The sequence below is a fragment of the Streptomyces sp. NPDC058052 genome (assembly GCF_042885515.1).
Taxonomy (GTDB): domain Bacteria; phylum Actinomycetota; class Actinomycetes; order Streptomycetales; family Streptomycetaceae; genus Streptomyces.
Genome location: NZ_JBHVRX010000041.1, coordinates 1 through 56957 on the forward strand (window position 1 = coordinate 1; position 56957 = coordinate 56957).

General features: G+C 73.4%; 45 protein-coding genes and 1 pseudogene (1 of these 46 running past the window's edge). 27 read left to right on the top strand and 19 right to left on the bottom strand.

Going from position 1 to position 56957, the window contains the following annotated elements; all coding sequences use genetic code 11:
• Nucleotides 1–1557, top strand: a pseudogene (locus ACFVU3_RS35305) (AfsR family transcriptional regulator); the annotation flags it as partial.
• A gap of 22 nt (nt 1558–1579) precedes the next feature.
• Here ACFVU3_RS35305 and ACFVU3_RS35310 read toward each other — a convergent pair.
• From ACFVU3_RS35310 to panB, 3 genes are all read right to left on the bottom strand, one after another.
• Nucleotides 1580–2446: an ABC transporter permease gene (locus ACFVU3_RS35310; protein WP_390072863.1), complete on the bottom strand. Its 867-nt coding sequence runs from the start codon at nt 2444–2446 to the stop codon at nt 1580–1582.
• On the bottom strand, nt 2443–3453 hold the full coding sequence (locus ACFVU3_RS35315) for an ATP-binding cassette domain-containing protein (protein WP_390072864.1): 1011 nt from the start codon (nt 3451–3453) through the stop codon (nt 2443–2445). Before ACFVU3_RS35315 ends, ACFVU3_RS35310 begins: the two co-directional genes overlap by 4 nt.
• Before the next feature lie 102 nt (nt 3454–3555).
• Nucleotides 3556–4419 carry a 3-methyl-2-oxobutanoate hydroxymethyltransferase gene (gene panB / locus ACFVU3_RS35320; protein WP_351107731.1) on the bottom strand — a complete coding sequence of 288 codons (864 nt, stop codon included), beginning with the start codon at nt 4417–4419 and terminating at the stop codon, nt 3556–3558.
• A gap of 223 nt (nt 4420–4642) precedes the next feature.
• Between panB and ACFVU3_RS35325 the strand changes: the two genes are divergently transcribed.
• From ACFVU3_RS35325 to ACFVU3_RS35340, 4 genes are all read left to right on the top strand, one after another.
• Nucleotides 4643–6259 (top strand): MFS transporter, encoded by a 1617-nt coding sequence (locus tag ACFVU3_RS35325; RefSeq protein WP_390072865.1) that lies wholly within the window; start codon nt 4643–4645, stop codon nt 6257–6259.
• Nucleotides 6260–6371: 112 nt separating this feature from the next.
• On the top strand, nt 6372–7079 hold the full coding sequence (locus ACFVU3_RS35330; protein WP_390072866.1) for a TetR/AcrR family transcriptional regulator: 708 nt from the start codon (nt 6372–6374) through the stop codon (nt 7077–7079).
• A gap of 213 nt (nt 7080–7292) precedes the next feature.
• Complete coding sequence (locus ACFVU3_RS35335) at nt 7293–8306, top strand: endonuclease/exonuclease/phosphatase family protein (RefSeq protein WP_390072867.1); 1014 nt, start codon at nt 7293–7295, stop codon at nt 8304–8306.
• Between the two features lie 132 nt (nt 8307–8438).
• On the top strand, nt 8439–9677 hold the full coding sequence (locus ACFVU3_RS35340; protein WP_390072868.1) for an MFS transporter: 1239 nt from the start codon (nt 8439–8441) through the stop codon (nt 9675–9677).
• Here ACFVU3_RS35340 and ACFVU3_RS35345 read toward each other — a convergent pair.
• On the bottom strand, nt 9643–11418 hold the full coding sequence (locus ACFVU3_RS35345) for an NAD+ synthase (RefSeq protein ID WP_390072869.1): 1776 nt from the start codon (nt 11416–11418) through the stop codon (nt 9643–9645). The two genes, ACFVU3_RS35340 and ACFVU3_RS35345, sit on opposite strands and share 35 nt — an antisense overlap.
• A gap of 139 nt (nt 11419–11557) precedes the next feature.
• Between ACFVU3_RS35345 and ACFVU3_RS35350 the strand changes: the two genes are divergently transcribed.
• The 3 genes from ACFVU3_RS35350 to ACFVU3_RS35360 are packed head-to-tail and all read left to right on the top strand — an operon-like array spanning nt 11558 to nt 14644.
• Complete coding sequence (locus ACFVU3_RS35350) at nt 11558–13039, top strand: APC family permease (protein WP_390072870.1); 1482 nt, start codon at nt 11558–11560, stop codon at nt 13037–13039.
• 13 nt (nt 13040–13052) lie between these two features.
• Nucleotides 13053–13844 (top strand): DUF998 domain-containing protein, encoded by a 792-nt coding sequence (locus ACFVU3_RS35355; protein WP_390072871.1) that lies wholly within the window; start codon nt 13053–13055, stop codon nt 13842–13844.
• Nucleotides 13841–14644 carry an alpha/beta fold hydrolase gene (locus ACFVU3_RS35360; RefSeq protein ID WP_390072872.1) on the top strand — a complete coding sequence of 268 codons (804 nt, stop codon included), beginning with the start codon at nt 13841–13843 and terminating at the stop codon, nt 14642–14644. Before ACFVU3_RS35355 ends, ACFVU3_RS35360 begins: the two co-directional genes overlap by 4 nt.
• Here the strand turns inward: ACFVU3_RS35360 and ACFVU3_RS35365 are convergent.
• From ACFVU3_RS35365 to ACFVU3_RS35380, 4 genes are all read right to left on the bottom strand, one after another.
• A complete protein-coding gene (locus ACFVU3_RS35365) occupies nt 14629–15048 on the bottom strand; it encodes a CBS domain-containing protein (RefSeq protein ID WP_390072873.1) in 420 nt (139 codons plus the stop codon). The genes ACFVU3_RS35360 and ACFVU3_RS35365 overlap by 16 nt on opposite strands.
• A gap of 117 nt (nt 15049–15165) precedes the next feature.
• A complete protein-coding gene (locus tag ACFVU3_RS35370) occupies nt 15166–15801 on the bottom strand; it encodes a DUF305 domain-containing protein (RefSeq protein WP_390072874.1) in 636 nt (211 codons plus the stop codon).
• A complete protein-coding gene (locus ACFVU3_RS35375) occupies nt 15798–16475 on the bottom strand; it encodes a DUF3105 domain-containing protein (RefSeq protein WP_390072875.1) in 678 nt (225 codons plus the stop codon). Before ACFVU3_RS35375 ends, ACFVU3_RS35370 begins: the two co-directional genes overlap by 4 nt.
• 66 nt (nt 16476–16541) lie before the next feature.
• Nucleotides 16542–16964 carry a hypothetical protein gene (locus ACFVU3_RS35380; RefSeq protein WP_390072876.1) on the bottom strand — a complete coding sequence of 141 codons (423 nt, stop codon included), beginning with the start codon at nt 16962–16964 and terminating at the stop codon, nt 16542–16544.
• 203 nt (nt 16965–17167) lie between these two features.
• Here ACFVU3_RS35380 and ACFVU3_RS35385 point away from each other — a divergent pair, with 203 nt between their 5' ends.
• From ACFVU3_RS35385 to ACFVU3_RS35395, 3 genes are all read left to right on the top strand, one after another.
• Nucleotides 17168–18529, top strand: a complete 1362-nt coding sequence (locus ACFVU3_RS35385) for a glutamine synthetase family protein (protein ID WP_030755173.1) — start codon at nt 17168–17170, stop codon at nt 18527–18529.
• Between the two features lie 4 nt (nt 18530–18533).
• A complete protein-coding gene (locus ACFVU3_RS35390) occupies nt 18534–18782 on the top strand; it encodes a hypothetical protein (protein ID WP_390072877.1) in 249 nt (82 codons plus the stop codon).
• Nucleotides 18783–18913: 131 nt separating this feature from the next.
• Entirely contained in the window at nt 18914–19441 is a 528-nt protein-coding gene (locus ACFVU3_RS35395; protein ID WP_390072878.1) for a GNAT family N-acetyltransferase, read from the top strand.
• Nucleotides 19442–19556: 115 nt separating this feature from the next.
• Here ACFVU3_RS35395 and ACFVU3_RS35400 read toward each other — a convergent pair whose 3' ends face one another.
• Complete coding sequence (locus tag ACFVU3_RS35400; RefSeq protein ID WP_390072879.1) at nt 19557–19988, bottom strand: VOC family protein; 432 nt, start codon at nt 19986–19988, stop codon at nt 19557–19559.
• A 210-nt stretch (nt 19989–20198) separates the two neighbouring features.
• Between ACFVU3_RS35400 and ACFVU3_RS35405 the strand changes: the two genes are divergently transcribed.
• Nucleotides 20199–21479 carry a cytochrome P450 gene (locus ACFVU3_RS35405; protein ID WP_390072880.1) on the top strand — a complete coding sequence of 427 codons (1281 nt, stop codon included), beginning with the start codon at nt 20199–20201 and terminating at the stop codon, nt 21477–21479.
• The gene (locus ACFVU3_RS35410; RefSeq protein WP_390072881.1) at nt 21476–22720 is read left to right on the top strand and encodes a cytochrome P450; all 1245 of its coding nucleotides are present in this window, start codon (nt 21476–21478) and stop codon (nt 22718–22720) included. Before ACFVU3_RS35405 ends, ACFVU3_RS35410 begins: the two co-directional genes overlap by 4 nt.
• 13 nt (nt 22721–22733) lie before the next feature.
• On the opposite strand, the gene ACFVU3_RS35415 is transcribed toward ACFVU3_RS35410, so the two are convergent.
• Nucleotides 22734–24884 carry a PIG-L family deacetylase gene (locus ACFVU3_RS35415; RefSeq protein WP_390072882.1) on the bottom strand — a complete coding sequence of 717 codons (2151 nt, stop codon included), beginning with the start codon at nt 24882–24884 and terminating at the stop codon, nt 22734–22736.
• A 296-nt stretch (nt 24885–25180) separates the two neighbouring features.
• On the opposite strand from ACFVU3_RS35415, the gene ACFVU3_RS35420 reads away from it, so the two are divergent.
• The 3 genes from ACFVU3_RS35420 (at nt 25181) to ACFVU3_RS35430 (ending at nt 30499) form a co-directional block, all read left to right on the top strand.
• Complete coding sequence (locus tag ACFVU3_RS35420) at nt 25181–28168, top strand: bifunctional [glutamine synthetase] adenylyltransferase/[glutamine synthetase]-adenylyl-L-tyrosine phosphorylase (protein WP_390072883.1); 2988 nt, start codon at nt 25181–25183, stop codon at nt 28166–28168.
• Nucleotides 28169–28234: 66 nt separating this feature from the next.
• Nucleotides 28235–29179 carry an RNA polymerase sigma-70 factor gene (locus tag ACFVU3_RS35425; RefSeq protein ID WP_390072884.1) on the top strand — a complete coding sequence of 315 codons (945 nt, stop codon included), beginning with the start codon at nt 28235–28237 and terminating at the stop codon, nt 29177–29179.
• A gap of 123 nt (nt 29180–29302) precedes the next feature.
• Nucleotides 29303–30499 (top strand): NAD(P)/FAD-dependent oxidoreductase, encoded by a 1197-nt coding sequence (locus tag ACFVU3_RS35430; protein ID WP_390072885.1) that lies wholly within the window; start codon nt 29303–29305, stop codon nt 30497–30499.
• Between the two features lie 19 nt (nt 30500–30518).
• Here ACFVU3_RS35430 and ACFVU3_RS35435 read toward each other — a convergent pair whose 3' ends face one another.
• Nucleotides 30519–31430: a phosphatase PAP2 family protein gene (locus ACFVU3_RS35435; protein WP_390072886.1), complete on the bottom strand. Its 912-nt coding sequence runs from the start codon at nt 31428–31430 to the stop codon at nt 30519–30521.
• 97 nt (nt 31431–31527) lie between these two features.
• Nucleotides 31528–32550: a LacI family DNA-binding transcriptional regulator gene (locus ACFVU3_RS35440; protein WP_390072887.1), complete on the bottom strand. Its 1023-nt coding sequence runs from the start codon at nt 32548–32550 to the stop codon at nt 31528–31530.
• 458 nt (nt 32551–33008) lie between these two features.
• On the opposite strand from ACFVU3_RS35440, the gene ACFVU3_RS35445 reads away from it, so the two are divergent.
• From ACFVU3_RS35445 to ACFVU3_RS35480, 8 genes are all read left to right on the top strand, one after another.
• Nucleotides 33009–34286, top strand: coding sequence for an extracellular solute-binding protein (locus tag ACFVU3_RS35445; protein WP_390072888.1), 1278 nt, complete (start codon nt 33009–33011; stop codon nt 34284–34286).
• Between the two features lie 19 nt (nt 34287–34305).
• Nucleotides 34306–35319, top strand: a complete 1014-nt coding sequence (locus ACFVU3_RS35450) for a carbohydrate ABC transporter permease (protein ID WP_390072889.1) — start codon at nt 34306–34308, stop codon at nt 35317–35319.
• A complete protein-coding gene (locus ACFVU3_RS35455; protein WP_390072890.1) occupies nt 35316–36185 on the top strand; it encodes a sugar ABC transporter permease in 870 nt (289 codons plus the stop codon). Before ACFVU3_RS35450 ends, ACFVU3_RS35455 begins: the two co-directional genes overlap by 4 nt.
• Before the next feature lie 50 nt (nt 36186–36235).
• On the top strand, nt 36236–37906 hold the full coding sequence (locus tag ACFVU3_RS35460) for a glycoside hydrolase family 13 protein (RefSeq protein ID WP_390072891.1): 1671 nt from the start codon (nt 36236–36238) through the stop codon (nt 37904–37906).
• Nucleotides 37894–38961 carry a LacI family DNA-binding transcriptional regulator gene (locus tag ACFVU3_RS35465; protein WP_390072892.1) on the top strand — a complete coding sequence of 356 codons (1068 nt, stop codon included), beginning with the start codon at nt 37894–37896 and terminating at the stop codon, nt 38959–38961. The genes ACFVU3_RS35460 and ACFVU3_RS35465 overlap by 13 nt, the downstream gene beginning before the upstream one ends.
• 157 nt (nt 38962–39118) lie before the next feature.
• Entirely contained in the window at nt 39119–40831 is a 1713-nt protein-coding gene (locus tag ACFVU3_RS35470) for a carbohydrate-binding module family 20 domain-containing protein (protein ID WP_390072893.1), read from the top strand.
• A gap of 70 nt (nt 40832–40901) precedes the next feature.
• Nucleotides 40902–46199: a pullulanase-type alpha-1,6-glucosidase gene (pulA, locus tag ACFVU3_RS35475; protein ID WP_390072894.1), complete on the top strand. Its 5298-nt coding sequence runs from the start codon at nt 40902–40904 to the stop codon at nt 46197–46199.
• A gap of 101 nt (nt 46200–46300) precedes the next feature.
• Nucleotides 46301–46633, top strand: a complete 333-nt coding sequence (locus ACFVU3_RS35480; protein WP_390072895.1) for a 5-carboxymethyl-2-hydroxymuconate Delta-isomerase — start codon at nt 46301–46303, stop codon at nt 46631–46633.
• Here the strand turns inward: ACFVU3_RS35480 and ACFVU3_RS35485 are convergent.
• Nucleotides 46618–47337, bottom strand: coding sequence for a TetR/AcrR family transcriptional regulator (locus ACFVU3_RS35485; protein WP_390072896.1), 720 nt, complete (start codon nt 47335–47337; stop codon nt 46618–46620). The genes ACFVU3_RS35480 and ACFVU3_RS35485 overlap by 16 nt on opposite strands.
• Before the next feature lie 37 nt (nt 47338–47374).
• On the opposite strand from ACFVU3_RS35485, the gene ACFVU3_RS35490 reads away from it, so the two are divergent.
• Complete coding sequence (locus ACFVU3_RS35490) at nt 47375–47923, top strand: hypothetical protein (protein WP_390072897.1); 549 nt, start codon at nt 47375–47377, stop codon at nt 47921–47923.
• A 4-nt stretch (nt 47924–47927) separates the two neighbouring features.
• On the opposite strand, the gene ACFVU3_RS35495 is transcribed toward ACFVU3_RS35490, so the two are convergent.
• The 4 genes from ACFVU3_RS35495 to ACFVU3_RS35510 all read right to left on the bottom strand — a co-directional run bounded on the left by ACFVU3_RS35495 (nt 47928) and on the right by ACFVU3_RS35510 (nt 53094).
• A complete protein-coding gene (locus ACFVU3_RS35495; RefSeq protein ID WP_390072898.1) occupies nt 47928–48989 on the bottom strand; it encodes a PDR/VanB family oxidoreductase in 1062 nt (353 codons plus the stop codon).
• Nucleotides 48989–49873: a metal-dependent hydrolase gene (locus tag ACFVU3_RS35500; RefSeq protein ID WP_390072899.1), complete on the bottom strand. Its 885-nt coding sequence runs from the start codon at nt 49871–49873 to the stop codon at nt 48989–48991. The genes ACFVU3_RS35495 and ACFVU3_RS35500 overlap by 1 nt, the downstream gene beginning before the upstream one ends.
• Before the next feature lie 94 nt (nt 49874–49967).
• Nucleotides 49968–52217 carry a hypothetical protein gene (locus ACFVU3_RS35505; RefSeq protein ID WP_390072900.1) on the bottom strand — a complete coding sequence of 750 codons (2250 nt, stop codon included), beginning with the start codon at nt 52215–52217 and terminating at the stop codon, nt 49968–49970.
• A 76-nt stretch (nt 52218–52293) separates the two neighbouring features.
• Nucleotides 52294–53094, bottom strand: coding sequence for a tyrosine-protein phosphatase (locus ACFVU3_RS35510; RefSeq protein ID WP_390072901.1), 801 nt, complete (start codon nt 53092–53094; stop codon nt 52294–52296).
• 296 nt (nt 53095–53390) lie between these two features.
• On the opposite strand from ACFVU3_RS35510, the gene ACFVU3_RS35515 reads away from it, so the two are divergent.
• Together ACFVU3_RS35515 and ACFVU3_RS35520 are read left to right on the top strand one after the other, a co-directional pair.
• Complete coding sequence (locus ACFVU3_RS35515) at nt 53391–54128, top strand: hypothetical protein (protein ID WP_390072902.1); 738 nt, start codon at nt 53391–53393, stop codon at nt 54126–54128.
• A gap of 63 nt (nt 54129–54191) precedes the next feature.
• The gene (locus ACFVU3_RS35520) at nt 54192–55622 is read left to right on the top strand and encodes a PepSY-associated TM helix domain-containing protein (RefSeq protein ID WP_390072904.1); all 1431 of its coding nucleotides are present in this window, start codon (nt 54192–54194) and stop codon (nt 55620–55622) included.
• 7 nt (nt 55623–55629) lie between these two features.
• Here ACFVU3_RS35520 and ACFVU3_RS35525 read toward each other — a convergent pair whose 3' ends face one another.
• Nucleotides 55630–56169 (bottom strand): winged helix-turn-helix domain-containing protein, encoded by a 540-nt coding sequence (locus tag ACFVU3_RS35525; protein WP_390072905.1) that lies wholly within the window; start codon nt 56167–56169, stop codon nt 55630–55632.
• A 365-nt stretch (nt 56170–56534) separates the two neighbouring features.
• Nucleotides 56535–56957: the end of a glutamine synthetase gene (gene glnII / locus ACFVU3_RS35530; protein ID WP_390072906.1), read on the bottom strand. 609 nt of this gene lie beyond the right edge of the window; only the last 423 of its 1032 coding nucleotides appear in the window; its start codon lies beyond the right edge, outside the window — the gene reads right to left on this strand; it ends in the stop codon at nt 56535–56537.

Consider the following 56957-nt stretch of genomic DNA (forward strand, 5'->3'; position numbering starts at 1 on the left):
ACGGTGGCGGAGTACGCGGGGGAGCGGCTGGACGAGGCGGGGGAGCGGGCGGCGGTCGAGCGGGCCCACCTCACGCACTACCGCGAACTCGTCCGCCGCACCGACCCGGAACTGCGCGGGGCCGGACAGCTCGCCGCGATGGTCCGGCTCGACGCCGAGTACGGCAACGTCAGGACCGCCCTCGGCCGGGCCGTCGCCGCCCGCGACGAGGACGAGGCCCTTGTCCTCGTCCACGCCCTCCTCTGGTACTGGCAGCTGCGCGACCTCCGCTCCGACGCCCTCCAGGGCGTCCGCGCCGTCGCCGCCCTCGGCCCCGACCCCTTCACCCCGCCCGCGGCACCCCTCGTCCCGCTCGCCGAACCCTGCACGGCCACCCCGCCGCCGCTCTCCGCGGAGCAGCGCTGGGAGGCCCGGCGCGGCGTGCGGCTCATCGAGCTGATCAACATGGACCACGAGACCGCGCGCTGGACGAGCCCCGAGGGCCAGGCCCGGCTCCGCGAGATCACCGCCGTCTACCGGCCCGGACTGCCCCAGACCTGCCGGCTCCCCGGCTCCTTCGCCGTCTTCGCGGTCCTCATCATGGGAGAGCCCGACCGGCTGCACGAACTGCTCGACGTCACCGTGGAGGCGTGCCGCCGCAACGGCTACGACTGGGAGCTCGCCCACGCCCTCCACATGCGCGCCAACATGCGGGCCAACCGGGGGCAGTGGGCCGAGCAGGCCCTCGCGGACGCCGACGAGAGCCTGGACCTCTTCGAGCGGCTCGGGGACGCCTGGGGCGCGGCCGAGGCGCTCTCCTCCCGCGCCGAGGCCCACGAGCGGCAGCTCGCCTACGAAGCGGCCGCCCGGGACTTCGCCGCCGCCATCGGCTACGCGGAGAAGATCGGGGCCCCCTCGCAGCAGGCCCTGCTGCGCGCCCGGTACGCCGACACCCTGATCGAGGCCGGCCGGATCGAGGAGGGCGAGGTGATCCTGCGGGACATCCTGAGCGACCACGCCACGGGCCACGAGCCCCAGCTCGGCGCGCGCCTCTTCCTCGCTCTCGCGCTGGGCCGGACCGGCCGGACCGGCGAGGCCCGGCAGCATCTCACGGCCCTCCTGGAGGAGTTCAGCAGCGAGACCCTCTCCGTCTTCGAGGGGTTCACGCTCGGCAGCCTGGCCTGGATCGACGTCCTGGAGGAGGAGTACGCCGCCGCGCTGACGCGCGCGGCCGAGGCGTACGAGCGCTCGCTCGGCCCGCTGTCGATGATGGTGGTGCCGCAGATGCCCGGGGTCCACCTGGTCGTCGGGGCCTGGGCGCTCGCCGGGCTCGGGGGCGAGGCGGCGCGGACGGCGGCGGTGCTCCTCGGCGCGCGGGACGCCCTGGTGCCGGACGGGCACCGGGAGCCGGGGATGGAGCGGGAGAACCTGGCGCGGGCGACGGAACTGGCCCGCGGGGCCCTGGGCGACGCCGCCTTCGCGGCGGCGCACGCCGAGGGCGGCGGCCTCTCCGTGGAGGAGGCCGCCGCCCTGCTCGGCCGCGCCGCCGACGCGATCACCGGACGCGCCGAGTCCTGACCCCCCGTCACGGGGGAGCCGGTCAGGTCTTGCTGCGGAAGCGGGCGACGGCCAGCGGCGCCGTGGCGAGCGTGATGACCAGGGACCAGCCCAGGACCATCCACACCGAGTGGGCGACCGCGCCGCCGTTGACGAGGGCGCGGGCCGCGTCGGCGAGGTTGGAGAGCGGGTTGTAGTCGGTGAAGGTCTCCAGCCAGCCGGGCATCGTCGTCGTCGGCGCGAAGATCGACGAGCCGAACTGGAGCGGCATCAGCACCAGCATGGCCATGCCCTGCACCGCCTGCGCGGACTTCATGCTCAGACCGAGCAGGATGAAGATCCACATCAGGGAGGCGCCGAAGACCGTCGACAGGCCGATCGCGGCGAGGAGGTGGAGCACCGAGGTGTGGATCGTCAGGCCGAGCAGGAAGCCCATGCCGAGGAGGATCGCGATGGCGATCATCATCCGGCCGAGCTCGACGACGATCTTGGCGATGAGGACCGAGGAGCGGGCGATCGGCATCGTCCGGAACCGGTCCATCACCCCCTTCTTGAAGTCGTCGTTGATGCCGACGCCGACCCCCATGGCGATGTTCAGGCCCATCATCGCCATCAGGCCGGGGGTCACGTAGTTGACGTAGAGGTCGTTGTTGCCCTTGCCGGAGATGGCGCCGCCGAAGACGTACACGAAGAGCAGGACGAAGATGACCGGCATGAGCACGGCGTCGAACATCGACTCCGGGTCCTGCTTGATCTGGAGCGCGTTGCGCCGGGCCAGGGCGCCGATGTGGCGCAGGTTGGCCCGCAGGCCGATGCGGCCCTCGGTGGCGGTGCGGGCAGGCTGGGCCGGTCCGGGGCCGGCGGCGCCGGAGGTGCCGGCGGACGCCTTGGTGACCGTGGTCGTGCTCATGCGGCGACCTCCTCGCTGATGGTGTCGGACAGGTCGGACCCGGCGGTCCGCTGGCCGGTGACGGCCAGGAACACCTCGTCCAGGCTGGGCAGATGGGTGCCGATGTGGGCGATGCCGAAGCCGCGCGCGCCGAGCAGGGTGACGACGGCGGTCAGCTGCTGGTCGGTGAGGATCGGCACGTACAGCGCGCCCTCGTCGGGCACCACGGTGGCGCCGGCGATGCCGTCGAGGCCGGTCTCGCGGAGCGCGGCCGCCATCGCGGGGAGCTGGCCGGAATCGATCGGGCGGACCTTGAGCGTCCGGCCGCCGACCTTCGCCTTGAGCTCGTCGACCTCGCCCTGGGCGATGACCTTGCCCCGGTCGATGACGGTCAGCTCGCTCGCCAGCTGCTCCGCCTCCTCCATGTACTGGGTGGTGAGGAGGACGGTCACGCCCTCGGAGACCATCCGCTTCACCTCGTCCCACACCTCGTTGCGGGTGCGGGGGTCGAGGCCGGTGGTGGGCTCGTCCAGGTAGAGCACGGCCGGCTGGCCGATCATCGAGGCGGCGAGGTCGAGGCGGCGCCGCATGCCGCCGGAGTAGTCCATGGCCGGGCGCTTGGCGGCCTCGGTGAGGGAGAAGCGCTCCAGCATCTCGTCGGCGCGGCGGCGGGCCTCCGCGCGGGACAGGTCGAGCAGCCGGCCGATCATGTACAGGTTCTCGAAGCCGGAGAGCTTCTCGTCGACGGAGGCGTACTGGCCGGTGAGGCCGATGGTGCGGCGCAGCTGGCGGGGCTGGCGCACCACGTCGTAGCCGGCGACGGTGGCGGTCCCGGCGTCCGGGACGAGGAGGGTGGACAGGCAGCGGACGAGGGTGGTCTTCCCGGCGCCGTTGGGCCCGAGAACCCCGAGGACGGTGCCCTCGCGGACGTCCAGGTCGACCCCGTCGAGGGCCTTGGTCTCGCCGAAGTGCTTCACGAGGCCCCGGACCTCGACGGCGTTGGTCTGTGATCGCGTCATGTCCACCATGGAACAGGCCGCCGCTGACAGGCTTCCGACAAACGGCCTACAGACGGCCGACAGCCCGCCGATGGGGGATGTCGGCGGGCTGTCGGTGGTGCCGGGAGCGGTCTAGTGGAAGGTGTGCTCCTCGGCGGGGAAGGCCCCGCCGGCCACGTCCTCGGCGAAGGCGCGGGCGGCGTCGCCGAGCGTCTCGCGGAGGTTGGCGTACTGCTTGCTGAAGCGCGGCACCTTGCCGCCGGTCAGCCCGGCCATGTCGGTCCAGACGAGGACCTGGGCGTCGGTGTCGGGGCCGGCGCCGATGCCGATGACCGGGATGTGCAGCGAGCGGGTGACCTCGGCGGCCAGTTCGGCCGGGACCAGCTCCAGGACGAGCGAGAAGGCGCCCGCGTCCTGGGCGGCCTTGGCGTCGCGCAGCAGCTTGTGCGCGGCCTCGTCGGAGCGGCCCTGCACCCGGTAGCCCATGGTGTTCACGGACTGCGGGGTGAGGCCGAGGTGGGACATGACGGGGATGCCGGCCTGGACCAGCATCTCGGTCTGCGGCAGCGAGCGCTCGCCGCCCTCCAGCTTGACCGCCTGCACCCCGGCGTCCTTGACCAGCCGGGTCGCGCTGCGCAGGGCCTGGACGGGCCCTTCCTGGTACGAGCCGAAGGGCAGGTCGCCGACGACGAGGGCGCGCCGGGTGCCCCGGACGACGGCGGCGGAGAGGAGGGCCATCTCGTCCATCGTGACGGGCACGGTGGTGTCGTAGCCGAGGTGGCAGTTGCCCATGGAGTCGCCGACGAGGATCACCGGGATGCCGGCCTCGTCGAAGACGGAGGCGGTCATGGCGTCGTAGGCGGTGAGCATGGGCCACTTCTCGCCGCGGGTCTTGGCGGCGGCGATGTCGTGGACGGTGAGACGGCGCGAGCCCTTGCCCCCGTACAGCGTCTTCGTGCTGTCGGCGGGCGGTTTCTGGGCAGCCTGAAGCGTCATGGTGAACGGCTCCTTGTGTCATCTCGAGGCGCCCTGACGGCGTCCCCGGACCACATCCATGGTGGCACTTCGCCGGGCGGGCGGGGAAGTGGGCCGGAGTGGCGCTGTTCACACGCGTACGTCCGTTCGATTACGGGCGGTGCCGGGTGCCCGTGCGCAAAGCCTCTCCCAAGCTTTCCGATACGAGACGGGTCCGTTTCGAAATAGGTTTACAGTGGTGTTCATGCCAGAGCCGTCCCCGTCCACCGCCCCCGCCTCCGCGCCGCCGCGCGTGCCCGAGGCCGTCCACCGCCGCCGCTGGGCCGTCCTCGGCGTGCTGATGCTCAGCCTGCTGATCGTCGTCCTCGACAACTCGATCCTGAACGTGGCGGTCAAGACGATCTCGTCCCCGGCCCCCACCGGCCTCGGCGCCACCCAGAGCGAGCTGGAGTGGGCCATCAACTCCTACACGCTCGTCTTCGCCGGCCTCCTCTTCGCCTCCGGCCTCCTCGGCGACCGGCTCGGCCGCAAGAAGTCCCTCCTCTTCGGCCTCGCGGTCTTCGGGACCGGCTCCGCCCTCGCCGCCTTCTCCGGCTCCCCGGGCGAGCTCATCGCCTACCGGGCCGTGATGGGCCTCGGCGCCGCCTTCGTCATGCCCGCCACCCTCGCCGTCCTCATGAACGTCTTCGAGCGCGACGAGCAGCCCAAGGCGATCGGCATCTGGGCGGGCAGCGTCGGCCTCGCCATCGCGATCGGCCCGATCACCGGCGGCGTCCTCCTGGAGCACTTCTGGTGGGGCTCGATCTTCCTCATCAACGTGCCCGTCGTGCTCCTCGGCCTCGGCCTGATGATCTGGCTCGTCCCCGAGTCCCGGGACCCCGCGCCGGGCCGGATCGACCTGGTCGGCGTCCTCCTCTCCGTCCTCGGCCTCGTCCTCCTCGTGTACGGGATCATCCGCGGCGGCGAGCAGGCGTCCTTCACCGAGGCCGGGGTCCTCCTCCCGGTCCTCGCCGGCCTCGCCGTCCTCACCGCCTTCGTCCTGTACGAGAAGCGCAGCGACCACCCGGCCCTGGACGTCTCGTACTTCCGCAAGCCGGTCTTCTCCGCCGCCGTCGCCGCGATCGCGCTGGTCTTCTTCGCCCTCATGGGCGTGACCTTCTTCTCCGCCTTCTACCTCCAGAGCGTCCGCGGCTACAGCGCCCTCGACTCGGGGCTGCTCCTGCTGCCGCTCGCCCTCGCCCAGATGGTCTTCGCGCCCCGGGCCCGGCACGCGGTCGACCGCTTCGGCGCCCGCGCGGTCTGCGCCACCGGCATGGCCGCCGTCGCCCTCGGCCTCGGCGCCTTCGCCTTCTTCGGCGCGGACACCCCGGTCTGGGTGATGGCCCTGGTCTTCCTGGTGCAGGGCGCCGGGATGGCGCACATCATGCCGCCGGTCACCGTCGCGATCATGCAGGCGCTGCCCCGGGAGAAGGCGGGCTCCGGTTCCGCGATCAACAACACCTTCCGCCAGGTCGGCGGCGCCCTCGGCGTGGCCGTCCTCGGCTCCGTCCTCTCCTCCGTCTACCGGGGCGAGATCGAGACCCACCTCGGCGTCCTCCCGCCCGCCCTGCGCACCACCGCCGGCGAGTCCCTGGAGGCCACGCTCGCGGTCGCCGAGAAGCTGGGCGCCGACAGCCTCGTCGCCCCCGCCCACCAGGCGTTCCTCGACGCCATGCACGTCACCGCCTGGGCCTCCGCGGCGATCGCGGCCGTCGGCGCGGTGGTCGTCGCCGCCTTCCTCCCCGGCCGCGCCCGGGCCACCGGGATCCCGGCCCAGGAGGCCCCGGACGCCCAGGAGGCCCCGGAAGCGGCACGGCGCTGACCGTCCGGCGACGCCACCGCCCCGGACGGCCGCCCGGCGGGTCCGGTGACCGGCCCCGCCGGGGCGAGAATGGGGGGATCCGGTTTTCCCACGACGACGAGAGGCGGCGCGCGTGTCCCTGGCGGACGGCGAGATTCCCGGCGAGCCGGGCGAGCCGGGCGGCCCGGCCCCCGGCGGGCGGCCCGACGCCTGCCCGGCGGACGAGGGCGCGGCCGGCTGCCCCGGGGCCGGGGGCGGGCCGCGGCGGGGGCGGCCCCGCAGCGAGGCGGCGGAGCAGGCGATCTTCGACGCCGTCATCGGGCTGCTCGAAGGCGGGGTGCCGCTCGGCGACATCTCCATCGAGCGGATCGCCCGTACCGCCGGCGTCGGCAAGGCCACGATCTACCGCCGCTGGTCCGGCAAGGAGGACCTGCTCGTCGAGCTGATCCGCTCCGTCGAGCCCCCCGACCCCGAGCTGCCCGGCACCTCGGTCCGCGACGACCTCGTGATGCTCCTGGAGTTCATGCGGCGGCGTGGACTCGCCAAGCGGACGTCCGCCCTGCTGCGGAACATGTTCGCCCAGATGCAGACCCACCCCCGGCTCTGGGACCAGTACCACCGCACCGCCATCGAGCCCCGCCGCCGCCGCGGCATCGAGGTCCTGGAGCGCGGCGTCGCCACCGGCGAGGTCCGGGCCGACCTCGACCTGGAGCTGGTCAACGACCTCTTCGTCGGCCCGCTCCTGCTCCGCACCGTCCTCCAGCCCGACGCCGACCTGTCGCCGGACTTCCCGGCCCGCGTCGCCGACACCATCCTCGACGGGGTCAGACCGAGGGACTGACCACACCGGGCCGCGGCCGTGACCCGTACGAATGTGCGCGTTCTGTCACAGCCCGCCCGAACCGGCGCGGCTCAGGAACCCCGTCACACGCCGCGTCCGTCCTTGGGGGAGTGCACGGGGCCCGGCATCGCCTAGGGTCGGGACCGGGTCTCGGAGCACGGACGGCACGACGGCACGGCAAGGCGAGCGAGGGCAGCGATGGCGCGGGTGGACATGACGGGGACGGAGCACGGCGGAACGGGAGGCGCCCCTTCCGGGGACCGTGACCGGTTCCGTTCCGCCCTCGGCCGCCTGCGCCGCGATCCCGGCATCTGGCGGCGCGGCATCCTGCTGGCCGCCTTCGCCCTCGCCCTCACCCTGCTCATGGCCTTCCACGCGCAGATCCCCAACCGGGTCGGCAACCTCGGCAGCCTCACCGAGACCTTCCTGCCCTGGATCGGCCTCTTCGTCCCGGTCCTGCTCCTCCTCGCGCTGCTGCGCCGCTCCGCCACCGCGCTGATCGCGCTGCTGCTCCCGGCGGTCGTCTGGGCCAACCTCTTCGGCGGGCTCGTCGCCGACAAGTCGGCCGGCGGCGGCGACCTCACCGTCGCCACCCACAACGTCAACGCCGACAACCCCGACCCCGAGGGCACCGCCCGGCAGCTCGCCGCCTCCGGAGCCGACGTGCTCGCCCTGGAGGAGCTGAAGGCCGACATGGTGCCGGTCTACGAGCGGGCGCTCGCGGAGAAGTACCCGTACCACTCGGTCCAGGGCACGGTCGGGCTGTGGAGCCGGCTGCCGCTGCGGGACGCGAAGCCCGTCGACATCCACATGGGCTGGACCCGCGCCATGCGCGCCACCGTCGTCGCCCCCCAGGGCGAGCTGCGGGTGTACGTCGCCCACCTCCCGTCCGTCCGGGTCAACCTCGACGCCGGCTTCACCGCCAACCAGCGCGACACCAGCGCCAACGCCCTCGGCGAGGCCATCGCGAGCGACCGGGCGCAGCGGATCGTCCTCCTCGGCGACCTCAACGGCACCATGAACGACCGCGCCCTCAACGGCGTCACCGCGCAGCTGCGCTCCACCCAGGGCGCGGCCGGCGACGGCTTCGGCTTCTCCTGGCCGGCCTCCTTCCCGATGGCCCGGATCGACCAGATCCTGGTCCGCGGCGTCGAGCCGGTCTCGTCCTGGGCGCTGCCCGAGACGAAGAGCGACCACCTGCCGCTCGCCGCCCGCATCACCCTCTGACCCCGCCGAAGCCAGGCGTACGGCGGCCGAAACCTTTTCTTCATCCCCCGGTGACCGGGGGACCCTCCGGGATCTGCCACAATTTGTTTTGTAAGAAAACAAACCCCTGGATCCGGAAAGGGTCTCCCACCCATGCCCGTGGCCCTGCTCGCCCTGGCCATCTCCGCTTTCGGCATCGGCACCACCGAGTTCGTGATGATGGGCCTGCTGCCCAACGTCGCCGGCGACCTCGGCACCACCGTCCCCACCGCGGGCCACCTCGTCTCCGCCTACGCCCTCGGCGTCGTCGTCGGCGCCCCGCTCCTCACCGCCCTCGGCTCCCGCGTCCCCCGCAAGCGGATGCTGCTCCTGCTGATGGCCCTCTTCACCGTCGGCAACCTCGCCTCCGCCCTCGCCCCCGGCTACGGCTGGCTGCTCGCCGGCCGGGTCCTCGCCGGCCTCCCGCACGGCGCCTTCTTCGGCGTCGGCGCCGTCGTCGCCGCGCGGCTCGTCCGCCCCGACCGGCAGGCCCGCGCGGTCGCCACCATGTTCCTCGGCCTCACCGTCGCCAACATCCTCGGCGTCCCCGCGGCCACCCTGCTCGGCCAGCACCTCGGCTGGCGCGCCACCTTCCTCGTCGTCGCCGTCATCGGCCTGGGCTCGCTCGCCGCCCTCGCCCGGATGGTCCCCGACCTCCCCGTCGACGAGCGCCAGGGACTCGGACGCGAGCTGCGCGCCCTCGGACGCCCGCAGGTGCTGCTCGGCCTGCTCACCGCCGTCTTCGGCTTCGCCGGCGTCTTCGCCGTCTACTCCTACCTCGCCTCCATGACCACCGAGGTGATGGGCTTCGGCGAGTCCACCGTCACGATCGTCCTCGCCCTCTTCGGGATCGGCATGACGGCCGGCGCGCTCGCCGCGGGACCGCTCACCGACCGCGCCCCGCGCCCCACCCTCTACGGCTCGCTCGCCGCCCTCGCGTTGACCCTGGTGGCGTTCCGCCACACCGTCCACGTGCCCTGGCTCGCCCTCGTCACCGTGGTCGTGCTCGGCGCCGTCGGCTTCATGACGACCACGCCGCTCCAGATGCTCGTCATGGAGAAGGCCAAGGACGCCCCCACCCTCGCCTCCGCCTCCAACCACTCCGCCTTCAACCTCGCCAACGCGGGCGGCGCCTGGGCCGGCGGGGCCGCCATCGCCGCCGGCTGGGGCTGGACCTCCCCGGCCCTCGTCGGCGCCGGCCTCGCCGCCGCGGGCCTCGCGATCGCCGTCGCCGCCGGACTCCTCGACCGTGCGGGGAGGAACGCGGAAGGGGCCTCGCACGTCGTCGCGCGAGGCCCCCTCGGCCAGGATCCCGGCGTCAGGACGCCGGTGTCTCCCGCCAGCGGTTCGTGATCGGCAGCCGCCGGTCCTTGCCGAAGCCCTTCGCCGAGATCTTGGTGCCCGGCGGGTACTGGCGCCGCTTGTACTCCGCCGCGTCCACCATCCGCAGCGTCCGCGCCACCAGCTCCGCGTCGAAGCCGGCCGCCACGATCGCGTCCGTCCCCTCGTCCCCGTCCACGTACAGGGCGAGGATCCGGTCGAGCACGTCGTAGTCCGGCAGCGAGTCCGTGTCCACCTGGCCCGGGCGCAGCTCGGCGCTGGGCGGCTTCACGATCGAGTTCTCCGGGACCGGCGGGGTCTGGCCGCGCTCCTCGGCCGCCCGGTTGCGCCAGCGGGCCAGCCGGAAGACGTCCGACTTGTAGACGTCCTTGATCGGCCCGTAGGCGCCGACGGAGTCGCCGTACAGGGTCGAATAGCCCACCGCCAGCTCGGACTTGTTGCCCGGTGCGAGGACGAGGTGGCCCTCCTGGTTGGAGATCGCCATCAGGGTGGTGCCGCGCAGCCGGGACTGGAGGTTCTCCTCCGCGAGCCCGGTCAGCTCCAGCGACGCCATGTACGCGTCGAACATCGGCCCGATCGGGACCGTGCGGAAGTTCAGGCCGGTCCTGCGGGCCAGTTCGGCCGCGTCGCCCTTCGAGTGCTCGGAGGAGTACTTCGACGGCATCGACACCCCGTGCACCCGGTCCGCGCCGAGCGCGTCGCAGGCGATCGCGGCGACCAGCGCCGAGTCGATCCCGCCGGAGAGGCCGATCACCACCGAGCTGAAACCGTTCTTCGCGACGTACGCGCGCAGCCCGACGACAAGCGCCGAGTAGACCTCCTCGTCGTCGTCGAGCCGCTGCGCGTAACCGCCCGTCAGCTCCGCCTCGTACGCCGGGACCACCTCCCCGGCCTCCCCGGCGAGCACCGCCCGGTCGATCCGCAGCCCGTCGTCCACCACCGTCCCCGGCGCCGGCGCCTCCGGGTCGGCGGCCGGCAGGTCCAGGTCGAGGATCACGCTGCCCTCGGTGAACTGCGGGGCCCGCGCGATCACCTCGCCCGCCGCGTCCACCACGATCGAGTCCCCGTCGAAGACCAGCTCGTCCTGCCCGCCCGTCGACGCCAGGTACGCGGTCGTGCAGCCCGCCTCCTGGGCCCGCTTGCGGACCAGTTCGAGGCGGGTGTCGTCCTTGTTCCGCTCGTACGGCGAGGCGTTCACCGACAGCAGCAGCCCGGCCCGGGCGCTGCGCGCCGCCGGCACCCGGCCGCCCTCCTGCCACAGGTCCTCGCAGATCGCGAGCGCCACGTCCACCCCGCGCACCCGGAGCACCGGCAGGGTGTCGCCCTGCACGAAGTAGCGGAACTCGTCGAAGACGCCGTAGTTCGGCAGATGGTGCTTGGCGAAGCGGAGCACCGCCCGGCCGCGGTGCAGCACCGCCGCCGCGTTCTCCGGCGAACCGGCCGGGCGCCCGAGCCGGGGCACCGCCCGCTCGGTGCGGTCGAGGTAGCCGACGACCACGGGCACCTCGCCGAAGCCCTCGTCGGCGAGCCGCTCCGCGAGCGCGAGCAGCGCCGCCCGGGAGGCTTCGACGAAGGACGGCCGCAGGGCCAGGTCCTCGACGGGATAGCCGGTCAGCGCCATCTCGGGGAACGCGACGAGGTGCGCGCCCTGCCCGACGGCGTGACGGGTCCAGTGGACGATCGCCTCGGAGTTCCCGGCGACGTCCCCGACGGTCGAGTCGATCTGATTCAGCGCGAGGCGTAGTCGATGCACGCCCCCCAGTGTAATCGTCAATTCGACACTATGTCCTGGGAACCGGGCCCGGACCGCACCCGGACCACGCTTCCACCACCCCTTCCGCCCCGGTCCCTCCCGACATGCGAACTCCGTCCGCCCCCGTGATCATGGGGCCATGACGACCACGGACGATCCGGCGGAGTCGGCCCGGCCCGCCACCGGCGAGGACGCGGCGGTCCTCCAGGACGACGGCACCAAGCGGCAGTTCATCTCCTGGCTGACGCTCGCCTTCATGACCACGGCCTCCGTCGCCTCGCTGCGGCCCGCGCCGACCATGGCCATCTACGGACTGGCCGCGATCTTCCTCTACCTGCTGCCGGCCCTCGTCTTCCTGCTCCCCACCGCCCTCGTCGGCGCCGAACTCGCCTCCGGCTGGTCCGGCGGCATCTACCGCTGGGTCAGCGAGGCCCTCGGCAAACCGCTCGGCTTCCTCGCCGTCTGGTGCCAGTTCGCCATGACGATCGCCTACTACCCGAGCCTGCTCGCCTACGTCGCCTCGACCTTCGCGTACGTCGTCGACCCCTCGCTCGCCGAGAACGGCCTCTACGTCGCGATCGTCATCGTCACCGTCTACTGGGCCGGCGTCTGGATCTCCTCGCGCGGCACCAGGGCCATCGCCGGACTCTCCTCCTTCGGCCTGATCGTCGGCACCCTCGTCCCCGGCGTGCTCCTCGTCGTCCTCGGCATGGTCTTCCTCGGCCAGGGCAACCCCTCCGCCCAGCCCATGAGCGCCGACCACTGGCTGCCGCCGTGGACCGGCCTCGCCAGCCTCGTCCTCATCGTCAACAACTTCCTGTCCTACGCGGGCATGGAGATGAACGGCGTCCACGTCTCCTCGCTGCGCGAACCCAGGCGCGAGTACCCGAAGTCGATGTTCCTGGCCACCGGGCTCGTCCTGCTGATCTTCATCCTCCCGGCGCTCGCCATCGCCTGGGTGATGCCCTCCGACCAGCTCAGCCTCACCGCCGGCCTCATGCAGGCGTTCGACGCCTTCTTCGACCACTTCTCCATCGGCTGGATGACCCGGGTCGTCGGCGTCATGCTGGTCTGCGCCGCCCTCGGCGGCATGCTCACCTGGCTCTCCGGACCCGCCAAGGGCCTCGTCCTGCTCTCCCGCCAGGAGGGCTACCTCCCGCCCGCCTTCCAGAAGTTCAACAAGGCCGGCTCGCCCACCGGCATCATGGTCGCCCAGGGCGTGATCACCACCCTCATCGGCATCCTGTACGCCTTCAGCGACAGCGTCTCCAGCTCCTACTGGATGTTCTCCGTCATCACCGTCCAGATCTACCTGATCGCCTACCTGCTGATGTTCGTCGCGGTCGTCAGGCTCCGCCGCACCCAGCCCGGCGTGGAGCGCGGCTTCCGCGTTCCCGCCGTCACCTGGGTCGCCTCGACCGGCTTCATCGCCTCCGTCGCCGCCCTCGTCATCGGCTTCGTCCCGCCCGACCAGTTCGACGGCGAACCGCTCTGGCGCTACCTGCTGATCGTCGGCGGCGGCCTGCTCCTCCTCGGCCTCGTCATCCCCGGCCTCCTCCTCAGATTCCGCAAGCCCGAATGGGTCCACCCCGAACACCGGGAACCTTCCGGCACTCCCTGACGTCTGACCCCGTATGCCCGGAAAGGTCACGCGCGCGTCCGCCGTCCTGCTGTTCCTGGGGGCGCTCGCGTACACCGCCTGGGTCCTCGAAGTCGTCGTACGGACCGGTCTCGACCCGGTCCGCGCGTACGTCTCCGAACTCGCCGCCGCCGACCAGCCCCTCGGCGGCCTCTTCCGCGCCACCGACCTCGTCGCCGGCCTCCTCGTCCTCGCCGGTGCCGTCCTCGGCCTCCTCGCCGCCCGCGCGGCCGCCGGAACCGCACCCGAACCCGGCGTCCCCAGCTGGGCCCGCACCGACGCCGGGCGGTCCGGCCGCCGCCCCTGGCTCCTCGCCGGCTGGGCCGCCCTCGCCCTCTTCGGCGCCGCCACCGCCGTCGACTCCCGCCTCCCGCTGAGCTGCGCCCCCACCGCCGACCCCGAGTGCGCCGCCCGCGAGACCGCGGGACTCGTCCCCGCCACCCACACGGCCCACGCCGTCAGCTCCGGCCTCGCCATGACCGCCGCGCTCCTCGCCATGGTCGCCCTCACCGTCGCCGCCCGCCGGTACGGCCTCTGGCGCCCGCTGGCCCGCACCGGCCCGGTCCTCGTCGCCCTCGAACTCGCCGCCACCGCCTGGACCCTCGCCGCCGTCGCCGCCTTCGAGTCCGGCAGGGGCCTGTGGGCCCTCGGCGCCGGCCAGCGCCTCCAGGTCCTCCTCGTCGCCGTCTGGACCGGCGTCCTCGCCGTCTCGGTGGCACGGGAAGGAGCACCCACGCGCCGCGGACACGCGCCGCGGGCGACCGCCCGCCGAAGGAGCACGGGATGACCTTCGTACGCGTCGGGGGCCTCGCCCACCACGTCGCCGTCGACGGGGACGGTCCGGTCTGCGTGCTCTCCGCCGGCCTCGGCCTCGGCTGGTTCGACTGGGACCCGGTCGTCCCGCTGCTCGCCCCGCACCGCACCGTCGTCCGCTTCGACCGCCCCGGCCACGGCCTCACCCAGGGCACCACCGCACCCCCCACCCTCGCCGGCGAGGCCGGCCGGATCGCCGCCCTCCTCGACGCCCTGCGGCTCCCCGGACCCGTCACCGTCGTCGGCCACTCGATCGCCGGCTTCCACGCCGAGGGGTTCGCCCGCCTCCACCCGGACCGCACGGCCGGCCTCGTCCTCGTCGACTCCTCCACCGAGGAACACCCCCGGCCCGGCCGGCTCGGCTGGACCGTCCCCGCCGGGACCGCCCTCACCGCCCTCGGCCTGCCCGCCGCGCTCGGCCCCGCCCTCCGCCGCCTCGCCGTCCGCCCCGACCCCGCCCCGCCCGCCGAGGTCCGCCGGGTCTACCGCACCTCACGCGTCTGGCGCGGCGCCCTGCGCGAGAACGCCCGCTACGGCTCCGTCGCCGCCGAGCTCGACGCCCTCCGCGGCGACCACCCGCTCCCGCCCGGCGTCCCCGTCACCGTCCTCGCCGCCCCGGACGGCTCCGCCCGCTGGGAACACCGCCAGCGCACGCTGGCCCGACGGCTCGGCGCCCGCTACGAGGCGGCCGTGCCGTCGGGCCATCTGGTCATGCGGGACGCCCCGGGCACCGTCGCCCGGGTCGTCCTGGAGACGGGTCAGGAAGCGGCGTAGACGCTCGCGCAGAACGCCTTCAGCTGCTCGTCCGAGAGCCTCTGGGCCAGGTCGGCCTCGCTGATCATGCCGATCAGCCTCTTGTTCTCGATCACCGGCAGCCGCCGGATCTGGTGGCTCTGCATCTCCTCCAGCACGGCGCCCACGTCCGCGCCCGCGTCGATCCAGCGCGGCGTGCCCTGGACGATCGCGCCACAGGTCACCTTCGCAGGGTCGTGGCCCATCGCCACACAGCGGACCACGATGTCGCGGTCGGTCACGATGCCGCAGAGCCGTTCGTTCTCGTCGGCGACGGGAAGCGCCCCCACGTCCAGATCGCGCATCAGCTGCGCCGCGCGGTCGAGCGTCTCGTGTTCCGGGATCCAGCGGGCTCCCGGGTGCATGATGTCCTTCGCCGTGGTCATGGGGTGCGTACCTTTCGTCGAACGTCGTCGTACGAAACTCCCCGAGAGCCTTCAGTCTGCGGGCACGCGTCGGCCCCCGCGACCGCTGCGGGTCACGGGGGCCGGGGCCTCCCTGGTTCAGGCGGTCGCGCCGCGCTTGCGGAGCATGTCCGCCATCAGCGCGATCTCCGACTCCTGGGCGTCGACCATGCCCTGGGCGAGGTCGCGCTGGATGTCCACCGAGCACTTCTGCACACAGCCCTGGGCCATGTGCACCCCGCCCTTGTGGTGGGCGGTCATCAGCCTCAGGTAGAGGATCTCGGCCTCCTCGCCGGACGCCTTCCGCAGCGCGTCCAGCTGGGTCCGCGTCGCCATGCCGGGCATCAGCGCGCCGTCCTTGGCGGCGGCGTCGCCGGTGACCGGCATGCCCATCCAGGTCATCGGCGCGGTGCCGGACTGGACCTTCGGCAGACCCCACACGTCGAGCCAGCCGAGCATCATGCCGCGCTGGTTGGCCTGGGTGTTGGCGATGTCGTACGCGAGCCGGCGGACCGCCTCGTCCTTCGTCCGGTCGCGGACGATGAAGGACATCTCGACGGCCTGCTGGTGATGGACCGACATGTCCCGGGCGAAGCCGGCGTCCGCCGAGGCGGTGTCCGGCGTGCGGGGCGCCTCCTCGCGCTCGGCGGAGGCGACCGTGACGGCGCCCGCGGCGAAGAGCACGGAGAGGGCGACCGCGGTGATCGCCGCGTACCGGGTGCGGCGGGGGGTCACTGGCCCATCCCGGCGCCGCCCATGCCGTCGGCGCCGACGCCGCCGGTGCAGGCCGCGCCCGGCTCGGGCGTCTGCTTGCCCTGCACGTACTTGGTGAAGAAGGCGTCGACGCGGGGGTCGCCCGCGCTGTCCACGGTGACCTGCTTGCCCCAGGCGGAGAGCATGATCGCGCCGGTCTGGTCGTCGACCGGGCTCATCAGCGTGTAGGGGGTGTCGGAGACCTTGTCCTTCAGCTTCTTCACGTCGGCCTCGGCGGCCTTCTTGCTGTACGTCACCCAGACGGCGCCGTGCTCCAGCGAGTGCACGGCGTGCACCTCGGGGACGGCCTTGTCGTAGACGTCGCCGTCGCAGTTCAGCCAGACCGGGTGGTGGTCGCCGCCGACCGGGGGCTTGGTGTCGTACTTCACCGCGGTCTCGACGTGGTTGCGGCCCAGCTTCTTGGCGTCCCAGGACTTCTCGCCGGCGATGGGGGCCTTGGCGGCGGCCTCCTTGGCGTCCTCCTCGTCGGCCTTCTTCATCAGCACGAAGGTGCCGAAGCCGACGAGGCTCAGCACGACGACGGCGGAGACGCCGATGGTGAGGAAGCGGTTGCGGCGCTCACGGGCCTGCTCGGCGCGGCGCATCTCCTCTATTCGGGCGCGGCGGTCGGCGGTGGTGGAGCGGTTGGCGGCCATGGTGATGTCGTCCTTCTGGGAAAGAAAAAAGGGGGAGTGGTCGTTCGGGGCGGGGCGGAGGCCGCCCTAGGTCCGGAGGACCTGAAGGACGTGCAGGTCCGGGGCGCGCGGCCGGACCCCCGGATCCCCGGCCGCACCGTCGCCGGCGAGCGCGTCGACGCGCGGCAGCCGGTCCTCGGTGTGGAGCGGCGGATCGAGGGGCGGGGCGCTGAGCACCGCGGGGGAGAGGGACGGGAAGAGGGAGCAGTCGCCCCGGTCGTACGGGCACACGTACGCGGCCCGGCCGGTCCCGGGGACGGGGGTGGCGGCGGGTCCCGGGGACGCCGCGGGGGCCGCGGCGGCGGCCCGGGCGTGCCCCGGATGGCCCCCCGGCCCGGCCGGTCCGCTCCCCAGACAGACGAAGAGCGCGGCGAGGAGCGTCGCCACGGCACTCACCAGTGCCATGGGACGCGCGTGCCGGTACGGGCGTTCGAGCCGCAGGGCTCCCATGGGCGCAGATCGTAGTGGGCGAGGCGCCTCCGTGGGCCGAACGGGGTAGGACTTCCGGAGGTCCTCGGTTACCTGTGTCACACCCGAACAGGCAGTATGGGTGTGCAACGTGCGCGAAACCATGTGGTGGGATGCTCAGGTGCCCCCCGATGTGCCCGAGGCGGTGGGAGCAGGCGGCCTGACCAGCGAGGATGGGTGTGGAAATGGACAAGCAGCAGGAATTTGTGCTCCGTACGCTCGAAGAGCGCGACATCCGCTTCGTGCGCCTGTGGTTCACCGACGTGCTCGGCTTCCTGAAGTCGGTCGCCGTCGCCCCCGCCGAGCTGGAGCAGGCGTTCGACGAGGGGATCGGCTTCGACGGCTCCGCGATCGAGGGCTTCGCCCGCGTCTACGAGTCCGACATGATCGCCAAGCCGGACCCGGGCACCTTCCAGATCCTGCCCTGGCGGGCCGAGGCCCCCGGCACCGCCCGGATGTTCTGCGACATCCTCATGCCGGACGGCTCCCCGTCCTTCGCCGACCCGCGCTTCGTCCTCAAGCGGGCCCTCGCCAAGGCGTCCGACCTCGGCTTCACCTTCTACACCCACCCCGAGATCGAGTTCTTCCTGCTGAAGGACAAGCCGCTCGACGGTTCCCGGCCGACCCCCGCCGACAACTCCGGCTACTTCGACCACACCCCGCAGAACGTGGGCATGGACTTCCGCCGGCAGGCCATCACCATGCTCGAGTCGATGGGCATCTCGGTCGAGTTCTCCCACCACGAGGGCGCCCCCGGCCAGCAGGAGATCGACCTCCGCTACGCCGACGCGCTCTCCACGGCCGACAACATCATGACCTTCCGCCTGGTCATGAAGCAGGTGGCGCTGGAGCAGGGCGTCCAGGCGACCTTCATGCCGAAGCCGTTCTCGGACTACCCGGGCTCCGGCATGCACACCCACCTCTCCCTCTTCGAGGGCGACCGGAACGCCTTCTACGAGTCGGGCGCCGAGTACCAGCTCTCCAAGGTGGGCCGCTCCTTCATCGCGGGCCTGCTGAAGCACGCGGGCGAGATCTCCGCCGTGACGAACCAGTGGGTCAACTCGTACAAGCGCATCTGGGGCGGCTCCTCGCGCACGGCCGGCTCGGGCGGCGAGGCCCCCTCGTACATCTGCTGGGGCCACAACAACCGCTCCGCGCTGATCCGCGTCCCCATGTACAAGCCCGGCAAGACCGGCTCCTCCCGCGTCGAGGTCCGCTCCATCGACTCGGGCGCCAACCCGTACCTGACCTACGCGGTCCTCCTCGCCGCCGGCCTCAAGGGCATCGAGGAGGGGTACGAGCTCCCCGCCGGCGCCGACGACGACGTCTGGGCGCTCAGCGACTCCGAGCGCCGCGCGATGGGCATCGAGCCCCTCCCGCAGAACCTCGGCGAGGCGATCGCCCTCATGGAGAAGAGCGAACTGGTCGCCGAGACCCTCGGAGAGCACGTCTTCGACTTCTTCCTGCGCAACAAGAAGCAGGAGTGGGAGGAGTACCGCTCCGAGGTCACCGCCTTCGAGCTGCGGAAGAACCTGCCGGTGCTCTGACCGGATGGGCTACGACCTCCACATCACCCGCCGCGACCCGTGGTGGGCGGAGGAGGGCCCGGAGATCGCGGCACAGGAGTGGGACGCCCTGCTGGCGGCCGACCCCCGGCTCGGGGCGTCCCCCCTGTGGTGGCACGACGGGCGGGTCGTCGCCAAGGACCCCACGCCGGAGGAGATCGCCGTCATGCGGACCGCGGCGGGCCGTCTGAGGGCCCGCGTCCAGGGTGACGACGGCGAGTTCTACGACATCTGAGAGTCCCGCCGACCCCGGCCGCGGCCGTGGCCGCGCGTCCCGCCGGCCTTCCGTCCGCGCCCCGGGCAAGGGGGCGCCAGGGGGCGGGAATTGCCTTGCCCCGGCTGCGGCGGGTGTCCAGACTGCGCACCGTGAAGATCGAACCCGTCGCCACCGAGCGGCTTCTCCTCCATCCCCTGACCGTCGCCGAGGGCGAGCGCGTCGCCGCCCGGGAGCCCCTGCCCGGCGACCGGTGGGGGGACGGGTATCCGGGGGTGGGCGACCTCGCCTCCGTCGGCGCGTTCCTGCGGCGGTGTGCCGAGGACGGGGACCCGGGCGCGTTCCGTACGTACCAGATACGGCTGGCGGAGAGCGGGCTCGTCGTCGGCGGCATCGGCTTCCACGGGCCGCCCGGGCCGGACGGGGTCGTGACCGTGGGGTACGGCGTGGTGCCGGGCGAGCGGGGCCGGGGGTACGCCTCCGAGGCGCTCGCGGCGGTGATCGGCATCGCCCGGGAGGCCGGGGCGGCGGTGCTGCGGGGCGACGCCGATCCGGCCAACGTCCCCTCGCACCGGGTGATGGAGCGGGCCGGGATGCGGCGCGTGGGGGAGGGGGACGGGCTGGTCCGGTACCTGGTGGACCTGGCGCGGCAGGACCCGACCCGACCCAAGCTGACCTGACCCGCCCCGACCGGCCCCGGCCGGCGGCCGGCGAACCGGCGGCCGGTGGCCACGAACCGGCGACCGGCGAGGCCGGCGGCCCGCGCCGGGTCGGGCCCGTGCGGCCGGTCCGACCTCAGCGTTCCGAGAGGTCCGAGGGTGCCTCCTGGACGATCCAGCCGTTGCCGTCCGGGTCCCGGAAGGAGAGGAAGGAGTTCCAGGTCCCGCCCTTGCCCTCCTCCCAGCCGGCCGCCCCGACGCGCATCACCGGGGAGACGTCCACACCCGTCTCGACGAGCGCGATCCGGGCCGCCTCGATGTCGGTGACGCACAGCTGGAGGCCGTGCAGGCTGCCCGGGGCCATCGGGGTGGTGCCGGGCATCGGCGGCATGCCGGAGAGCAGCGCGATGGAGCAGCGCGAGCCCGGCGGGGTCGCCTGGACGATCCGCACCCCGGGGGCGACCTCGTCGTCCAGGTCGACGACGAAGCCGCACCGCTCGGCGTAGAACTCCTTCGCCCGGTCCATGTCGGTGACGGGGACCGGGACGACTTCCAGTGTCCAGTTCATGGGACCACCGTCCCGCACGGCGCCGCCCGCCGCACGTCGTCGACCTGACGGAAAAGCCTCTTCCCTCCGACCGGGTGACCTGATCTTTTCGTCCGAGGAGCACAACGGATCGCCGACGACCGTTCCGGCATCACCCAACCTCCCTATAGTGACCACCCGTTGGGCGCAACAGGCGTGCCGACGACAGGTTCGCCACAGGAGACAGGACTGATGACGAGCTCCCCCTCCGCAGGGTCCGCGCCCGATCCGGCACCCCCGTCCGGGTGCCCCGCGGCCGTCCCGCTCTCCGGACCCGGCTTCCACATCGACCCGCAGGCCGTCTACCGGGACATGCGCCGCGAGCACGGCTCCGTCGTCCCGGTGGAACTCCCGGGCGGCTTCCCCGCCTGGCTGGTCATCGGCTACCGCGAGATCCACCAGGTCACCAGCGACGGCGAACTCTTCCCCCGGGACGTCGGCCTGTGGAACCAGTGGCCGAACGTCCCGGACGACTGGCCGCTCCTCCCGATGGTCGGACGGCCGCTGCCCTCCATCTACTTCAGCGCGGGCGAGGAGCACCGGCGGCACGTCCGGATGGTCGTGCCCGCCCTGGAGGCCGTCGACCCCTTCGAGATCCGCGGCCACTGCGAGCAGTTGGCCGACCGGCTGATCGACGACTTCTGCGCCCGCGGCACCGCCGACCTCGTCGCCGCGTTCTGCGAACCCCTTCCCGTCCTCGTCCTCGCCCGGCTCGTCGGCTTCCCCGACGACGAGGGCGCCGACATCGCCCGGGTGCTGAAGGACCTCGCCGACGGCGGACCGGAGGCGCAGAACGCCCACCAGCGGTTCGCCGGGCACATGGCCCGGCTCGTCGCGGCCAGGCGGGCCGAGCCCGGCGACGACGTGACCTCCCGGATGCTCGCCTTCCCCGAGGAGTTCACCGACGAGGAGTACACGCTCGACCTGATGGCCGTCACGGCCGCGGGACACCTCACCACCGCCGACTGGATCGGCAACTCCGTGCGGCTGATGCTCACCGAGGACGAGTTCGCCGACTCGATGGCCCGCGGCCGCCGCAGCGTCGCCGACGCCATGACCGAGGTGCTCTGGGAGGACGGCCCCACCCAGATCCTCGCCGGCCGCTGGCCCGTCCGCGACACCCGGCTCGGCGAGCGCCGGATCAAGGCCGGCGACATGCTGCTGCTCGGTCTCGGCGCCGCCAACACCGACCCGCTGATCCGCCGGAGCGCGGCGGGCGAACCGTCCGGTCGAGGAGGCGGCGGCGCCCACCTGGCCTTCAGCCACGGCGAGTACCGCTGCCCCTTCCCCGCCCAGGAGATCGCCGAGATCATCGCCCGCACCGGCATCGAGGTCCTCCTCGACCGGCTGCCCGACCTCGAACTCGCCGTCCCCGCCGCGGAACTGGTGCGCCGCCCCTCCGCCTTCCTGCGCGGCACCACCGCCCTGCCCGTCCGGTTCGCCCCCGTCCCCCCGACAGGAGACCCTTCGTGACCTGCCCGCACGCCGCCGCCCAGGCCGGCACGCCCGTCGTCGTCGACCCGATGGTCCAGGACCTCGACGGCGAGACCGCCCGGATCGCCGCCGCCGGCCCGCTGGCCCGCATCGACCTGCTCGGCGTGCCCGCCTGGGCCGTCACGCGCCACGCCGACGCCCGGCGGCTCCTGGTCGACCCCCGGCTGGTCAAGGACATGAACGCCTGGGACCTGTGGACGAACGGGACCGTCACCCACGCGTGGCCGCTCATCGGGATGGTCGACGCCGGCCGGTCCATGTTCACCGTCGACGGCGACGAGCACCGCCGGCTGCGCGCCAAGACCTCCCAGGCGCTGACCCCGCGCCGCCTGGAGGCGATCCGCCCCGACATCGAGAAGTTCACCGCGGAACTCCTCGACGCCCTGGAGGAGGGCGGCCGCGACGGCGCCGTCGTCGACCTCAAGTCCGTCTTCGCGCAGCCGCTGCCCATGCGGGTCGTCGGCATGCTGATGGGCGTCGCCCCCGAGGCCAACGCGATGCTCACCCGGCAGTACAAGAAGTTCTTCTCGATGCTCACCCCGCAGGAGGAGCGGCTCGCCCTCCTCGCCGACCTCGACGTCTTCTACACCGGCCTCGTCCGCGCGAAGACCGCCCTCCCCACCGACGACCTGACCTCCGCGCTCATCCTCGCCGACGAGGGCGGCGAGCCGCTGACCGAGGAGGAGGTCGTCGGCAACCTCAAGGCGATGGTCGCCGCCGGCCACGAGACCACCATCGGCCTCGTCCTCAACGCCGTGCGCGCCCTCCTCGCCCACCCCGACCAGCTCCGCATGGTCCTCGCCGGCGAGGTCTCCTGGGAGGCGGTGATCGAGGAGACCCTGCGCTGGGACACCCCCACCACCCACCTCCTGATGCGCTTCGCCACCGAGGACGTGGAGGTGGGCGACGCCGTCGTCCCGAAGGGCGAGGGCGTGGTGATCTCGTACCGGGTGATCGGCCGCGACCCCGAGCAGCACGGCCCGGACGCCGACGCCTTCGACATCACCCGCCCGGCGCCGGTCCGGCACATGACCTTCGGCCACGGCCCGCACATCTGCCCGGGCGCGGCGCTCTCCCGCGTCGAGGCGGGCATCGCCCTCCCGGCGCTCTTCGCCCGCTTCCCCCGCCTCCGGCTCGCCGTCCCGGACGAGGAGCTGCGCAACCTCCCGGTGATGACCCAGAACGACCTGGAGTCCTTCCCGGTCCTCCTGGACGCCTGAGCCTTCTCCGGCGTCAGGTCCGCGGGCTCGGCGCGGGGCCGGTCGTCCAGTGCAGCCGGCCGTCCTGGCCGAGGGCGGCCACCCCGCCCGGTCCCGCCGCCGGGGCGCCGGCCAGCGGGAAGCCGGAGAGGCGCCAGGTGCCGCCGCCGGGCAGCGGTGCCACGGCGAGCCGGCCGGTCCGGGAGCGGGCCGCGACCAGCCCGTCCGCCGCGCTCACCGGGCCGAAGCCCGCGATGCCGCCGGCCGGCGGGGCGACCGGGGCCAGCCGGACGCTGCCCGTGAAGTCGGCCGCCTGCGGCTCGCCGGTGGCGGGCGCGCGCGACCAGAGCCGGATCCCGTCGCCGGTCGGCGCCGGGCCCGCGCTCAGCGCCAGCGTCGTCGCCGGCAGCCCCGTCGGCAGCGGCCCGGCCGGCGGGCCGCCGTCCGACGCGCCGGTCCACATCAGGACCGAGTGCGGGGTGCCCGCGAAGACGTACGTCCGCCCCCGGGCGTCGGTCGCTGCGACCGGGTCGCCGTGCAGGTCGGCCCCGCCGAGGGCCCGCCACGGACCCCAGGCGCCGCCGGGCGTCCGCTCGCGACCGGAGAGCCGGTGGTCGCCGTCGCGCAGGAAGAGCGAGACCCGGCCGGTGCCGTCCACGGTCACCGCGGGCGCGCTGATGTCCGGTGTCCGGTCGGCCTCGTCCCGCTTCCCGGGGGTCCCCAGCGAGCGCCAGGCGCCGAATCCGCCGCCCGGCGCGGTCTGCTCGACCGTGACGACCTCGCGCCGGTAGCCGGACGGGCCCTCGAAGGAGGTCCGGGTGCCGAAGACCGCGATCCGCCCATCCGGCAGCCGTACGGAGTTGACGCCGCCGTCCAGCCCCCCGCCGGGCAGCAGCTCCGGCCCCTTCCACGGGGCGCCGCCGGGCCCCCGGTGCCAGGTCGCCAGCCGGCCGTCCTGCACGCCGAAGGCCAGCAGCCCGCCGTCCGCGGCCGGCTGGAGCCAGCCGGTCGACGAGCCGCGCGCGTACCGCACGGTCCCCGTCCAGCCCCGCCCGCCCGGCCGCGCCGACGCCTTCAGGTCGCCGCAGCCCGCCGGGCTGCCGCAGTGGTCGGCGCCGTCCAGCCAGGCGTACGTCTTCAGGCTGCGCAGCTTCTCCTCGGCGGTACGGCTGTCCAGCGCGCGGGGGAGGTCGGTGTTCGGGTAGCCCATGTAGCTCTGCACGCCGAAGCGCGGGTTCCCGGGCCGCTCCGCGTACCGGGCCAGCGCCGCCTGCACGAACCGCGCCCCGTAGGCGTGGTCCTGGTGGTCCCGCAGCCGCCCGGTCTTCTCGTGGGTGCCGGGCGTCGGGTCCAGGGTCCGCACGAAGGTCGGCCGGAAGCGGTCGAGCAGCCCCGTCAGCGTGGCGACGACCTGCTCCTTGGAGTACGCGAAGTCCGCGGCGACCGGCGTCCCGGAGGAGAGCTGCGAGCCGAGCGCGGGGATCCGGCCGTGCCACAGGCCCCGCAGGCTCACCGGGCGGTCGGCGGAGGTCGAGCCGGCCTCGCGCAGCTGGAGCCAGACCAGCCGCACCTCGGGCCGGGCCCGCAGGGTGTCCAGCTCGGCCACGCCCCCGCCGGCCGTGGGGACCGCGGTCCGGTCCCAGGGGCTGGTGCGGTCGCCGGTGACCATCTCGGCGTACGCGGCGCGGATGCCGTTCTGCCGGGCCTCGGCGAAGGCGGGCTTGTCCGGCACGGTGACGGCGGCGGCGCGCCCGGAGCGGGCGTTGACGCCGTTCGACTCGCCCGCGGTCAGGTACACGGTGGTCAGCGGGACCCGGTCGGCCAGCGACTGCGCCGTGTCCGGGTTCATGAAGTACAGGTCGTCGTCCGGGTGGGAGACGAACTGCACCACGGAGAGCGGGGCGGCGGCGGTCCGGCCGTCACGCCCGGCCGGGGCGTCCCCGCGCCCGCCGCGCCCGGTGTCGCCGGCCGCGCGGGGGTCGGGGGCGGTGTCCTCCACGCGGGAGGCGGCGGGGGCCCGCGTCTCGGGCGCCGTGGCGGCGTGGGCGGGCGCCTGTTCGCCGGAGGTCGCCGTGAGCACGCCCGCGAGGGTGCCGCCGGTCAGCACGGCGACCGTCGCCGCGGCCGCGACGGACCGGCGGTGACGGAAGGGGCGTATGAGGCGGGAGAGGTGGCGGACGGGCATGGGAGGGGAGGGCTTTCTCTACCTGGGCGACGGGGGCGCGTCGGGAGCGACGGCGGTTCGTGGCGGCGACGGCGACAGGACGAACGACTCACATGGGTACAGGGCGGGAGCCGCCGACGGGTTCCGAAAATGGCCCGATGTGCCCGAGGTCACGTGTGATCCGTACCGGATCCGGGCAGGCGGGAGGGGTTTCGGCCACCCGCCGGGCGGCCCCGTCCCGCCCGTCCCGCACGCCCGCTCCCGTCCCTGCGGATAGGCTCGATCCGTCGGGCGTGCGGCTGGAGGGAGCGGCGGAGATGACGGTGCCGGGGCGCAGGAGCAGTACGTTCTCACGGCTGCTGCGGCACGGGTTCACCGATCCGTCCGCGGCCGAGCGGCTGCTCGACCTCCCGGAGCTCGCCGCGCTCCGCGGCGACCCGGTCCTGCTCGACGCGCTGGGCACCACCGCCGACCCCGACCTCGCCCTGCGCGGCCTGGTCCGGCTGGTCGAGGCGCAGGCCGACACGGAGCGCCAGACCTTCACCACCACGCTGCTCTCCGCCAAGCCCTTCCGGGACCGGCTGCTCGGGGTCCTCGGCGCCTCGGAGGCGCTCGCCGACCACCTGGCCCGGCACCCGAAGGACTGGGAGACCCTGGTCACTTACGAGGCGGCCGACCTGCACCCCGGGGTGACCGAGTTCGAGCGGGGACTCGCCGAGGCGACCGACCCGGTGGCCCTGCGCGTCGCCTACCGCCGCTGCCTCCTCGGGATAGCGGCCCGGGACGTCTGCGGCACCACCGACGTCGCCCAGACCGCCGCCGAGCTGGCCGACCTGGCCACCGCGACCCTGCGGGCCGCCCTCGCCATCGCCCGGGCGGCCGAACCCGCCGACGCGGCCCTGTGCCGGCTCGCCGTGATCGCCATGGGCAAGTGCGGCGGCCACGAGCTGAACTACGTCTCCGACGTCGACGTGATCTTCGTCGGGGAACCGGTGGAGGGCGCGGACGAGGCGAAGGCGCTCCAGGCCGCGACCCGGCTCGCCTCCCACCTCATGCGGATCTGCTCCGAGACCACCGTCGAGGGCACCATCTGGCCGGTCGACGCCAACCTCCGCCCCGAGGGCCGCAACGGCCCGCTCGTCCGCACCCTCTCCTCCCACCTCGCCTACTACCAGCGCTGGGCGAAGACCTGGGAGTTCCAGGCCCTCCTCAAGGCCCGGCCGGTGGCCGGCGACCCGGAGCTGGGCAGCGCGTACGTGGACGCCGTCTCCCCGATGGTCTGGCAGGCCGCCGAGCGCGAGAACTTCGTCACCGACGTGCAGGCCATGCGCCGCCGGGTCGTCGACAACATCCCCGTCGCCCAGGTCGACCGCGAGCTGAAGCTCGGCCCCGGCGGCCTCCGGGACGTCGAGTTCGCCGTCCAGCTCCTCCAGCTGGTCCACGGCCGCAGCGACGCCACCCTGCACAGCGGCTCCACCCTGGACGCGCTCGCCGCCCTCGCCGCCGGCGGCTATGTCGGCCGCGCCGACGCGGCCCAGCTCGACGAGGCGTACCGCTTCCTGCGGGCCATGGAGCACCGCATCCAGCTGTACCGGCTGCGCCGCACCCACCTCGTCCCCGAGGGCGAGGACGACCTGCGGCGCCTCGGCCGCTCGCTCGGCCTGCGCACCGACCCGGTCGCCGCGCTGAACAAGGAGTGGAGGCGGCACGCCTCCGTCGTCCGGCGCCTCCACGAGAAGATCTTCTACCGGCCGCTGCTCGACGCCGTCGCCCAGCTCGCCCCCGGCGAGATCCGGCTCAGCCCCAAGGCGGCCGGCCAGCGCCTCGAAGCCCTCGGGTACGCCGACCCCGCCGCCGCCCTGCGCCACCTGGAGGCGCTGGCCTCCGGGGTCAGCCGCAAGGCCGCCATCCAGCGCCATCTGCTGCCGGTGCTGCTCGGCTGGTTCGCCGACTCCGCCGACCCGGACGCGGGCCTCCTCGGCTTCCGCCGGGTCTCCGACGCCCTCGGCAAGACCCCCTGGTACCTGCGGCTGCTGCGCGACGAGGGCGCCGCCGCCGAGAACCTCGCCCGGGTCCTCTCGGCCGGCCGGCTCGCCCCCGACCTGCTCCTGCGCGCCCCCGAGGCGGTCGCCATACTCGGCGACCCCGAGGGGCTGAAGCCCCGCGGCCGGGACCATCTGGAGCAGGAGGTCCTCGCCGCCGTGGGCCGCGCGGACGACGCCGAGCAGGCCGTCGCCGCCGCCCGCGGGGTGCGCCGCCGCGAGCTGTTCCGTACCGCCGCCGCCGACCTCATCGACTCGTACGGCACCGAGGACAGCCCCCGCACCTCCGACCCGGGGGCCCTGGTCGACCGGGTCGGCGAGGCCGTCACCGACCTCAACGCCGCCACCCTCGCCGGCGCGCTGCGGGCCGCCGTCCGCGCCGAGTGGGGCGACGAACTCCCCACCCGCTTCGCGGTCATCGGCATGGGCCGCTTCGGCGGGCACGAACTCGGCTACGGCTCCGACGCCGACGTCCTCTTCGTGCACGAACCGCGCCCCGGCGTCGACGAGCAGGAGGCCGCCAAGGCCGCCAACCGGGTCGTCACCGAGATGCGCAGGCTCCTGCAGCTGCCCACCACCGACCCGCCGTTGCTGATCGACGCGGACCTGCGCCCCGAGGGCAGGAGCGGCCCCCTGGTCCGCACCCTCGCCTCCTACGAGGCGTACTACCGCCGCTGGTCGCTCGTCTGGGAGTCCCAGGCCCTGCTCCGCGCCGCCCCCATGGCCGGCGACCCGGAGCTGGGGCAGCGGTTCATCGAGCTGGCCGACCCGCTCCGCTACCCCGCGGAGGGCCTCGGCGAGGACGCGGTCCGCGAGATCCGCCGGCTCAAGGCCCGCATGGAGTCCGAGCGGCTGCCGCGCGGCGCCGACCCGACGCTCCACGCCAAGCTCGGCCGCGGCGGCCTCAGCGACGTCGAGTGGACCGTCCAGCTGCTCCAGATGCGGCACGGCTGGGCCGAGCCGGGACTGCGCACCACCCGGACCCGGGCCGCGCTCGCCGCCGCGCACGCCGCCGGACTGATCCCGGCCGAGGAGGCGCAGACCCTCGACGAGGCGTGGGTGCTCGCCACCCGGGTGCGCAACGCCGTCATGCTGGTCCGCGGCCGCCCCGGCGACACCTTCCCCTCAGAGCCGCGCGAACTGGCCGCCGTGGGGCGCTACCTGGGCTACGGCCCCGGCCATGTCGGCGAGATGGTCGACGACTACCGCCGGATCACCCGGCGGGCCCGCGCGGTCGTCGACGAACTCTTCTACGGGGCCTGACGGTTGGGATCCGGCCGCGGCGGCGGCGCCGTCGCCGCGCCGGGCCCGGCCGGATACGATCGCGGCATGGCCCTGATCATGAGCGACGTGCACCGGTTCGAGGCGGCCCGGCCCCGGCTGGAGGCCATCGCCTACCGGATGCTCGGCTCGTCGGCGGAGGCCGAGGACGCCGTGCAGGAGACCTTCCTGCGCTGGCAGGCCGCCGACGTCGAGCGCATCGAGGTGCCCGAGGCGTGGCTCACGAAGGTCCTCACCAACTACTGCCTCAACCAGCTCACCTCGGCCCGCGCCCGGCGCGAGACCTACGTGGGCCAGTGGCTCCCGGAGCCGCTGCTCGCCGGCGACCCGATGCTGGGCCCCGCCGACACCGCCGAGCAGCGCGAGTCCGTCTCGTACGCCGTCCTCGTCCTCCTGGAGCGCCTGTCACCGGCCGAGCGCGCGGTGTACGTGCTGCGCGAGGCGTTCGGCTACGCGCACCGGGAGATCGCCGAGATCCTCGACATCAGCACGGCGTCCAGCCAGCAGATCCTGCACCGCGCCAAGAAGCACGTCGCGGACGGCAGGGCCCGCACCGAGATCGACGAGGCCGCCGCCCGCAGGATCGTCGAGGAGTTCCTGGCCGCCGCCACCAGCGGCCGTACCGAACCCCTCATCGAGCTCCTCACCCGGGACGCGGCCGCCATCGGCGACGGCGGCGGCAAGGTCCCCGCCCGCGCCCGGGCCTTCGAGGGCGCGGTCGCGGTCGCGACCTTCCTGCGCGGCCTCTTCAAGCCGAGCGACGCCAAGCGGGCGCTGGTCGGCGGCTCGCCCGCCTTCTACGCCTCCACGGCCAACGGCGAGCCCGCGATCGTGGCCGTCGTGGACGGCCGGGTCGTCGGGATCACCTGCCTGGAGGTCACGGCGGACGGCATCGTCGCCGTGCGCAGCCAGGTCAACCCCGACAAGCTGGACCGCGCCACCGGGCGCTGGGCCGCCGGGGGGCACGAGGAGACCCCGCTGTTCGCCTTCTGACACCCCCCTCGGGGAATGTGACGCGGGTCACATCGGAATCCTGTCAGGAAACGCGGGGCCGCCCGGTTCAAGGTGCGACACCACGCCGGAGAGCGGCGCGGACCCGCAGACAGGAGCACGGTCATGGAGCACCGCATCGTCGTCCTCGGAGCCGGCTACACCGGAGCCGTCGCCGCCGGCCGCCTCGCCCGCCGGCTGCGCCGCGAGGACGTGAGGATCACCCTCGTCAACGCCGAGCCCGACTTCGTGGAGCGCGTCCGCCTGCACCAGCTCGCGGCCGGCCAGGACCTCACCCCCCGCCCCTTCGGCGAGATGTTCGCCGGCACCGGCGTCGAGCTGAAGCTCGCCCGGGTCGCCGCCGTCGACGCCGACCGCGGGACGGTCGCGGTGGACGGCGCCGCCGGACGCGAGGAGCTGGCGTACGACTCCCTCGTCTACGCCCTCGGCAGCGCCTGGAACGACGGGGGAGTCCCCGGCACCGCCGACCACGCCCACGAGGTCTCCAGCCGTCCCGGCGCCCTCCGGCTCCGCGCGCGCCTGGCCGCCCTGGAGGCCGGAGCGACCGTGGTGGTGGTCGGCGGCGGCCTGACCGGCCTGGAGGCCGTGACCGAGATCGCCGAGAGCCGCCCCGACCTCGACGTGGCCCTGGTCGCCCGGGGAGCCCTCGGCGACTGGCTCTCCGAGAAGGGCCGCGGCCACCTGCGGAAGGTCGTGGCCGGGCTCGGCATCACCGTCCACGAGCACCAGGCGGTCGCCGCCGTGGCCGCCGACCGGGTCACCACCGCCGACGGCACCGTCGTCCCCGCCGACGTCACCGTCTGGACCACCGGCTTCGCCGTCCACCCCATCGCCGAGGCCGGCGGACTGGAGCTCGCCGCCGACGGCCGGATCGTGGTCGACGACACCATGCGCTCGGTCTCCCACCCCGACGTGTACGCCGTCGGCGACGCGGCGGTGGCCGTCGGCCCGCACGGCAAGCCGCTCCGCATGTCCTGCGCCTCCGGCGTCCCGATGGCCTGGCAGGCCGCCGACGCCCTCGCCGCCCGGCTGGCCGGCGTCAAGGTGCCCCGGGTCGCGATCCGCTACTTCCAGCAGTGCGTCTCACTGGGCCGCAAGGAGGGCCTGATCCAGTTCGTCACCGCCGACGACCGGGCCAAGGAGAAGGCGCTGACCGGGCGCACCGCCGCCCGCTACAAGGAGCTGATCTGCAAGAGCGCCGCCTGGGGCGTCGCCAACCCGACCATGGGCCTGCCCTCCCGCCGCCGGCGCGTGGCCCGGCAGGAGGTCCGCGAGGCCGTCCCGGCGGAGGCGACCGCCTGAAGGAGGCCAGGAGCGGGGGTCACCTGCCGGAGCCGACCCGCTCCTCGCGGTCCGCGGCCTCGCGCGCGTCCGTCCCCTTCGCGGGGGCGGGCGCCGCCGGCTCGGCGAGCAGGACCGGCTCCACCTGCTTCGACAGGCGGTGCGGCCAGGTGCCGTACCAGAAGTAGGCGACGAGGAAGCCGAAGCCGAGGCAGATCATGCCGCCCACCGCGTCCAGCCAGAAGTGGTTGGCGGTCGCGACGATCACGACCAGGGTCGCCGCCGGGTAGAGCAGGCCCAGGATCCGGGCCCACGGCGCCTTGGCGAGGAAGAAGATGGTCAGCCCGCACCAGAGCGACCAGCCGATGTGCATCGACGGCATCGCCGCGTACTGGTTCGACATGTGCTTGAGGTCGCCCGAGGCCATCGAGCCCCAGGTGTGGTGCACCAGGACCGTGTCGATGAAGTCCTTGCTCTCCATCAGCCGCGGCGGCGCGAGCGGATACAGGTAGTAGCCGACCAGGGCCACGGCGGTGGTGGCGAAGAGGACCGTGCGGAACGCGGCGTAACGGCCCGGCTGCCATCGGTACAGCCACACGAGCACACCGATGGTGACGATGAAGTGCAGCGTCGCGTAGTAGTAGTTCATCGTCACGATGAGCCATGTCACCGAGTTCACGGCGTGGTTGACCGCGTGCTCGAAGGCGAGGCCGAGGGACTCCTCGGTCCGCCAGATCCAGTCCGCGTTCTTCAGCGCCTCGGCCTTCTGCTCCGGCACCGCGTTGCGGATCAGCGAGTACACCCAGTAGCTGACCGCGATCAGCAGCAGCTCGAACCAGATACGGGGGCGCCGGGGGCTGCGCGCACGCAGCCACGCCCACCGGCCGTCGGCCACGATGGGTGACGACGGGGTCGTCCGGTCGTCCAAACTCTTCACGGTCGTTTCACCCATAGGCAGAGAGTTTGCCAGATCCACGCCCCCCGACCGATCATCCCTCGGTCGGGTGTACGGCGCACCCTCTCCGCCTCAAGGACGAGGTACCCGGGTACTACGGTGCGGCCGGGGCGGACGCCGTGGAGCCGCGGACCACCAGCTCCGGCATGAAGACGAACTCCGAGTGCGGGGCCGGGGTGCCGCCGACCTCCTCCAGGAGGGCGCGGACCGCCGCCTGCCCCATCGCCTGCACGGGCTGCCGGATGGTGGTGAGCGGCGGATCGGTGAAGGCTATGAGGGGCGAGTCGTCGAAGCCGACGACGGAGACGTCCCTGGGCACGCCGAGCCCCTGCTGCCGGGCCGCGCGGATCGCGCCGAGCGCCATCATGTCGGAGGCGCAGACCACGGCCGTGCACCCCCGGGCGATCAGCGCCGCGGTCGCCGCCTGGCCGCCCTCCAGGGTGTACAGGGAGTGCTGGATCAGCTCCTCGGACTCCTCCGGGGTGAGGCCGAGGCGGTCCTGCATGCCCTTCTGGAAGCCCTCTATCTTGCGGAGCACCGGCACGAACCGCTTCGGTCCGACGGCCAGCCCGATCCGGGTGTGGCCGAGGGCGGCGAGGTGCGTGACGGCCAGCTGCATCGCGGCCCGGTCGTCGGGGGAGACGAAGGGCGCCTGCACCTTGGGGGAGAAGCCGTTGATGAGGACGTACGGGACGCCCTTGCCGCGCAGCTGGTCGTAGCGGGAGGTGTCCGCCGTGGTGTCGGCGTGCAGTCCGGAGACGAAGATGATGCCGGCCACCCCGCGCTCCACCAGCATGTCGGTGAGCTCGTCCTCGGTGGACCCGCCGGGGGTCTGGGTGGCGAGCACCGGGGTGTAGCCCTGGCGGGTCAGGGCCTGCCCGATGACCTGCGCGAGGGCCGGGAAGATGGGGTTGTCCAGTTCGGGGGTGATCAGCCCGACCAGGCCGGCGCTCCGCTGGCGCAGCCGTACCGGTCGCTCGTAGCCGAGCACGTCGAGCGCGGCAAGGACGGATTCACGGGTGGCCGTGGCCACACCGGGCTTGCCGTTGAGCACGCGGCTGACTGTGGCTTCACTGACCCCCGCCTGGGCTGCGATGTCGGCAAGCCGCGCGGTCATGAGAGTGGACTGTACCGGTCACAGCGCGTATTGCCCACCAGTGGGGTGGGCGCCGCCGGCGGCACCGGCGGACCGCGGGACGACCCCCCGGCCGGCCGGGGGCGGCCGCAAGCCCCTCGCAAGGTCTTGCAGGTCTTGCGAAGGGATGCAGGTGGCGGTTGTTGCGGAGGAAACGATTCCGCACGGCGGAGGGAGTCCTTCCGGGGCCGTTCCCGGCGGGAGATAACGGACGAAGGGGCGGAAGGGGCGCTTCCGTGCCGCTGTCAAGCGGCCCGACGGCAACCTTCGGGACACGTGGATGTAACGATCCCCGGTCCTTGCAGAAATTTCACGCAAGGTCTTTCGGCTTGTTTTCATCCCTGTTACGTTCCTGGCAACCCGGAGCGCCGCGAGGGAGCGGTCGCAATGAGGAAGGTTCCAGCCCCTCGTCACCCCGGGATCATGTTGAAGGAGTTCACATGCGGCGTGGCATAGCGGCCACCGCGCTGGTCGCGGCCCTGGGCGTCACCCTGGCGGCGTGCGGCGGGAGCGACAGCGGTTCCAACGGCGGCTCGAAGGGCTCGGGCGAGCTCTCCGGCACCGTGACGTGGTGGGACACCTCCACGGTCGGCTCCGAGGACAAGGTCTTCAAGAAGCTCGCCGAGGGCTTCACCAAGAAGCACCCCAAGGTCACCGTCAAGTACGTGAACGTGCCGTTCGGTGAGGCGCAGAACAAGTTCAAGAACGCCGCGCAGTCCGGCTCCGGTGCCCCCGACGTGATCCGCTCCGAGGTCGCCTGGACCCCCGAGTTCGCCGACCTCGGCTACCTCGCGCCGCTGGACGGCACCCCGGCGCTGAAGAACCAGGACGACTTCCTGGCGCAGGCCGCCGCGTCCACCAAGTACAAGGACAAGACCTACGCCGTCCCGCAGGTCATCGACTCCATGGGCCTCTTCTACAACAAGAAGATCCTCAAGGAGGCCGGTGTCGAGGCTCCCAAGAACATCGCCGAGCTGAAGGCCGCCGCCACCAAGATCAAGGAGAAGACCGGCAAGTCCGGCCTGTACCTCCGCGGTGACGACGCCTACTGGTTCCTCTCCTTCCTGTACGGCGAGGGCGGCGACATGGTCGACGCCGAGAGCAAGACGATCACGATCGACAACGAGGCCGGCGTCAAGGCGTTCAAGACGGTCAAGGACCTCGTCGACTCCAAGGCCGCGATCACGGACGCGACCAACGGCTGGGACAACATGCAGGCCGCCTTCAAGGACGGCAAGGTCGCGATGATGATCAACGGCCCGTGGGCGCTCGCCGACACGTACGCCGGCAAGGAGTTCGCGGACAAGGCCAACCTCGGCATCGCCCCGGTCCCGGCCGGCTCGGGCGGCCAGGGTGCCCCGCAGGGCGGCCACAACCTCGCCGTCTACGCCGGCTCCAAGAACCTGGACGCCTCCTACGCCTTCGCCGAGTACATGTCCTCGGCCGAGGTCCAGACCCAGGTCACCAAGGAGCTGAGCCTCCTCCCGACCCGCCAGTCCGTCTACCTGCAGTCGGAGGTCGCGGGCAACGAGAAGGTCGGCTTCTTCAAGCCGGTCGTCGAGAAGGCCGTCGAGCGCCCCTGGATCCCGGAGGGCGGCAGCCTCTTCGCGCCGCTCGTGACCGAGTACACCAAGGTCCTCACCGGCCAGACCACCCCGGAGCAGGGAGCGAAGACGGTCGGCGAGGGCTACCGCAAGCTCCTCAAGGACTGGAAGTAAGAGGAAGGCTGACCGGCTGATGGCTGTGGACACCCCCAGCCAGTCGGTGGCGAAGGCCGCGGGCGACAGCGTCGCCCGCGGCCGGAGCCGCGGGACTGGTCCGAAGCGGCGGGCGCCGAAGCGCTCCCTCGCCACCCACTGGTACGCGTGGGCCATGGTCGCCCCCGTGGTGATCGTGATCGCCGTGATCATCGGCTATCCCCTGGTCCGCGGCATCTACCTGTCGCTGACCGACGCCAACGAGCGCAACGTCGCGCGCAGCATCGGCGTCAACGAGATCCCGGCCACCTACGAGTTCGTCGGCCTCGACAACTACGTCACGGCCATCAACGGCAGCCAGTTCTGGGCCACGCTCGGCTGGACGGTCCTGTGGACCGTCGCCTGTGTGTCGCTCACCTTCGCCCTCGGCCTGGCCCTCGCCAACATCCTCAACCGCAAGATCGCCGGCCGTTCCGCCTACCGGATGATGCTCATCCTCCCCTGGGCGGTCCCCGGCTTCGTCTCGGTCTTCGCCTGGCGCTTCCTCTACGACGAGCGCCGCGGCATGCTCAACCAGATCCTCTCCGGCGTCGGCATGGACGGCGTGCCGTGGCTGAACGACCCCACCTGGGCCAAGTTCTCCGTCATCGCCGTCAACGTCTGGCTCGGCATCCCCTTCATGATGGTGGCCCTCCTCGGCGGCCTCCAGTCCATCCCCGGCGAGCTCTACGAGGCCGCCGAGATGGACGGCGCCAACGCCTGGCAGCGCTTCCGGAACATCACCATGCCGGGGCTCCGGTCCGTCTCCACCACGGTGGTCCTCCTCTCCACCATCTGGACCTTCAACATGTTCCCGGTGATCTTCCTGCTCACCCGGGGCGGACCCGGCGAGGCGACACAGATCCTCGTCACCCAGGCGTACAAGTTCTCCTTCGAGATCAGCCCGCGCGACTTCGCCCAGTCGTCCACGTGGGGCGTCCTCATCCTGGTGCTCCTGATGATCTTCGCCGCGATCTACCAGCGCGTCCTCCGCAAGCAGGGAGAAGTCTGGTGACCACCACGAACCCCGCCCCCCAGGTGAGGAACGCCCCGATCCGGGGCCGCCGCTCGCCGCTCGCCTCGGTGGCGCTGCACGTCACCCTGATCGTCGCCTCCGTGATCGCCGTCTTCCCGGTGCTGTGGGTCCTGCTGACCTCGCTCAAGCCGGCGAAGTACGCGACCACCACGGACTTCTTCAAGGAGACGACGTTCGAGAACTACACGAACCTGCTGAGGGACACCCCGTTCCTCACCTGGTTCGGGAACTCGCTCCTCGTCGCCGGACTCACCACCGTCGTCGGCGTCTTCATCTCCGCCACCACCGGCTACGCCGTCAGCCGCTTCCGCTTCGCCGGCAAGCGCGGCCTGATGTGGACCCTGCTCATCACGCAGATGTTCCCGGTCGCCGTCCTCATCGTGCCGATCTACAACATCATGGCGTCGCTGGGCCTGCTCAACCAGTCGGCCGGCCTGGTCATCACCTACCTGACCATCGCCGTCCCCTTCTGCGCCTGGATGATGAAGGGCTTCTTCGACGGCATCCCGCGCGAGATCGACGAGTCGGGGTACGTCGACGGTCTCACCCCCTTCGGCACGTTCTGGCGGCTGATCCTGCCGCTCGCCAAGCCGGGCATCGCGGTGACCGCCTTCTACTCCTTCATCACCGCCTGGGGCGAGGTCGCCTACGCCTCCGCCTTCATGGTCGGCGACGAGAACCTGACGCTCGCCGGCGGTCTGCAGAAGTTCGTCAACCAGTACGGGGCCCAGTGGGGTCCGATGACGGCGGCCTCCGTCCTCATCGCCATCCCCGCGGCCCTGGTGTTCCTCATCGCCCAGCGCCACCTCGTCACCGGCATGTCCGCCGGTGCCGTCAAGGGCTGACGGCCCTGAACGCCGAACCCGTACGCCCCTCCTTACCTCCCAGGGAAGCCATGACCCAGCACCTCGCCACCGCCGCCGCCGACGCCCCCACCACCGGCACCGACACGGGCTGGTGGAGAGACGCGGTGATCTACCAGGTCTACCCGCGCAGCTTCGCCGACGGCGACGGCGACGGCATGGGCGACCTGGTGGGCATCCGCAGCCGGCTGCCGTACCTCAAGGAGCTCGGCGTCGACGCCGTGTGGCTCTCCCCCTTCTACGCCTCCCCGCAGGCCGACGCCGGGTACGACGTCGCCGACTACCGGGCCATCGACCCGATGTTCGGCTCCCTGCTCGACGCCGACGCCCTGATCCGCGAGGCCCACGACCTGGGCCTGCGCATCATCGTGGACCTGGTCCCGAACCACTCCTCGGACCAGCACGAGTGGTTCCAGCGGGCGCTGCGCGAGGGCCCCGGCTCCCCGCTGCGCGACCGCTACCACTTCCGCCCCGGCAAGGGCGAGGACGGCGAGCTCCCGCCCAACGACTGGGAGTCCATCTTCGGCGGCCCCGCCTGGACCCGTACCGAGAACCCGGACGGCACCCCCGGCGAGTGGTACCTCCACCTCTTCGCCCCGGAGCAGCCCGACTTCGACTGGGACCACCCGGCCGTCCGCGACGAGTTCCGCTCGATCCTGCGCTTCTGGCTCGACATGGGCGTCGACGGCTTCCGCGTCGACGTCGCCCACGGCCTGGTCAAGGCCCCCGGCCTGCCCGACATCGGCGCCCACGACCAGCTGAAGCTGCTCGGCAACGACGTCATGCCCTTCTTCGACCAGGAGGGCGTCCACGAGATCTACCGCTCCTGGCGGCAGATCCTCGCCGAGTACGACGGGCAGCGCGTCCTGGTCGCCGAGGCGTGGACCCCCACCGTCGAGCGCACCGCCCACTACGTGCGCCCCGACGAGATGCACCAGGCGTTCAACTTCCAGTACCTGGGCACCCACTGGGACGCGGTGGAGCTCCGGGGAGTCATCGACGCCTCGCTGGAGGCGATGCGCCCGGTCGGCGCCCCCACCACCTGGGTGCTCTCCAACCACGACGTCACCCGCCACGCCACCCGCTTCGCCAACCCGGCGGGCCTCGGCACCCAGCTGCGCACCGCCGGCGACCGCGAGCTCGGTCTGCGCCGCGCCCGCGCCGCGACGCTGCTGATGCTGGCGCTGCCCGGTTCCGCGTACGTGTACCAGGGCGAGGAGCTGGGCCTCCCGGACGTCACCGACCTGCCCGACGAGGTCCGCCAGGACCCGTCGTTCTGGCGGGCCAGCGGCCAGGACGGCTACCGCGACGGCTGCCGGGTGCCGATCCCGTGGACGACCGAGGGCTCCTCGTACGGCTTCGGCGACGGCGGCTCCTGGCTGCCGCAGCCGGCCACCTGGGGCGGCCTGAGCGTCGAGGCGCAGACCGGCGACCCCGGCTCCACCCTGGAGCTGTACCGCAGCGCGCTCGCCGTCCGGCGCGAGCGCCCCGAGCTCGGTGCGGGCGACGCCGTGGAGTGGCTGGAGGCACCCGAGGGTGTGCTCTCCTTCCGCCGCGACGGCTTCGTCTGCACCGCCAACACCACCGGCCGGGCCATCTCCGTCCCGCTGCCCGGCCGGTATCTCCTCTCCAACGAGGACGTCAGGATCGTGGACGACGCCGCAGAGGTGCCGGCCGACACCACCGTCTGGTGGGCGGTGTGACGATCCCCCCGCCGCGGGGCACCGGCAACGGCGCCCCGCGGCTCGCGGACATCGCGGCCCAGTCCGGGGTCAGCGAGGCCACCGTCAGCCGCGTCCTCAACGGCAAGGCGGGGGTGGCCGGCGCGACCCGGCACAAGGTGCTCGCCGCGCTCGACGTGCTCGGCTACGAGCGCCCGGTGCGGCTGAAACGCCGCAGCGCGGGTCTCGTCGGGCTCGTCGTGCCCGAGCTGACCAACCCGATCTTCCCGGCCTTCGCGCAGGTCGTCGAGCAGGTGCTGGCCGGGCACGGCTACACGCCGGTGCTCTGCACCCAGATGCCCGGCGGCGCCACCGAGGACGAGCTGGTCGACCAGCTGGTGGAGCGCGGGGTGGCCGGCATCGTCTTCCTCTCCGGACTGCACGCGGACGCCACCGCCGACCCGGCGCGGTACGCCCGGCTGACCGAGCGGGGCGTGCCGTACGTCCTCATCAACGGCTACCACGAGCGGATCGACGCCACCTTCGTCTCCCCGGACGACCGGGCCGCGGCCCGGATGGCCGTGCGGCACCTGGCCGAGCTCGGGCACGAGCGGATCGGCCTCGCCATCGGCCCCACCCGTTACGTGCCCTCGCGCCGCAAGGCGGAGGGCTTCGCCGCCGAGCTGTACGAGTCCCTCGGTGTGGAGCGGGCGGAGGCCGAACGGTTCGTGCGGCCCACCCTGTTCGGCGTCGAGGGCGGACACGCGGCCGCCGAGATCCTGCTCGACGAGGGCTGCACGGGCATCGTCTGCGGCTCCGACCTGATGGCGCTCGGCGTCGTCCGGGCGGCCCGCGCCCGCGGCCTCGACGTGCCCCGGGACGTCTCCGTCGTCGGCTTCGACGACTCCCCGCTGATCGCCTTCACCGACCCGCCGCTGACCACCGTGCGCCAGCCCGTGCAGGCCATGGCGACGGCGGCCGTCGGCGCGCTCCTGGAGGAGATCGAGGGCAATCCGGTGCAGCGCACCGAGTTCGTCTTCCAGCCGGAGCTGGTCGTGCGCGGGTCCACCGCGCAGCCGCCGCAACTCCTTGCGTAATCGCTTGCGAAGGGCGTGCCGGAAGTATTGACCGCACGCCTGTACGCCCCTACGGTCGCGGCTGAAAACAGTTGCTGAAGCTTTCGGCAACTTCTTGCGAACCGCACTCTCGCGAGCCGCCCTCGCGACACGACAGGGACGTCGTACAGGAGGAAGCATGGCAAGAAAGACCGTGGCCGCTGCACTCGCCCTCGTGGCGGGAGCCGCTGCGGCCGTCACGGCCAACGCCCCGGCCCAGGCCACGCCGCCGGGGACGAAGGACGTCACCGCGGTGATGTTCGAATGGAACTTCGCCTCGGTGGCCCGCGAGTGCACCGACCGCCTCGGCCCGGCCGGCTACGGCTACGTCCAGGTCTCCCCGCCCCAGGAGCACCTCCAGGGCGGCCAGTGGTGGACCTCGTACCAGCCCGTGAGCTACAGGATCGCCGGGCGGCTCGGGGACCGCACCGCCTTCAAGAACATGATCGACACCTGCCACGCCGCCGGCGTGAAGGTGGTCGCGGACTCGGTCATCAACCACATGGCCAACGGCTCCGGCACCGGAACGGGCGGGACCCCGTTCTCCAAGTACGACTACCCGGGCCTCTACTCCGGCTCCGACATGGACGACTGCCGGTCCGTCATCTCCAACTACCAGGACCGCGGCAACGTCCAGAACTGCGAACTGGTCCAGCTCCCCGACCTCGACACCGGCGAGGAGTACGTCCGCGGGAAGATCGCCGGCTACCTCAACGACCTCCTCTCGCTCGGCGTCGACGGCTTCCGCGTCGACGCCGCCAAGCACATGCCGGCCGCCGACCTCGCCAACATCAAGTCCCGGCTGACCAACCCGAACGCCTACTGGAAGCTGGAAGCCATCCACGGCGCCGGCGAGGCCGTCTCCCCGAGCGAGTACCTCGGCAGCGGCGACGTCCAGGAGTTCCGCTACGCCCGCGACCTCAAGCGCGTCCTCCAGAACGAGAAGCTCGCCTACCTCAAGAACTTCGGCGAGGCATGGGGCCACATGCCCTCCGGCCAGTCCGGCGTCTTCGTCGACAACCACGACACCGAGCGCGGCGGCGACACCCTCAGCTACAAGGACGGAGCGAACTACACCCTCGCCTCCGTCTTCATGCTGGCCTGGCCCTACGGCTCCCCGGACGTCCACTCCGGCTACGAGTGGACCGACAAGGACGCCGGCCCGCCCAACGGCGGCCAGGTGAACGCCTGTTACACCGACGGCTGGAAGTGCCAGCACGCCTGGCGCGAGATCTCCTCCATGGTCGCCTTCCGCAACACCGCCCGCGGCGAGGCCGTCACGAACTGGTGGGACAACGGCGGCAACGCGATCGCGTTCGGCCGCGGCTCCAAGGCGTACGTGGCGATCAACCACGAGTCGTCCCCGCTCACCCGCGCCTTCCAGACCTCCCTGCCGGCCGGCACCTACTGCGACGTGCAGTCGAACACCCCGGTCACCGTCGGCGCGAACGGCCAGTTCACCGCCACCCTCGGCGCGAACACCGCCCTCGCCCTGCACACCGGCGCCGTGAACTGCGGCGGGACCACCCCCACCACCCCGCCGACGACGCCCCCCGCCACCGCGGGCGCCTCCTTCAACGTCACCGCCACCACGGTGATCGGCCAGAACATCTACGTCACCGGCAACCGCGCCGAACTCGGCAACTGGGCCCCCGCCTCCGCCCTCAAGCTCGACCCGGCCGCCTACCCCGTGTGGAAGCTGGCCGTGAACCTGCCCGCCGGAACGGCCTTCGAGTACAAGTACGTCCGCAAGGACGCGGCCGGGAACGTCACCTGGGAGTCCGGCGCCAACCGCACCGCGACCGTCCCCGCCTCCGGCCAGGTCGTCCTGAACGACACCTTCCGCAGCTGACCTCTCCTTCACGCAAGGGCCGCCCCGACCGGGGCGGCCCCCTCTTCCCGTACCTCCAGGGAGCACCCCCGTGATACCCAAGAGAACGGCGGTGGCGCTCGCCGCCGCCCTGTGCGCGGCCCTCGTGCCCGCCCTCCCCGCCACCGCCGCGCCCCGCCCGCCGGCCCCGCCGTCGGACCGGGCGCTCGCCGCCGAGCCCGCCCGCCAGGACCTCACCCGCGAGCAGTTCTACTTCGTGCTCCCGGACCGCTTCGCCAACGGCGACACCTCCAACGACCGGGGCGGCCTCACCGGCAGCCGGACCGCCACCGGCTTCGACCCCACCGACAAGGGCTTCTACCAGGGCGGCGACCTCAAGGGCCTCACCCAGCGCCTCGACTACATCAAGGGCCTCGGCACCACCGCCATCTGGATGGCGCCGATCTTCAAGAACCGGCCCGTGCAGGGCGAGGGCAAGGACGCCTCGGCCGGCTACCACGGCTACTGGATCACCGACTTCACCCAGGTCGACCCCCACTTCGGCACCAACGACGACCTCCGGAAGCTGATCGACGCCGCCCACGCCAAGGGCATGAAGGTCTTCTTCGACGTCATCACCAACCACACCGCCGACACCGTCGACTACGCCGAGAAGAAGTACGGCTACCGCCCCAAGGGCGCCTACCCGTACCTCGACGCGGACGGCCGCCCCTTCGACGACCGCACCGCGATCGGGAAGGTCGACGCCGACTCCTTCCCGTACACCCCCGTCGAGAAGGCCGGCACCAAGGTCCCCGCCTGGCTCAACGACCCGGAGATGTACCACAACCGCGGCGACTCCACCTGGCAGGGCGAGTCCGCCGAGTACGGCGACTTCGTCGGCCTCGACGACCTGTGGACCGAACGCCCCGAGGTCGTCGAGGGCATGAAGAAGATCTACGAGAAGTGGGTCCGCGACTTCGACATCGACGGCTTCCGCATCGACACCGTCAAGCACGTCGACCTCGACTTCTGGACCCAGTGGGCCACCGCCCTCGACGCCTACGCCCGGAAGCAGGGCCGCGAGGACTTCTTCATGTTCGGCGAGGTCTACTCCGCCGACACCACCGTCACCGCGCCCTACGTCACCCGCGGCCGGCTCGACGCCACCCTCGACTTCCCCTTCCAGGACGCCGCCCGCGCCTTCGCCTCCCAGGGCGCCGGCGCCGACCGCCTCGCCAAGGTCTTCGCCGAGGACTACCGCTACACCACCGACAAGGCCAACGCCTACGAGCAGGTCACCTTCCTCGGCAACCACGACATGGGCCGCTTCGGCACCTTCCTGAGGCAGGACAACCCGAACGCCTCCGACGCCGAACTCGTCCGCCGCGCCACGCTCGCCAACGAGCTGATGTTCCTCTCCCGCGGCAACCCGGTGATCTACTCCGGCGACGAGCAGGGCTTCACCGGCGCCGGCGGCGACAAGGACGCCCGCCAGACCCTCTTCGGCTCCCAGGTCGCCGACTACCTCGACGACGACCAGCTCGGCACCGACCGCACCCACGCCTCCGACGCGTACGACACCACGCACCCCGTCTACACCTCGATCGCCGCCCTGTCGAAGCTCACCCGCGAGCACCCCGCCCTCCGCGACGGCGTCCAGCAGCAGCGGTACGCCGAGGGCTCCGTCTACGCCGCCTCCCGCACCGACGCGAAGCAGCGCGTCGAGTACCTGGTCGCCGCCAACGGCTCCACCGGACCGAAGACCGTGAGCATCCCGGTCGACTCCGCCTCCTTCCGCACCCTGTACGGGGGCCAGGGCGCCGTCACCGCGCGGGACGGCGAGGTCACCGTCACCGTCCCGGCCCTCTCCAGCCTGGTCCTCAAGGCCGACGCCCCCCTCCCGGCCGTCGCCGCGAAGCCGTCCGTCACCCTCAGGGCCCCGGCCGCCGGCGCCACCGGCACCGTCGAGCTCACCGCCGACGTCACCGGCGGCAGCCTCGACCGGGTCGTCTTCGCCGCCCAGGTCGGCAACGGACGCTGGCAGACCCTCGGCACCGCCGACCACGCCCCCTACAAGGTCACCCAGCACGTGACCGCCCCCGCCGGCACCGCGCTCCGCTACAAGGCCGTCGTCGTCGACGCCGCCGGACGCACCGCGAGCGCCACCGCCGCCACCACCGCGGGCGCGCCCCCCGCCCCCGAGAAGCCCGTCGCCGTCGAGCGCCCGTACGCGATCGTCCACTACCGGCGCGAGGACGGCGACTACGACGGCTGGACCCTCAGGGCCGCCGGCCAGGAGGCCGCCTTCACCGGCCGCGACGCCCACGGCGCCTTCGCCTGGGTCAAGGTCCCCGAGGGCGCCTCCACCCTCCCGTACACGGTCGAGAAGGCCGGCACCGCCGACGGCCCGCAGCGCACCATCGGCCTCGGCCGCACCGGCGAGGTCTGGATCACCCAGGGCCAGGACGGGCAGTCCGACACGAACCCCGCCCCCGCCCCGCAGGACAAGACCAAGGCCGTCATCCACTACCAGCGCGAGGACGGCGACTACGACGGCTGGGGCCTCCACCTCTGGACCGGCGCCGCCCAGCCCACCGACTGGTCCAAGCCCCTCCAGCCCACCCGCGTCGACGCGTACGGCGCCGTCTACGAGGTCCCGCTCGCCGAGGGCGCCACCTCGCTCTCGTACATCCTCCACAAGGGCGACCAGAAGGACCTCCCCACCGACCAGTCGCTCGACCTCGCCGCCGCCGGCCACGAGGTCTGGCTCCTCGCCGGACAGCCGAAGCACCTCCTGCCGACCTCCGGCGGCGCCCCCGCCCTCGACCTGGCCAAGGCCGAGGCGCAGTGGATCGACCGGAACACCGTCGTCTGGAAGGTGAAGGCGAACGACTCCACCAGCCAGCAGCTGGTGTACGCCCCCGAGGGCGGCATCACCGTCACCGACGGCGCCCTCAGCGGCGAGGGCCAGTGGCTCCGGCTGAACCCGGGCGCCCTCACCGACGCGCAGAAGGCGAAGTTCCCGCACCTCAAGGACTATCCGGCCTTCACCGTCGACCCGCGCGACGCCGACCGCGTCCGCTCCTCCCTGCGCGGCCAGCTCCTCGCCACCCAGCGCGCCGCCAACGGCGCCCTGCTCGCCGCCACCGGCGTCCAGACCGCCGGAGTCCTCGACGACCTGTACGCCGCGAAGGCCGTCCAGGCCGGCCTCGGCCCGGTCTTCGACCGGAAGGGCCGCCCCACCCTCTCCCTGTGGGCGCCCACCGCGCGGTCCGTCGCCCTGGAGATCGACGGCCGGACCGTGCCCATGCGCCGCGACGACGCCTCCGGCGTCTGGCGGGCCACCGGCCCCAAGTCCTGGGCGGGCAAGCCCTACCGGTACGCCGTGAAGGTCTGGGCGCCCACCGTCCAGAAGCTCGTCGAGAACCGCGTCACCGACCCCTACTCGACCGCGCTCACCGCCGACTCCGCCCGCAGCCTCGTCGTCGACCTCACCGACCCGAAGCTCGCCCCCGCCGGCTGGAAGACCCTGAGGAAGCCGGCCGCCGTGCCGCTGCGCGACGCGCAGATCCAGGAACTCCACGTCCGCGACTTCTCCGTCGCCGACCCCACGGCGAAGGCGGACCACAGGGGCACCTTCCTCGCCTTCACCGACAAGGACAGCAAGGGCTCGCGGCACCTCAAGGCCCTCGCCGACTCCGGCACCAGCTACGTCCACCTCCTCCCGGCCTTCGACATCGGCACCGTCCCCGAGCAGAAGTCCGGGCAGACCGAGCCCGCCTGCGACCTGAAGGTCTACGCCCCCGACTCCGAGGAGCAGCAGTCCTGCGTCGCCGAGGCCGCCGCGAAGGACGCCTACAACTGGGGCTACGACCCGCTGCACTACACCGTCCCCGAGGGCTCCTACTCCACCGACCCGAACGGCACCCGCCGCACGGTCGAGTTCCGGCAGATGGTCCAGGCCCTCAACGGGCAGGGCCTGCGGACCGTCATGGACGTCGTCTACAACCACACCGTCGCCGCCGGGCAGTCCGACAAGTCGGTGCTCGACAGGATCGTCCCCGGCTACTACCAGCGCCTCCAGGCCGACGGCTCCGTCGCCACCTCCACCTGCTGCGCCAACACCGCGCCCGAGAACGCCATGATGGGCAAGCTCGTCGTGGACTCGGTCGTCACCTGGGCCAAGCAGTACAAGGTCGACGGCTTCCGCTTCGACCTCATGGGCCACCACCCGAAGGAGAACATCCTCGCCGTCCGCAGGGCGCTCGACGCCCTGACCGTCGAGAAGGACGGCGTCGACGGCAAGGCGATCGTCCTCTACGGCGAGGGCTGGAACTTCGGCGAGATCGCCGACGACGCCCGCTTCGTCCAGGCCACCCAGAAGAACATGGCCGGCACCGGCGTCGCCACCTTCTCCGACCGGGCCCGCGACGCCGTCCGCGGCGGCGGCCCCTTCGACGAGGACCCCGGCGTCCAGGGCTTCGCCTCCGGCCTCTTCACCGACCCCAACGGCTCCACCGCCAACGGCACCCCGGAGCAGCAGAAGGCCCGCCTCCTGCACTACCAGGACCTCATCAAGGTCGGCCTCACCGGCAACCTCGCCGGCTACACCTTCACCGACACCTCCGGGCGCACCGTCAGGGGCTCCGACGTCGACTACAACGGCTCCCCGGCCGGCTACGCCGCCGCCCCCGGCGACGCCCTCGCCTACGCCGACGCCCACGACAACGAGACCCTCTACGACGCCCTGGCGTTCAAGCTGCCCGCCGGCACCTCCGCCGCCGACCGGGCCCGCATGCAGGTCCTCGCCATGGCCACCGCGACCCTCTCCCAGGGCCCGGCGCTCTCCCAGGCCGGCTCCGACCTGCTCCGCTCCAAGTCCCTCGACCGCAACTCGTACGACAGCGGCGACTGGTTCAACTCGATCCACTGGGACTGCCGCGACGGCAACGGCTTCGGCATCGGCCTCCCGCCGGCCGCCGACAACAAGGCGAAGTGGGGCTACGGCAAGCCGCTCCTCACGAACCCGGCCCTGACGGTCGGCTGCGCCGAGATCGACGGAGCCTCCGCCGCCTACCGGGACCTCCAGAAGATCCGCACCACCGAACACGCCTTCTCCCTGGCGACCACCGGACAGGTGCAGTCCGCCCTCTCCTTCCCGCTCTCCGGCACGGACGAGACCCCGGGCGTGATCACCATGCGCCTCGGCGACCTCGTGGTCGTGTTCAACGCGACCCCGGGCGAGACGAAGCAGACGGTCACGGGCCTGGCCGGCACGGCCCACGCCCTCCACCCGGTCCAGGCGAACGGCTCCGACGCCGTCACCAGGTCGGCGTCGTACGACACCGGCTCGGGCACCTTCACGGTCCCGGCCCGCACGGTCGCCGTCTTCAAGGCCACCGGCTGACGCTCCTCCTCAGGGGCACGGGCCCCGGCCGTCACTTGTGCGGCCGGGGCCCGCGCCGTAAAGCTGTGGCCCGACATCCCGTACCAGCAGGAGACACCGTCATGCCGCAGATCACCGTCGACTACTCCGCGCCCCTGGACCGGCGCGGCTTCGCGCTCGCCCTCCACGCGCTGCTGGCCGAGACGGTCGACGCCTCGCTCGACTCCTGCAAGACCCGCTTCCGCGAGGTCGAGGAGACCGTCGTCGGCGACGGGTCGAGCGAGGACGTCGTCGTCCACGTGGAGATCGCCCTGCTCTTCGGCCGCACCGACGCGACCCAGGCCCGGCTCTCCGAGGCCGTGCTCGCCCTGCTGCCCCGCTACCTCAAGGCGGCGGAGGGAGCACGCCTCTCGGTCGAGGTGCGCGACCTGGAGAACTCCTACCGCAAGCGCTGATCCGGCACGGCGGGCGCCGGGGCCAGCTCCAGGAGCCGGCCCACCAGCTCCGCGAACGGCCCGTCCGCCGGCTCCTCGGACAGGATCGCCGCCAGCACCTTCGCCGTCTGCTCGTCGTAGACGGCGCTCACCGCCGTGAGCGCGGCGAAGTCGTGCACCAGCTTCTGCTCCAGCTCCGCGCGCGGCACCCGCCGCCCGTCCAGCCACAGCAGCGCCGTCGACTCCGCGAGCGACACCCAGGACCGCACGACCAGTTCGAGCCGCGGCGAGGGCTCCGCCACCCCGAGGTGGGCGACGATCTGCTCGTACGCGGCCTGCCGCACCTCGTCGATCATCGCGTTGGTCGTCGACGACCCGACCGCGGGACCGCCCCGCATCAGCGCCGCGAACCCCGGCCCGTGGTCGTCGACGAAGTCGAAGAACCGGCCCATCACCCGCAGCAGCCGCGCCCCCAGCGGGCCCTGCGGGGGCTCCAGGAACCGCGCAGCGAGCTCGTCGGCCGCGCGCCGCAGCGCCGCCTCGTACAGACTCTGCTTGCCGGGGAAGTAGTGGTAGACCAGCGGCCGGGAGATGCCCGCGGCGGCGGCGATCTCGTCGATGGAGACCTCGTCGGGGGAGCGGCTGCTGAAGAGTTCGAGGGCCACCCCGATCAGCTGCTGCTTGCGCTCCTCGACGCCCATCCTGCGCCGTACACCGGTCGTCATACGAACAGCCTATCGGGGTCCGTTACGCTCCTCGTCCATGAGCGCTTCCGACCGGTCCAGCCCGGCCGCCGAGAGTCCCGTGACCGACGAGCCCGACAAGGCCGAGGACACCGACGGGGCCGCCGGGCCCGGCACGGCCGACACGATCGGCAAGGCCGGCGCGGCCGGCACGGCCGATGAGGTCGCGGAGACCGCCGGGACCGGGGAGCCCGACGCACTCGACGCGGACGGCGAACTCGGTGAGGACGACGAGGACGGCGAACTCGGTGAGGACGGCGAACTCGACGAGGACGACGGGCCGGTGGAGGACGAGGAGCCGGACCCCGCCGACGGCATGACCCCCAAGCAGGCGAGGCGGCTGCGCGTGACGGCCGCCTCGGTGCTCCTCGTGGTGATGGGCGTGGTCCTGGTGATCCGCCTCGCGAGCCGGACCTCCGTGCTCGTCGTCGGCGTCTACGGGCTCGCGATGATCCTCTGCGGGATCGTCATCGAGCTCTCCCGCAACGGCCGTACCCGCCTCGCCACCTGGCTCCTGGTGGGCGGCCTCGCGGTCGCCCTCGCCCTCGACTGGCTGGTCCTGCCCTGACGGCTCAGAGATCCAGGACGAGCTTCTTCCCGGCGCAGCGCGAGACGCAGATCAGCATCGAGTCCGCCCGCTCCGCGTCGGTGAGGAGTTCGTCCCGGTGGTCGACCTCGCCCTCCAGGACGGTCTGCCGGCAGGTGCCGCAGAAGCCCTGCGTACAGGAGTACATGAGGCCCGGCACCTCCTCCCGCACCGCCGCGAGCACCGACCGGTCGGCGGCGACGGCCACCGTCCGCCCGGAGCGCCGGAGTTCGACCTCGAACGGGGTGCCGCCGGCCGGGGCGGGGCCCGAGAAGCGCTCCAGGCGCGGGGCCCGGCCCTCCGGCATCGCGGCGGTCACCGCGTCCATCAGCCCGTCCGGCCCGCAGCAGTAGACGGCCGTCCCGTCCGGCACGGAGCCCAGGAACGACAGGTCCGGGTACCCGGACTCGTCCTCCGCGACCACGGTCACGCGGTCCCCGCCGAGCCGGAGCAGATCCGCCAGGTACGGCATGGTGGTGCGGGACCGGCCGCAGTAGACCAGCCGCCATTCCGCTCCCGCCGCCTCGGCGGCCCGCACCATCGGCAGGACCGGGGTGACGCCGATGCCGCCGGCGACGAAGACGTACGCGGGGGAGGGGACCAGCGGGAAGCGGTTCCGGGGGCCCCGGATCTCGATCTCGGCGCCCTCGTGGAGCTGTTCGTGCACCTCCCGCGAGCCGCCCCGGCCGCCCTGCTCCTCCTCGACGAGCCGGGTCGCGATCCGGTAGACGTCCGCCTGGCCCGGGTCGCCGCAGAGCGAGTACTGCCGGACCTGGCCCGAGGGCAGGACGAGGTCGAGGTGGGCGCCCGGCTCCCAGGAGGGCAGCCGCTCGCCCTCCAGGCGCAGTTCGACCACGCCTTCGGCGGGGACGGCCCGGCCGGTGACGAGCACCCGGCGCGGGACGGTCGCCCCGCGCCCGTACCCGGAGACGGGCTCCTCCAGGGACGGCAGCGGCCAGAGCGGCGCGCTCGTCATCCGGGAGCGCACCGCCCGCCGCACCAGCAGCGCGGCGCCGGCGGCGAGGGCGACGGTGGTGAACCGGGGCATCAGATGCCTCCGTTGGCGCCGGGCGAGGCGGCGAGGTAGGCCACGGCCTGCGCGGTGTCGCCCTCCTGGGAGGGGTGGTAGGCGCGGCTCAGATAGCGGGGGATCGAGCGCAGCATGGCCGGGGTGGACGGCAGCACGCCCTCGCGGCCCTTGCGGTAGAAGTCCGCCCAGGACGCCTTGGGGTCGAGCAGGGTGGGGTCGTTCTCCAGGAAGAAGCGGACCCCCCGCTGCCAGAGGAAGACCAGGGCGGAGAAGGCGAGCGCCCAGGTGCGGGCGCGCCGCCGGTAGCCGCCGTCCAGGTGCATGAAGAGCTCGAAGGCCACCGCCCGGTGCTCGACCTCCTCGGCGCCGTGCCAGCGGAGCAGGTCCATCATCATCGGGTCGGCGCCGCGCCGGTCCAGCTCCTCGGCGTTGAGGACCCAGTCGCCGAGGAAGGCGGTGTAGTGCTCGATCGCGGCGATCATCGCGACCCGCTCCATCAGCCACCAGCGGCGCGCCCGGCCCGGCGGCAGCGTCCGGTCGCCGAGCAGCTTCTCGAAGAACCAGTCGACCTGCGCGGTGTACGGCGTCGGGTCGAGGCCCTGCCTGCGCAGGTGCGGCAGGACGTCGTCGTGCGCCTGCGAGTGCACGGCCTCCTGGCCGATGAAGCCGATGACGTCCTCGCGCAGCCGGTCGTCGGTGATGTACGGCAGCGCCTGCTGGTAGACGTGCACGAACCACCGCTCGCCGGCCGGGAGCAGCAGGTGCAGCACGTTGATCGTGTGCGTGGTGAAGGGGTCGCCGGGAACCCAGTGGAGCGGGGTCTCCTGCCAGTCGAAGGCCACCTTGCGGGCCTTGAGCTCGACGTGTTCCGACGCCACCGGTGCAGGCTGCGTATTAGACATGCCGTCAATGTACTGAGGAGTAAGCACGGGGAACAGAGCCGTGCACCGCCTTTTTCGGCCCGCCCCCGGTACGCCGTCCGGCCCCGGCCCCCTCCTACTTCAGCGCCGGCATCCGGCGGCCGTCCTCCAGGGTGGCGCTCAGCTCCGCGCGGGCGCCCGCCTCCGCCGCCGCGGCGAGGACCGGCCCCTCGGCGCGGGCCGACACCCCGCCCCGCACCTCCACCGAGGCCACGTCCGGGCCGCCCGCCGCCAGCACGTACCAGCCGCCGCCCGGCGCCTGCCACAGCGCCCCGGCCAGCACCCTCGGCTCCCGCGCCCCGCACGCCGGGGCGTCCTGCGCGCGGGAGGCGACGGACGCCGGCACCTTCCGGTCCGGCGGCAGGAACTGCGCGAGGACCCGGCTGCCGGTGCCCCGCCAGGTCTCCGCCCGGGTGCAGACCCAGCTCGCCCGCCCCGCGCCCTCCGGCAGCGTCTGCCGGGCGAACCGCCACGCCTGCACCGAGCGCACGCCCTGCCCGAGGACCGTGGTCAGCTGGCACGCCGTCCGCGCCCAGACCGCCCGCGCCTCGCGTCCGGTCGCGTCCACGGGCGCGTCGGGGGCGCCCCACAGCAGCCGGGCGGGCAGCAGCTCGCCGAGGTCGCCGAGGAGCCGGCTGCCCGAATCGTCCTTCAGCTGGAGGGTGTTCCACCGCGCGCACTCCTTCGCGAGCGCGGGACTCGGCACGGCGTCGGTCACCCCGCGCGCGTCCCGGCCGAGCGGCCACGGCTCCTTGCCGGGCATCAGCAGGTCCCGTACGGACGCGCCGGTCACCCAGGGCGCGGTCAGATAGCGCACGTTCCCGGCCGCCCGCGTCACCACGACGGCACCGGCGCCGGGCCCCTCGGCCGCGTCGGCCCGGGCGAAGTCGAGCGCGGCGCCCGCCGTCCCCTCCACCGGCTCGGCGTACCGCACGATCCGCAGCCCGTCGTGGAAGAGCACCACCCGGGCCGCGTCCACCCGCCCCGCGAAGAGCAGCTGGGGCGGCCCCATCGGCGGCCCGACCGGAGTCCCCGGCGTCGCCGACGACTCCACCGCCCCGCCGGGCCGCGCCCACACGGCGAGCGCCCGCCGCAGCAGCCCCGCGTCCCCGGCGAGTTCCCCGCGCGCGGGCCACACCGAGAAGTCCCGGCGCACGGCACCGGGCCACACGGCCGCGGTCACCCGCTTCACCTTCGCCGGGTCGAGCGCGGCCTCGGCGGCGGGGTTACGGGCATAACTGGGCGCAGCAGCACCGTTTCTGCCCCACCCGTCGCCAGGCAGTCCGAGCAGCGCCCCGCACACCAGCAGCGCCGCCACGCCGACCAGCGCGGCCCGCCCGTGCTGGCGCCGGCGCAACAGGTCCCCGGGGCGCGCCTGGAGGGTGCACGGATCGAACTCCGCCGACTCGAGCAGCGCGGCACCGCTGAGCCGGCTCCCGGCGGCTCTGCCCGCCCGCCCACCGCCCGCGGACCCGCCGGTGCCGGCCGGGAAGCCGGAGCCCGCCGGGCCGCCGGTGTCGCCGGACCCGCCGGAGCCCGCCGGGCCTTCGGCGGCGCCCGGGCGGACCGGGGCGCCGGGGGCGGTGCCGGAGCCCGCCGGACCGCCGCTCCGGGTCCTGCCCGGTCCGGCCTGCTCGGCCACCCGCCCGGGACGCTCGCCGCCGCGCGCGGCGGAAGGGGCCTCCGGCGCGGGGCCCGGCAGGTGCCCCGATCCGCGCTCCGATCCGCGCTCCGGGCCGTCCTCCGGCCCGGCCGGCGGCTCGTCCTCCAGGGCGGCCAGTTCGGCGAGGGCCGACCTGGGGTCCCCGGCCCCCGCCGAGGCCAGCACCCGGAGGACCTCCGCGTCGCCCTGGCGCTCCAGGCCGCGCAGCACGTACGCGGCGCGGGCCGGCGCGGAGAGGCGGGCGAGCAGCTGGTCCAGGGCGAGTTCGTCCGCCCCGCCCGCGCGGGGGAACAGCCGCAGCCCCCACACCTGCGGGAGGAGCGGCGGCAGCTGGGCACGGCGCGGGAGCGCCGGCCGCCGCAGCGGCAGCGAGGCCACCAGTGCCTGGCGCAGCACCTCGCCCCGCACGTACGCGTACCCGGGATCCACCGCGTCCTCCGGCCGCCGGGGCTCCGGCAGGGCCGGCCCCGCCACCCGACGGCGCGGCAGGGCGCGCTGCACGAGCGCGTGCGCGGTCAGCACCCGCCGGTTGCGGCCCATCGTCGGCGGCAGGACCAGATAGGCGATGCGCACGAGGCGCGGATAGCGCTCGACGAGGGCGGCCTCGGCCTGCTCGACGTCGACGGGGCCCACGGGCGAGGGACTGAGATCCTGGGTGCTCACGTTCAGCAGAACGAGCGATTCTTCCGATGGTCACCCCGGTGGAGCGCCGGCGTCCGTCCGGCCCCGGCCCGCCCGCTCACACCGCGTACACCGTCAGCCGTTCCCGGATCAGCGCGGTGAGCTCGTCGGGGACGCCCAGCCCGTCCCGTACGTACGCCTCCATCGAGCCGTGCCGGTCCGCGACCTCCTCCAGCGCCGCGTCCAGGTACTCCGGCACGACCCCGATCATCGCGAGGACCAGCTCCGGGTCCCCGCCCTGGGTGACGAACCCCTCGATCATCGGCGCGAACGCCTGCCGCACCGCCGGGTTGACCGCCAGGTACTCCTCCCGCACGGTCGCCTCGTCCGCCCCCAGCAGGGCGAGCACCACCGTCGCCGCCCAGCCCGTGCGGTCCTTGCCCGCCGTGCAGTGGAAGAGCAGCGGCCCCGCGCCGGGCGTGGCCAGTTCGCCGAGGAGGGTCCGGTAGGAGGCGCGGGCCGAGCCGCCGGACACGAAGGCGCGGTAGGTGCCCCGCATCGCCTCGCGGATCCGCCCGCCGCCCAGGTGCCGCTCCGCGAGCGCCGGGTCGGTGAGCAGCTCCTTGAGCCGCGCGGCCGGCGGCAGCCCGCTCGCCGCCAGGTGGTCGGCGAGCACGTCGGCGACGACCGTCCGCGCCCCGTCCGGGAGCCGGTCGGGCCGGTCGGTCCGCTCGGCGGCGGTCCGCAGGTCCACGACCGTGCGGATCTTCAGCCCGGCCACGGTCTCCTCGTCCGGCTCCAGCCGGTCGAGCTGCGCCGACCGCAGCACGAGACCGGACCGTACGGAACGCCCGTCGCCCAGCGGAAGACCGCCGAGGTCCCGCAGGTTGGCGACGGACGTGGCGGGTATCGCGGCCATGGACGCGGGCTCCTCCCGTAGCGCGGCTCTCCCCCGACCGTAAGGGCCCCGCCCCGACTCGGCACCACAAGCCCGCCCTGGAGGCCCGCAGGGAGGCTCCGCCCGGCCGCCGACGGCGGCCCGGAAGGCGACCGGTCCCGACCGCCCCGGAGACCGGCGGAACGGCCCGTCCCGCCCGCCCCGCAGCCCCGCGGGGCGGCCCCTCCCGACCGCCCCGGAGGCCCGGAAAGTAGTTCGTTCCGTACCACCGGGAGGCGCTCTGTCCACGGCCCGCGGCGGGTGACACCATGACCCCGATGACGCACACCCGGTCGCCGCTGCGCGCCCTGAGAGCCGCCCTGTTCGCGGTCGTGTGCGTCGTACTGGCGGCGGTGGGGCATTCGTCCATGTCTGCCCATCCGCTCGACCCGCTCACCCTCCTCGCCGCCCTCGCCGCCACGGCCGGCGTCGCCTGGTGCGCGGCCGGACGCCGGCGCGGGCCCGTCGCCTGCGCGGGCGGCACCCTCGCCGCCCAGGGCGCCCTCCACTGGGCCTTCTCCCTCACCGGCGCCCACGCACCGGCCTCCGCCGCCCCGGCCGACCCCCTGGCGCACGCGGGGCACGCGGCGCACGGCGGACACCTGTCCCACGGCGTCCCCGTCCCCGCCGTCCCCGCCGTCACCCCCGCGGCCGACCCGCTCGCCACCGACCCGTCCGCCGCCGACGGGCTCGCCGCCCTCCTCGCCCCGGCCGCCGACGGCGGCCCCGGCATGCTCGCCGTCCACCTCCTGGCCGCGCTGGTCTGCGGCCTGTGGCTGGCCCGCGGCGAGGCCGCCTTCTTCGCGCTCGCGGAGGCGGCGCTCACCCCGCTCCGGCACCTGCTGGCCGTCCCGCTCGGCCCCGCCGCCGTCCCCGCCGACCCGCGCCGCCCGGTCCGGCGGCCCCGCCGGAACGCCCGGCGCCCGCACGTCGTCGTCCTCGCGCACGTCCTCTCCCGGCGCGGCCCGCCCGGCCCGTCCGTCCCCCGCGCCATGGTCCTCGGTCCGCTCGTCTGACGCCGCCGGGGGCCGCTTCCCCCTGCCCGACGGCAGACCCCTCACGAGACTCCGAGGACAGTCATGACCATCGACGATCCCGCACGCCCCGGCACCGCCGAGGCACCCCCACAGGCCCCCGAGGCCCCCTCCGCCCCGCGCCGCCCCGGCGCCTGGGCCGCACTGCGCCCCCTGCTCCTCCGGCTGCACTTCACGGCCGGTCTCCTCACCGCGCCCTTCCTGCTCGTCGCCGCGCTCAGCGGACTGCTCTACGCGCTCTCCTACCAGGCCGAGAAGGTGGTGTACGCGCACGAGCTGGAGGTCCCGGTCGGGGACACCGTCCTCCCGCTGGAGCGCCAGGTCGGCATCGCCCGCAAGGTGAACCCGGACGGCACCGTCACCGCCGTCTGGCCCGCCGCCGAACCGGGCGCGACCACCCGCGTCCTGATGGCCGACCCCGAGGCGCCCGAGGGCACCTCGCTCGCCGTCTTCGTCGACCCGTACACCGGTGACGTGCGCGGGCAGCTGCCCAGCTACGGCAGCAGCGGCGCCCTGCCGCTGCGCACCTGGATCGACGGGCTCCACCGGGACCTGCACCTCGGCGAACCCGGCCGGATCTACAGCGAACTCGCCGCCAGCTGGCTGGCGGTGCTGGTCCTCGGCGGCCTGGTCCTCTGGTTCGCCCGGCGCCGCACCCGGCGGCGCGCGCTCCTGCTCCCCGAGGGCGGCCCGAAGTCCCGCCGCCGCACCCTCTCCTGGCACGGCTCGGTCGGCCTCTGGGCGGCGCTCGGCCTGCTGCTGCTCTCCGCGACCGGCCTGACCTGGTCGCAGTACGCCGGCGAGAACATCGGCGCCCTCCAGGACCGCCTCGGCGGCGCCACCCCCACCCTGTCGGCGGGCGCCGCCGGCGGCGCGGGCGGCGAGCACGCGGGCCACGGCGCCGGCCACCAGCCGGCCGAACCCGCCCCGGCGACCGCCGACATCGGCGTCGACCGGGCCGTCGCGGCCGCCCGCGCCGCCGGACTCGACAGCGCCTCGATAGCCGTCACACTGCCCGCCGAGGGCAGCGGCTACGTGGTGAAGGAGACCGACAAGCAGTTCCCGGTCGAGCTCGACCAGGTGGCGCTGGACCCGGCCGACGGCACCGTCCTCGACCGGCTCGCCTTCGCCGAGTACCCGCTCCTCGCGAAGCTGACCCGGATCGGCATCGACGCGCACATGGGCGTCTTCCTGGGCCTGTTCAACCAGCTGGTGCTCGCCGCCCTGGCCCTCGCGCTGTCCCTGATGATCGTCTGGGGCTACCGCATGTGGTGGCTGCGCCGCCCGCGCCGGCCGGTGGGCCGGGGCGCCTGGCGGAAGGTGCCGGTGACGCTGCTGCTGCCGCTCGCGGCGGCGACCGCGCTCGTCGGCTGGTTCGTCCCGCTGCTCGGCGTCAGCCTGCTGGTGCTGCTGGCCGCGGAGGTCGTCCTCGCCCTGGTGACCAGGGCGAGGACGAAGCGGACCGCCGTCTCCTAGAAGGCGGTCAGGGCAGGTACTTGTAGCCGACCCGCCGCACGGTCTGGATCGTGTGGCGGTGCTCGGCGCCCAGCTTGCGGCGGAGCCGGGCGACATGGACGTCGACCGTGCGCCCGTCGCCCACGTGACCGTACCCCCACACCGTCTGCACCAGCTGGTCGCGGGTGTGCACCCGGTGCGGGTGGGCCACGAGATGGGCGAGCAGCTCGAACTCCAGGTAGGTCAGGTCGAGCGCCCGCCCGTCGACGGTGGCGATCCGCCGCTCCCCGTCGATGCCGACCGGCCCCTCCGGAGCGGTCCCGGGTTCGGGATCCGCCGCCGCGGGGGCGGGCGGCTGCTGGTCGGCGGGGAGCAGCACCAGATAGCCGACCATCGGGGGCCGGCCCGGCAGGACGGGCAGGGCGTGCGGGGGCGCCGGCAGCAGTGTGGCGCCCGGCGGAAGGAAGTCGGCGACCCGGGCCAGTCCGGCGACCTCGTCGGGGGCGACGGCGCGCAGGCGGGGACGGGGAGCGGCAAGCGGGGCGGCGGCAGCCTGGGTGTGGGCCATGAGGACTCAGCTCTCTCGCGCGAGGTACGGACGGACCGTTGGTCGTACGTCATGCGCGTCGGCCGAAGGCCGGGGACCGGAATCCGCCCGGTCGGGGCTTTAGAGGGCCGACGCGTTCCTCACGCGCCGACAGCACCGGTCGAAGTCGTGGTGCTGACGGGAAGGCCAGAACGGCTCGAGGTCGTGGCGACCCCGCGCGCTGTCGTTCCGCTCCATGCTGGCCATATCCCTATTAAACCAGGAGGGAAGTGCTCCGGGCAGTCCCGGGAGCCCAAATCCGTTGTCGCGCATCCCACATGACGGAAGGGGCGCCCACCGTACGGAACGGTGGGCGCCCCTTCACGGGAAGCGCTTCGGCGGGACGATCAGACCTGGCCGGCCTGGGCGAGGGCCTCGCAGCAGGTGTCCACCAGCAGGCGGGTCACCACGTACGGGTCGACGTTCGCGTTCGGACGACGGTCCTCGATGTAGCCCTTCCGGTCCTGCTCGACCTGCCACGGGATGCGGACCGAGGCGCCGCGGTCGGAGACGCCGTAGGAGTACTTGTCCCACGGGGCGGTCTCGTGCAGACCGGTCAGGCGGTCGTCGATGCCGGCGCCGTAGTTCTTGACGTGGTCGAGCGGCTTCGAGCCCTCGCCCAGCGACTCGCAGGCGGTGATGATCGCGTCGTAGCCCTCGCGCATCGCCTTGGTGGAGAAGTTGGTGTGCGCGCCGGCGCCGTTCCAGTCGCCCTTCACCGGCTTCGGGTCGAGGGTCGCGGAGACCTTGAAGTCCTCGGCCGTGCGGTA

What these genes read in the sequence shown, in the direction of transcription:
- ACFVU3_RS35310 (WP_390072863.1), bottom strand. Translation starts at nt 2,446, where the DNA reads ATGAGCACGACCACGGTCACCAAGGCGTCCGCCGGCACCTCCGGCGCC.
- ACFVU3_RS35315 (WP_390072864.1), bottom strand. Translation starts at nt 3,453, where the DNA reads ATGGTGGACATGACGCGATCACAGACCAACGCCGTCGAGGTCCGGGGC.
- panB (WP_351107731.1), bottom strand. Translation starts at nt 4,419, where the DNA reads ATGACGCTTCAGGCTGCCCAGAAACCGCCCGCCGACAGCACGAAGACG.
- ACFVU3_RS35325 (WP_390072865.1), top strand. Translation starts at nt 4,643, where the DNA reads ATGCCAGAGCCGTCCCCGTCCACCGCCCCCGCCTCCGCGCCGCCGCGC.
- ACFVU3_RS35335 (WP_390072867.1), top strand. Translation starts at nt 7,293, where the DNA reads ATGACGGGGACGGAGCACGGCGGAACGGGAGGCGCCCCTTCCGGGGAC.
- ACFVU3_RS35340 (WP_390072868.1), top strand. Translation starts at nt 8,439, where the DNA reads ATGCCCGTGGCCCTGCTCGCCCTGGCCATCTCCGCTTTCGGCATCGGC.
- ACFVU3_RS35350 (WP_390072870.1), top strand. Translation starts at nt 11,558, where the DNA reads ATGACGACCACGGACGATCCGGCGGAGTCGGCCCGGCCCGCCACCGGC.
- ACFVU3_RS35355 (WP_390072871.1), top strand. Translation starts at nt 13,053, where the DNA reads ATGCCCGGAAAGGTCACGCGCGCGTCCGCCGTCCTGCTGTTCCTGGGG.
- ACFVU3_RS35360 (WP_390072872.1), top strand. Translation starts at nt 13,841, where the DNA reads ATGACCTTCGTACGCGTCGGGGGCCTCGCCCACCACGTCGCCGTCGAC.
- ACFVU3_RS35365 (WP_390072873.1), bottom strand. Translation starts at nt 15,048, where the DNA reads ATGACCACGGCGAAGGACATCATGCACCCGGGAGCCCGCTGGATCCCG.
- ACFVU3_RS35375 (WP_390072875.1), bottom strand. Translation starts at nt 16,475, where the DNA reads ATGGCCGCCAACCGCTCCACCACCGCCGACCGCCGCGCCCGAATAGAG.
- ACFVU3_RS35380 (WP_390072876.1), bottom strand. Translation starts at nt 16,964, where the DNA reads ATGGGAGCCCTGCGGCTCGAACGCCCGTACCGGCACGCGCGTCCCATG.
- ACFVU3_RS35385 (WP_030755173.1), top strand. Translation starts at nt 17,168, where the DNA reads ATGGACAAGCAGCAGGAATTTGTGCTCCGTACGCTCGAAGAGCGCGAC.
- ACFVU3_RS35390 (WP_390072877.1), top strand. Translation starts at nt 18,534, where the DNA reads ATGGGCTACGACCTCCACATCACCCGCCGCGACCCGTGGTGGGCGGAG.
- ACFVU3_RS35400 (WP_390072879.1), bottom strand. Translation starts at nt 19,988, where the DNA reads ATGAACTGGACACTGGAAGTCGTCCCGGTCCCCGTCACCGACATGGAC.
- ACFVU3_RS35405 (WP_390072880.1), top strand. Translation starts at nt 20,199, where the DNA reads ATGACGAGCTCCCCCTCCGCAGGGTCCGCGCCCGATCCGGCACCCCCG.
- ACFVU3_RS35415 (WP_390072882.1), bottom strand. Translation starts at nt 24,884, where the DNA reads ATGCCCGTCCGCCACCTCTCCCGCCTCATACGCCCCTTCCGTCACCGC.
- ACFVU3_RS35420 (WP_390072883.1), top strand. Translation starts at nt 25,181, where the DNA reads ATGACGGTGCCGGGGCGCAGGAGCAGTACGTTCTCACGGCTGCTGCGG.
- ACFVU3_RS35425 (WP_390072884.1), top strand. Translation starts at nt 28,235, where the DNA reads ATGGCCCTGATCATGAGCGACGTGCACCGGTTCGAGGCGGCCCGGCCC.
- ACFVU3_RS35430 (WP_390072885.1), top strand. Translation starts at nt 29,303, where the DNA reads ATGGAGCACCGCATCGTCGTCCTCGGAGCCGGCTACACCGGAGCCGTC.
- ACFVU3_RS35435 (WP_390072886.1), bottom strand. Translation starts at nt 31,430, where the DNA reads ATGGGTGAAACGACCGTGAAGAGTTTGGACGACCGGACGACCCCGTCG.
- ACFVU3_RS35440 (WP_390072887.1), bottom strand. Translation starts at nt 32,550, where the DNA reads ATGACCGCGCGGCTTGCCGACATCGCAGCCCAGGCGGGGGTCAGTGAA.
- ACFVU3_RS35445 (WP_390072888.1), top strand. Translation starts at nt 33,009, where the DNA reads ATGCGGCGTGGCATAGCGGCCACCGCGCTGGTCGCGGCCCTGGGCGTC.
- ACFVU3_RS35450 (WP_390072889.1), top strand. Translation starts at nt 34,306, where the DNA reads ATGGCTGTGGACACCCCCAGCCAGTCGGTGGCGAAGGCCGCGGGCGAC.
- ACFVU3_RS35460 (WP_390072891.1), top strand. Translation starts at nt 36,236, where the DNA reads ATGACCCAGCACCTCGCCACCGCCGCCGCCGACGCCCCCACCACCGGC.
- ACFVU3_RS35470 (WP_390072893.1), top strand. Translation starts at nt 39,119, where the DNA reads ATGGCAAGAAAGACCGTGGCCGCTGCACTCGCCCTCGTGGCGGGAGCC.
- ACFVU3_RS35480 (WP_390072895.1), top strand. Translation starts at nt 46,301, where the DNA reads ATGCCGCAGATCACCGTCGACTACTCCGCGCCCCTGGACCGGCGCGGC.
- ACFVU3_RS35485 (WP_390072896.1), bottom strand. Translation starts at nt 47,337, where the DNA reads ATGACGACCGGTGTACGGCGCAGGATGGGCGTCGAGGAGCGCAAGCAG.
- ACFVU3_RS35490 (WP_390072897.1), top strand. Translation starts at nt 47,375, where the DNA reads ATGAGCGCTTCCGACCGGTCCAGCCCGGCCGCCGAGAGTCCCGTGACC.
- ACFVU3_RS35495 (WP_390072898.1), bottom strand. Translation starts at nt 48,989, where the DNA reads ATGCCCCGGTTCACCACCGTCGCCCTCGCCGCCGGCGCCGCGCTGCTG.
- ACFVU3_RS35500 (WP_390072899.1), bottom strand. Translation starts at nt 49,873, where the DNA reads ATGTCTAATACGCAGCCTGCACCGGTGGCGTCGGAACACGTCGAGCTC.
- ACFVU3_RS35510 (WP_390072901.1), bottom strand. Translation starts at nt 53,094, where the DNA reads ATGGCCGCGATACCCGCCACGTCCGTCGCCAACCTGCGGGACCTCGGC.
- ACFVU3_RS35515 (WP_390072902.1), top strand. Translation starts at nt 53,391, where the DNA reads ATGACGCACACCCGGTCGCCGCTGCGCGCCCTGAGAGCCGCCCTGTTC.
- ACFVU3_RS35520 (WP_390072904.1), top strand. Translation starts at nt 54,192, where the DNA reads ATGACCATCGACGATCCCGCACGCCCCGGCACCGCCGAGGCACCCCCA.
- ACFVU3_RS35525 (WP_390072905.1), bottom strand. Translation starts at nt 56,169, where the DNA reads ATGGCCCACACCCAGGCTGCCGCCGCCCCGCTTGCCGCTCCCCGTCCC.